This window comes from Nocardioides gilvus, from assembly GCF_003194605.1.
Lineage (GTDB): Bacteria > Actinomycetota > Actinomycetes > Propionibacteriales > Nocardioidaceae > Nocardioides > Nocardioides gilvus.
Genome location: NZ_QHKY01000001.1, coordinates 569031 through 625916, shown reverse-complemented (window position 1 = coordinate 625916; position 56886 = coordinate 569031). Strand labels below are relative to the sequence as shown.

At 69.2% G+C, this 56886-nt stretch carries 57 protein-coding genes (2 of these 57 running past the window's edge); 38 read left to right on the top strand and 19 right to left on the bottom strand.

All coding sequences use genetic code 11. From position 1 onward, the window contains the following. From DNK52_RS03055 to DNK52_RS03045, 3 genes are all read left to right on the top strand, one after another. On the top strand, window positions 1–774 hold the 3' portion of the coding sequence (locus DNK52_RS03055; RefSeq protein WP_110239383.1) for an amino acid ABC transporter ATP-binding protein. Its footprint begins 6 nt before the window's first position; only the last 774 of its 780 coding nucleotides appear in the window; its start codon lies beyond the left edge, outside the window; the stop codon is at window positions 772–774. Then, window positions 771–1610 carry a hypothetical protein gene (locus DNK52_RS03050; RefSeq protein WP_110239381.1) on the top strand — a complete coding sequence of 280 codons (840 nt, stop codon included), beginning with the start codon at window positions 771–773 and terminating at the stop codon, window positions 1608–1610. Before DNK52_RS03055 ends, DNK52_RS03050 begins: the two co-directional genes overlap by 4 nt. A 110-nt stretch (window positions 1611–1720) precedes the next feature. Further along, on the top strand, window positions 1721–2575 hold the full coding sequence (locus DNK52_RS03045; RefSeq protein ID WP_110239379.1) for an alpha/beta fold hydrolase: 855 nt from the start codon (window positions 1721–1723) through the stop codon (window positions 2573–2575). A 50-nt stretch (window positions 2576–2625) separates the two neighbouring features. On the opposite strand, the gene DNK52_RS03040 is transcribed toward DNK52_RS03045, so the two are convergent. The 4 genes from DNK52_RS03040 to DNK52_RS03025 all read right to left on the bottom strand — a co-directional run bounded on the left by DNK52_RS03040 (window position 2626) and on the right by DNK52_RS03025 (window position 7813). Continuing rightward, window positions 2626–4770, bottom strand: a complete 2145-nt coding sequence (locus tag DNK52_RS03040) for a DEAD/DEAH box helicase (protein WP_110239377.1) — start codon at window positions 4768–4770, stop codon at window positions 2626–2628. 342 nt (window positions 4771–5112) lie between these two features. Continuing rightward, window positions 5113–6042 (bottom strand): nucleotidyltransferase family protein, encoded by a 930-nt coding sequence (locus DNK52_RS03035; RefSeq protein ID WP_110239375.1) that lies wholly within the window; start codon window positions 6040–6042, stop codon window positions 5113–5115. Next, window positions 6039–6320, bottom strand: a complete 282-nt coding sequence (locus tag DNK52_RS03030) for a PqqD family protein (protein WP_110239373.1) — start codon at window positions 6318–6320, stop codon at window positions 6039–6041. Before DNK52_RS03030 ends, DNK52_RS03035 begins: the two co-directional genes overlap by 4 nt. Beyond that, the gene (locus tag DNK52_RS03025; RefSeq protein ID WP_162598574.1) at window positions 6317–7813 is read right to left on the bottom strand and encodes a tyrosine-protein kinase domain-containing protein; all 1497 of its coding nucleotides are present in this window, start codon (window positions 7811–7813) and stop codon (window positions 6317–6319) included. Before DNK52_RS03025 ends, DNK52_RS03030 begins: the two co-directional genes overlap by 4 nt. A 126-nt stretch (window positions 7814–7939) precedes the next feature. Between DNK52_RS03025 and DNK52_RS03020 the strand changes: the two genes are divergently transcribed. Both DNK52_RS03020 and DNK52_RS03015 read left to right on the top strand, forming a co-directional pair. After that, the gene (locus tag DNK52_RS03020; RefSeq protein WP_162598573.1) at window positions 7940–8743 is read left to right on the top strand and encodes a hypothetical protein; all 804 of its coding nucleotides are present in this window, start codon (window positions 7940–7942) and stop codon (window positions 8741–8743) included. Further along, the gene (locus tag DNK52_RS03015) at window positions 8740–9006 is read left to right on the top strand and encodes a PqqD family peptide modification chaperone (protein ID WP_110239367.1); all 267 of its coding nucleotides are present in this window, start codon (window positions 8740–8742) and stop codon (window positions 9004–9006) included. The genes DNK52_RS03020 and DNK52_RS03015 overlap by 4 nt, the downstream gene beginning before the upstream one ends. Here DNK52_RS03015 and DNK52_RS03010 read toward each other — a convergent pair whose 3' ends face one another. Continuing rightward, window positions 9007–10113 (bottom strand): hypothetical protein, encoded by a 1107-nt coding sequence (locus DNK52_RS03010; RefSeq protein ID WP_162598572.1) that lies wholly within the window; start codon window positions 10111–10113, stop codon window positions 9007–9009. A 46-nt stretch (window positions 10114–10159) separates the two neighbouring features. Here DNK52_RS03010 and DNK52_RS03005 point away from each other — a divergent pair, with 46 nt between their 5' ends. From DNK52_RS03005 to DNK52_RS02990, 4 genes are all read left to right on the top strand, one after another. Then, window positions 10160–10471, top strand: a complete 312-nt coding sequence (locus DNK52_RS03005; protein ID WP_110239363.1) for a hypothetical protein — start codon at window positions 10160–10162, stop codon at window positions 10469–10471. A gap of 10 nt (window positions 10472–10481) precedes the next feature. Beyond that, window positions 10482–11396 carry an N-acetyl-1-D-myo-inositol-2-amino-2-deoxy-alpha-D-glucopyranoside deacetylase gene (gene mshB, locus DNK52_RS03000; protein ID WP_110239360.1) on the top strand — a complete coding sequence of 305 codons (915 nt, stop codon included), beginning with the start codon at window positions 10482–10484 and terminating at the stop codon, window positions 11394–11396. A gap of 80 nt (window positions 11397–11476) precedes the next feature. Beyond that, a complete protein-coding gene (locus tag DNK52_RS02995) occupies window positions 11477–11851 on the top strand; it encodes a hypothetical protein (RefSeq protein ID WP_162598571.1) in 375 nt (124 codons plus the stop codon). Between the two features lie 37 nt (window positions 11852–11888). Further along, window positions 11889–13643, top strand: a complete 1755-nt coding sequence (locus DNK52_RS02990; protein WP_162598570.1) for a VanW family protein — start codon at window positions 11889–11891, stop codon at window positions 13641–13643. 30 nt (window positions 13644–13673) lie between these two features. Here the strand turns inward: DNK52_RS02990 and DNK52_RS02985 are convergent, their stop codons facing one another. Further along, entirely contained in the window at window positions 13674–14654 is a 981-nt protein-coding gene (locus tag DNK52_RS02985; RefSeq protein ID WP_110239354.1) for a GNAT family N-acetyltransferase, read from the bottom strand. Window positions 14655–14780: 126 nt separating this feature from the next. Here DNK52_RS02985 and fdxA point away from each other — a divergent pair, with 126 nt between their 5' ends. Both fdxA and dapC read left to right on the top strand, forming a co-directional pair. After that, entirely contained in the window at window positions 14781–15104 is a 324-nt protein-coding gene (gene fdxA / locus DNK52_RS02980; protein ID WP_110239352.1) for a ferredoxin, read from the top strand. Window positions 15105–15109: 5 nt separating this feature from the next. After that, the gene (gene dapC, locus DNK52_RS02975; protein WP_110239350.1) at window positions 15110–16240 is read left to right on the top strand and encodes a succinyldiaminopimelate transaminase; all 1131 of its coding nucleotides are present in this window, start codon (window positions 15110–15112) and stop codon (window positions 16238–16240) included. Window positions 16241–16269: 29 nt separating this feature from the next. On the opposite strand, the gene DNK52_RS02970 is transcribed toward dapC, so the two are convergent. Both DNK52_RS02970 and dapD read right to left on the bottom strand, forming a co-directional pair. Next, the gene (locus DNK52_RS02970) at window positions 16270–17244 is read right to left on the bottom strand and encodes a VldE C-terminal domain-containing protein (protein WP_110239348.1); all 975 of its coding nucleotides are present in this window, start codon (window positions 17242–17244) and stop codon (window positions 16270–16272) included. Between the two features lie 3 nt (window positions 17245–17247). Beyond that, complete coding sequence (dapD, locus tag DNK52_RS02965) at window positions 17248–18207, bottom strand: 2,3,4,5-tetrahydropyridine-2,6-dicarboxylate N-succinyltransferase (RefSeq protein ID WP_110239346.1); 960 nt, start codon at window positions 18205–18207, stop codon at window positions 17248–17250. A 29-nt stretch (window positions 18208–18236) separates the two neighbouring features. Between dapD and DNK52_RS02960 the strand changes: the two genes are divergently transcribed. The 13 genes from DNK52_RS02960 to DNK52_RS02900 all read left to right on the top strand — a co-directional run bounded on the left by DNK52_RS02960 (window position 18237) and on the right by DNK52_RS02900 (window position 30879). Continuing rightward, window positions 18237–18632 carry a hypothetical protein gene (locus tag DNK52_RS02960; RefSeq protein WP_162598569.1) on the top strand — a complete coding sequence of 132 codons (396 nt, stop codon included), beginning with the start codon at window positions 18237–18239 and terminating at the stop codon, window positions 18630–18632. 26 nt (window positions 18633–18658) lie between these two features. Next, on the top strand, window positions 18659–19099 hold the full coding sequence (locus DNK52_RS02955; RefSeq protein WP_239455349.1) for a hypothetical protein: 441 nt from the start codon (window positions 18659–18661) through the stop codon (window positions 19097–19099). 373 nt (window positions 19100–19472) lie between these two features. After that, on the top strand, window positions 19473–22802 hold the full coding sequence (ileS, locus tag DNK52_RS02950; protein WP_110239342.1) for an isoleucine--tRNA ligase: 3330 nt from the start codon (window positions 19473–19475) through the stop codon (window positions 22800–22802). A gap of 9 nt (window positions 22803–22811) precedes the next feature. After that, window positions 22812–24122: a hypothetical protein gene (locus DNK52_RS02945; RefSeq protein WP_110239340.1), complete on the top strand. Its 1311-nt coding sequence runs from the start codon at window positions 22812–22814 to the stop codon at window positions 24120–24122. Continuing rightward, window positions 24122–24814, top strand: a complete 693-nt coding sequence (locus DNK52_RS02940) for a hypothetical protein (RefSeq protein ID WP_110239338.1) — start codon at window positions 24122–24124, stop codon at window positions 24812–24814. Before DNK52_RS02945 ends, DNK52_RS02940 begins: the two co-directional genes overlap by 1 nt. Further along, a complete protein-coding gene (locus DNK52_RS02935; RefSeq protein WP_110239336.1) occupies window positions 24814–26016 on the top strand; it encodes a hypothetical protein in 1203 nt (400 codons plus the stop codon). Before DNK52_RS02940 ends, DNK52_RS02935 begins: the two co-directional genes overlap by 1 nt. 29 nt (window positions 26017–26045) lie before the next feature. Next, window positions 26046–27158, top strand: a complete 1113-nt coding sequence (dapE, locus tag DNK52_RS02930; protein ID WP_110239334.1) for a succinyl-diaminopimelate desuccinylase — start codon at window positions 26046–26048, stop codon at window positions 27156–27158. Next, entirely contained in the window at window positions 27155–27916 is a 762-nt protein-coding gene (locus DNK52_RS02925; RefSeq protein WP_110239332.1) for an LOG family protein, read from the top strand. The genes dapE and DNK52_RS02925 overlap by 4 nt, the downstream gene beginning before the upstream one ends. Window positions 27917–27929: 13 nt before the next feature. After that, window positions 27930–28202, top strand: a complete 273-nt coding sequence (locus DNK52_RS02920; protein WP_239455348.1) for a DivIVA domain-containing protein — start codon at window positions 27930–27932, stop codon at window positions 28200–28202. A gap of 55 nt (window positions 28203–28257) precedes the next feature. Beyond that, the gene (locus DNK52_RS02915) at window positions 28258–28680 is read left to right on the top strand and encodes a hypothetical protein (RefSeq protein WP_110239330.1); all 423 of its coding nucleotides are present in this window, start codon (window positions 28258–28260) and stop codon (window positions 28678–28680) included. 143 nt (window positions 28681–28823) lie between these two features. Next, window positions 28824–28991 carry a DUF3117 domain-containing protein gene (locus tag DNK52_RS02910; protein ID WP_110239328.1) on the top strand — a complete coding sequence of 56 codons (168 nt, stop codon included), beginning with the start codon at window positions 28824–28826 and terminating at the stop codon, window positions 28989–28991. A gap of 92 nt (window positions 28992–29083) precedes the next feature. Further along, window positions 29084–30544, top strand: coding sequence for a leucyl aminopeptidase family protein (locus DNK52_RS02905; RefSeq protein WP_239455406.1), 1461 nt, complete (start codon window positions 29084–29086; stop codon window positions 30542–30544). Beyond that, window positions 30541–30879, top strand: a complete 339-nt coding sequence (locus DNK52_RS02900) for a hypothetical protein (protein WP_110239326.1) — start codon at window positions 30541–30543, stop codon at window positions 30877–30879. Before DNK52_RS02905 ends, DNK52_RS02900 begins: the two co-directional genes overlap by 4 nt. A 31-nt stretch (window positions 30880–30910) precedes the next feature. Here the strand turns inward: DNK52_RS02900 and DNK52_RS02895 are convergent, their stop codons facing one another. Further along, a complete protein-coding gene (locus DNK52_RS02895; RefSeq protein WP_275426129.1) occupies window positions 30911–31513 on the bottom strand; it encodes an O-methyltransferase in 603 nt (200 codons plus the stop codon). A gap of 316 nt (window positions 31514–31829) precedes the next feature. On the opposite strand from DNK52_RS02895, the gene sigE reads away from it, so the two are divergent. Genes sigE through DNK52_RS02880 form a run of 3 tightly spaced genes read left to right on the top strand, consistent with a single transcriptional unit; the run spans window position 31830 to window position 34314 of the window. Next, a complete protein-coding gene (sigE, locus tag DNK52_RS02890; protein ID WP_110239322.1) occupies window positions 31830–32420 on the top strand; it encodes an RNA polymerase sigma factor SigE in 591 nt (196 codons plus the stop codon). After that, window positions 32417–32941: a hypothetical protein gene (locus DNK52_RS02885; protein ID WP_110239320.1), complete on the top strand. Its 525-nt coding sequence runs from the start codon at window positions 32417–32419 to the stop codon at window positions 32939–32941. The genes sigE and DNK52_RS02885 overlap by 4 nt, the downstream gene beginning before the upstream one ends. Beyond that, window positions 32938–34314 carry a S1C family serine protease gene (locus DNK52_RS02880; RefSeq protein ID WP_162598568.1) on the top strand — a complete coding sequence of 459 codons (1377 nt, stop codon included), beginning with the start codon at window positions 32938–32940 and terminating at the stop codon, window positions 34312–34314. Before DNK52_RS02885 ends, DNK52_RS02880 begins: the two co-directional genes overlap by 4 nt. Before the next feature lie 4 nt (window positions 34315–34318). On the opposite strand, the gene DNK52_RS02875 is transcribed toward DNK52_RS02880, so the two are convergent. Beyond that, complete coding sequence (locus tag DNK52_RS02875; RefSeq protein ID WP_110239317.1) at window positions 34319–34564, bottom strand: helix-turn-helix domain-containing protein; 246 nt, start codon at window positions 34562–34564, stop codon at window positions 34319–34321. A 99-nt stretch (window positions 34565–34663) separates the two neighbouring features. Here DNK52_RS02875 and DNK52_RS02870 point away from each other — a divergent pair, with 99 nt between their 5' ends. Next, complete coding sequence (locus DNK52_RS02870) at window positions 34664–35314, top strand: hypothetical protein (RefSeq protein ID WP_162598567.1); 651 nt, start codon at window positions 34664–34666, stop codon at window positions 35312–35314. A gap of 12 nt (window positions 35315–35326) precedes the next feature. After that, on the top strand, window positions 35327–36616 hold the full coding sequence (locus DNK52_RS02865; protein ID WP_110239313.1) for a CpaE/TadZ family protein: 1290 nt from the start codon (window positions 35327–35329) through the stop codon (window positions 36614–36616). Here the strand turns inward: DNK52_RS02865 and DNK52_RS02860 are convergent. Together DNK52_RS02860 and DNK52_RS02855 are read right to left on the bottom strand one after the other, a co-directional pair. Then, window positions 36579–37898, bottom strand: coding sequence for a hypothetical protein (locus DNK52_RS02860; RefSeq protein ID WP_110239311.1), 1320 nt, complete (start codon window positions 37896–37898; stop codon window positions 36579–36581). The genes DNK52_RS02865 and DNK52_RS02860 overlap by 38 nt on opposite strands. A 1-nt stretch (window position 37899) precedes the next feature. Continuing rightward, a complete protein-coding gene (locus DNK52_RS02855; protein WP_110239309.1) occupies window positions 37900–38289 on the bottom strand; it encodes a hypothetical protein in 390 nt (129 codons plus the stop codon). A gap of 60 nt (window positions 38290–38349) precedes the next feature. Here DNK52_RS02855 and DNK52_RS02850 point away from each other — a divergent pair, with 60 nt between their 5' ends. Both DNK52_RS02850 and DNK52_RS02845 read left to right on the top strand, forming a co-directional pair. Next, complete coding sequence (locus tag DNK52_RS02850; protein ID WP_275426128.1) at window positions 38350–39963, top strand: WS/DGAT/MGAT family O-acyltransferase; 1614 nt, start codon at window positions 38350–38352, stop codon at window positions 39961–39963. Next, entirely contained in the window at window positions 39960–40322 is a 363-nt protein-coding gene (locus DNK52_RS02845) for a DUF6912 family protein (RefSeq protein ID WP_110239305.1), read from the top strand. Before DNK52_RS02850 ends, DNK52_RS02845 begins: the two co-directional genes overlap by 4 nt. A gap of 15 nt (window positions 40323–40337) precedes the next feature. Here DNK52_RS02845 and DNK52_RS02840 read toward each other — a convergent pair whose 3' ends face one another. After that, on the bottom strand, window positions 40338–40820 hold the full coding sequence (locus DNK52_RS02840) for a DUF2505 domain-containing protein (protein ID WP_110239303.1): 483 nt from the start codon (window positions 40818–40820) through the stop codon (window positions 40338–40340). Window positions 40821–40892: 72 nt separating this feature from the next. On the opposite strand from DNK52_RS02840, the gene DNK52_RS02835 reads away from it, so the two are divergent. Beyond that, window positions 40893–45761, top strand: a complete 4869-nt coding sequence (locus DNK52_RS02835; protein WP_110239301.1) for an NAD-glutamate dehydrogenase — start codon at window positions 40893–40895, stop codon at window positions 45759–45761. 35 nt (window positions 45762–45796) lie between these two features. Here the strand turns inward: DNK52_RS02835 and ku are convergent, their stop codons facing one another. Then, the gene (gene ku / locus DNK52_RS02830; protein ID WP_110239299.1) at window positions 45797–46768 is read right to left on the bottom strand and encodes a non-homologous end joining protein Ku; all 972 of its coding nucleotides are present in this window, start codon (window positions 46766–46768) and stop codon (window positions 45797–45799) included. Between the two features lie 72 nt (window positions 46769–46840). Between ku and ligD (DNK52_RS02825) the strand changes: the two genes are divergently transcribed. Next, the gene (gene ligD / locus DNK52_RS02825; RefSeq protein ID WP_110239297.1) at window positions 46841–47800 is read left to right on the top strand and encodes a non-homologous end-joining DNA ligase; all 960 of its coding nucleotides are present in this window, start codon (window positions 46841–46843) and stop codon (window positions 47798–47800) included. Continuing rightward, on the top strand, window positions 47797–48723 hold the full coding sequence (gene ligD / locus DNK52_RS02820) for a non-homologous end-joining DNA ligase (RefSeq protein ID WP_110239296.1): 927 nt from the start codon (window positions 47797–47799) through the stop codon (window positions 48721–48723). Before ligD (DNK52_RS02825) ends, ligD (DNK52_RS02820) begins: the two co-directional genes overlap by 4 nt. Before the next feature lie 46 nt (window positions 48724–48769). On the opposite strand, the gene DNK52_RS02815 is transcribed toward ligD (DNK52_RS02820), so the two are convergent. Genes DNK52_RS02815 through DNK52_RS02805 form a run of 3 tightly spaced genes read right to left on the bottom strand, consistent with a single transcriptional unit; the run spans window position 48770 to window position 50482 of the window. Continuing rightward, complete coding sequence (locus tag DNK52_RS02815; RefSeq protein WP_110239294.1) at window positions 48770–49321, bottom strand: glycosyltransferase; 552 nt, start codon at window positions 49319–49321, stop codon at window positions 48770–48772. A 2-nt stretch (window positions 49322–49323) separates the two neighbouring features. Next, window positions 49324–49779, bottom strand: coding sequence for a glycosyltransferase family protein (locus DNK52_RS02810; RefSeq protein WP_239455346.1), 456 nt, complete (start codon window positions 49777–49779; stop codon window positions 49324–49326). Between the two features lie 25 nt (window positions 49780–49804). Then, window positions 49805–50482 (bottom strand): response regulator, encoded by a 678-nt coding sequence (locus tag DNK52_RS02805; RefSeq protein ID WP_239455345.1) that lies wholly within the window; start codon window positions 50480–50482, stop codon window positions 49805–49807. A gap of 466 nt (window positions 50483–50948) precedes the next feature. Between DNK52_RS02805 and DNK52_RS02800 the strand changes: the two genes are divergently transcribed. Further along, window positions 50949–51644 (top strand): helix-turn-helix transcriptional regulator, encoded by a 696-nt coding sequence (locus tag DNK52_RS02800; RefSeq protein WP_110239290.1) that lies wholly within the window; start codon window positions 50949–50951, stop codon window positions 51642–51644. Between the two features lie 105 nt (window positions 51645–51749). Here the strand turns inward: DNK52_RS02800 and DNK52_RS02795 are convergent, their stop codons facing one another. Further along, entirely contained in the window at window positions 51750–52346 is a 597-nt protein-coding gene (locus DNK52_RS02795; RefSeq protein WP_162598566.1) for a DUF6801 domain-containing protein, read from the bottom strand. Between the two features lie 270 nt (window positions 52347–52616). Here DNK52_RS02795 and DNK52_RS02790 point away from each other — a divergent pair, with 270 nt between their 5' ends. The 3 genes from DNK52_RS02790 (at window position 52617) to DNK52_RS02780 (ending at window position 55791) form a co-directional block, all read left to right on the top strand. Next, complete coding sequence (locus DNK52_RS02790) at window positions 52617–53318, top strand: ATPase, T2SS/T4P/T4SS family (protein ID WP_110239286.1); 702 nt, start codon at window positions 52617–52619, stop codon at window positions 53316–53318. A 228-nt stretch (window positions 53319–53546) separates the two neighbouring features. Next, the gene (locus DNK52_RS02785) at window positions 53547–54602 is read left to right on the top strand and encodes an LPO_1073/Vpar_1526 family protein (protein ID WP_110239284.1); all 1056 of its coding nucleotides are present in this window, start codon (window positions 53547–53549) and stop codon (window positions 54600–54602) included. 625 nt (window positions 54603–55227) lie between these two features. Next, window positions 55228–55791 carry a rolling circle replication-associated protein gene (locus DNK52_RS02780; protein WP_204163341.1) on the top strand — a complete coding sequence of 188 codons (564 nt, stop codon included), beginning with the start codon at window positions 55228–55230 and terminating at the stop codon, window positions 55789–55791. 175 nt (window positions 55792–55966) lie between these two features. On the opposite strand, the gene DNK52_RS02775 is transcribed toward DNK52_RS02780, so the two are convergent. After that, window positions 55967–56886, bottom strand: partial view of a recombinase family protein gene (locus DNK52_RS02775; RefSeq protein ID WP_110239280.1) — the 3' portion only. The gene runs 481 nt beyond the window's last position; only the last 920 of its 1401 coding nucleotides appear in the window; the start codon falls outside the window, past its right edge; it ends in the stop codon at window positions 55967–55969.

The window sequence follows — 56886 nt, the reverse complement described above, 5'->3', positions numbered from 1 at the left end:
ACTGACCAGACGTCCTCGTTCTCCACGGGGCACGAGGGGGAGCCGCTCGTCGAGATGCGCGGCATCGTCAAGAAGTTCGGGGACACCGTCGTGCTCGACGGCGTCGACCTCGACGTGCACCGCGGCGAGGTGGTGGTGCTGATCGGTCCGTCCGGTGCCGGGAAGAGCACCCTGCTGCGTTGCATCAACGGACTCGAGCAGATCCAGTCGGGCACGATCAGGGTCGCGGGCGAGGAGTTGGTCTACAAGGAGAAGCACCTCAACCACGTCCGCAGTCGCATCGGCATGGTCTTCCAGTCGTTCAACCTCTTCCCCCACATGAAGGTCATCGACAACCTCATGATGGCCCAGAGGGACGTGCTGGACCGACCCAAGCAGGAGGCCAGGGAGCGCGCCGAGCGGTTGCTCGAGCGTGTCGGCCTGGCGGACAAGGCTGATGCCTACCCGGAGAAGCTCTCCGGCGGGCAGCAGCAGCGGGTGGCGATCGCACGCGCCCTCGCGATGGACCCCGAGGTGATGCTCTTCGACGAGCCGACCTCGGCGCTGGACCCGGAGTTGGTGGGGGAGGTGCTGCAGGTGATGCGCACCCTGGCCGACGAGGGGATGACGATGGTCGTGGTGACCCATGAGATGCGGTTCGCCAAGCGCGCCGCCGACCGGGTCGTGCTGATGGCCGACCGGGGGATCGCCGAGGAGGGCACCCCGGAGCAGGTCCTGGAGAATCCGACCAGCGAGCGTGGCCGAGCCTTCCTCGCCGAACTCAGCGAGGAGTGAGCTCGCTGCGCGGGCTCCTGTCGTCGACACTGCTGCTCCTCGGCCTGGTCCTTGTCGCGGTCGCCGTGCCCGCGGTGTGGGCCGACCGGTACGTCCTCGAGACCGACCGCTACACCGAAGCCGTGGCTCCGCTCATCGACGAGCAGGTGGTGCAGGACCAGGTGGTTGCAGCGATCCTCGAGCCGGTGACCACACGCCTCGAGCTCCCCGCTCTCGGTGAGCGTCTGCTCGTCACTGCCACCTCCGAAGTGGTGGCGACCGATGGCTTCGCCCGGGTCTGGACCGATGCCGTACGCCTCTCCCACCTGCAGGCGGTGGAGGGGATACGCGGTGAGGGGACCGGGGTCAACCTGGTCGAGGACGGCATCGTGGTCGACCGGGCGGCGCTGGTCGACGCGCTGCGTCCGAGGTTGGCCGAGGCCGGTCTGCCCCTTGCCGCCCAGATACCCGACGGGGAGGGCACGGTGGTGCTCGCCCAGGGACCGGAGGTGACACAGGCAGTGACCGTGGCCCGAGCCGCGGACGTCTGGGCCACCCCGCTCGCAGCCCTCGCGGGGGGAGTCCTGCTCGCGGGGATCGCGATCTCGCGACACCGCCCGCGGGCCGCGGTGCTCCTCGGTCTCGGCCTGCTGGCCGTGGCCGGCGCGCTGTGGGTCGTGCTGGGTCTCGGATCGGAGACCACCGGGGTGCTGGCCGAGGTCGACGATCGACGCCAGAGCGCCGTTCTGGTCTGGGAAGCGCTCTCTGCGCCCCTGGCCCCGATGGTCGGCGGGGTGGCGGTCGCCGGTGGGGTCCTGGTGGCGCTCGGGCTGGTGAGTTGGGTCGTACGCCGTTGAGGGGAGGCCTCGCGCGACATGCGTCACGTCTGGCCCCACTGGGGACGCCCGCTCGTTAGGTTGGGGGTGTCCCGACCCCGGACCACGATGCTCGAAGAAGGATCACGGACATGGAACGCCACACGATGCTCCTGCACGGCCACGAACTCTCCTACCTGGAGGGCGGCGAGGGCCCGGTGGTCCTCTTCATCCACGGAATGCTGGGGTCGCAGCACAACTGGAAGCACCTCGTGGAGCGCATGGACGACACCCAGCGGGTGGTGGTCCCGGACCTGTTCGGGCACGGTGAGTCGGCCAAGCCGATGGGTGACTACTCGCTCAGTTCGCACGCCGCGACCCTGCGCGACCTGCTCGACCGCCTCGAGATCGACACGGTCACCGTGGTCGGCCACTCCCTCGGCGGGGGCATCGCCATGCAGTTCTTCTACCTCTTCCCCGAACGGGTGGAGCGGCTGGTCCTGGTCGCCAGTGGCGGACTGGGCCGAGAAGTCAGCCCCCTGCTGCGCTCGGCAACCCTGCCCGGTGCCGAGCAGTTCCTCACCGTCGTGGCCTCGGCCTGGATGACGACCAAGTTGCGAGGGCTCGGAGATGCTGCCGCCAGGGTGGGGTGGAAGCCCGGTGCTGACGTCGGCGCGATGTGGCGGGGCTTCTCCTCACTCGGTGATCGGGAGAGCCGCCGGGCCTTCCTCGCCACCACCCGCGCGGTGGTCGACATCGGGGGCCAGACCGTGAGTGCCCACGACAAGCTCACGGACGTGGAGCCGCCGCCGACCCTGGTGGTCTGGGGGTCGAAGGACAGGATGATCCCGGCCTGGCATGCCCTCAAGGCCAAGGAGACGGTCCCGGGGATCCGGGTGGAGCTCTTCGAGGGCGCTGGTCACTTCCCCCATCTCGACGACCCGGATCGCTTCGCTGACCTGTTGCGCGACTTCATCGCGACGGCCGAGGCGTATTCGCCCTCCTGATCCGATCCCGACGGCGCCGTGGTGCGCACCGGAGCTGAGACCGGTCCGTCTCAGAGGCCACGCTCGCGCAACGCCTGGGTGAGCAGCTCCACCATCGCCTCGATCTGGATGTCGGCCGAGGCGGTGATCTCCTCCTCGGAGCCGTCCAGGGCTCGTGCCGCGAGCCCGGCCTTGGAGTCGATGAGCTCGGCGATCCGGGTGTCGATGGTCTGGGCCGCGATGATCCGCCAGGCGGTGACGGGTTCTGCCTGACCGATCCGGTGCACCCGGTCAATGGCCTGGGTCTGCTCGGCGTCGGTCCACGACAACTCGGCGAGCACGACGTTGGAGGCGACCTGAAGGTTGAGCCCCACTCCAGCTGCGGTCAGCGAGCAGACGACGACCTGGACCTCGGGGTCCTTCACGAAGGCCTCGATGTTGCGCTCGCGCACCGCCGGGGTCTGGTTGCCGCGGATGGAGGAGTACTTGACCCCACGGGCGGTGAAGATCTCCTCGCACTTGTCCATCACGTCGATGTGCTTGGCGAAGACGACGACCTTGCCGACGCTGCGCGCCAGCTGCGTGGCGTAGTCGGCCGCCAAGGGCGCCTTCGCGGTGCCGATACGACGGATCATCGAGAAGACGTTCTCGCCGGAGTTGTCGTCGCTGGCCTCGTCGCGCTCCCACTCGGCGACCCGGCGTACGAGCTCCTCGTCGATCCCGAACGACCTGTTCTCGGTCGCGCGGGCCGACATGACGCGGTCGTAGCGCTCCACCAGACGACGGGCGAGCTCGCGCTCGGCCGCCCGGATCGAACGGCCTGCCTCGTCGTCGAGCTCGACCGGGATGTCGGCGATCCGACGCGCCGGGATGTCGGCGGCGACGTCGACCTTGCGGCGACGCACGATGCCCATGTCGACCACCGCGCGGCGGGCGGCCGGGTAGAAGGCCTTGTCCTCGGGGGTGAGGCCGGTCTCCTCGAGCCGCGCCATCAGCTCCGAGAGCGGCTTCTTGTCGTTGATCCAGCCGAGGAACTGCCAGATCGAGGTGAAGTCCTCGATGTCGTTGATCAGCGGGGTGCCGGTCAGGGCCATCATCAGGGGACGAACGGTACGGGCGCGAATGCGGTCGGCGATCTGCAGGACGTTCTGCGAACGCTGGGATTTGCGGTTCTTGATGAAGTGGGCCTCGTCGACGACCATCCCGCGGAAGCCGAGGTCGCCGAGCCAGCCGACGTGTCGGTCGAGCACCTCGTAGTTGACGATGACGATGTCGGCGAAGCCATCGATGTCGTGGCCGTCGCCGTGGATCACGGTTGACGTGCGACGGGGGACCCACCGCTGGGCCTCGCGGGCCCAGTTGGTCTTCACCACGTTGGGGACCACGACCAGGAGCGGGAAGGCATCAGCAGCCTGGGCGGCGAGCAACGCCTGCGCGGTCTTGCCGAGGCCCGGTTCGTCAGCGAGCAGGAAGGTCCGGTGCCCGGCCTGGACGGCGCTGACCACCTGTGCCTGGTGACGCATCATGTCGAGACCGTCGCGGGTCTTGAGCGTGGCAGGCTCCGGCATCGCCAGCACAGCCGGCGCACCGTTCGCGACCTCGAAGGAACGCAGCAACGGCCCGATCAGCTCCCAGTTGGCCAGGCGGTGGGTCTTCGGCTCCATCCGCTTGGCGGCCGACTCGAAGTCGGGGCGCTGGAAGGGATTGGCCAGCTGACGTTGGACCACTGAGCGCGGGACCACCCGGCGTTCCCAGGCTCCGGCGTTCTGCCCCGACTCCTCGGCGACCACCTCGTCGGGGACGAACTCGAGACCGGCTGCCTCGACCATCTTCCGCTTGAGGGCTCGGGCCGCGTCGGTCACCTCGGCGTCCTCGGCCAGCAGCATCAACAGCGAGGTGTCGCGCGCGGCGGACTTGGCCAGGATGGTGGCGACCCCGTCGAGTCGCTTGAGCTGCTCAGCCTTGACGCTCTCGGAGGCCTCGGTGTCCGTCTTGATCCGAGCGCGTTCCTCGCGCACGAGCAGGGCCACGACCTGGAACCGCGTCCTGGCCTGGGAGGAGACCTGTCCCCGCTGGACCTCGCTCTCGATCTCTCGCACGGCGCGGGCCAGCACCGGAATGATCCCCTCGTTGTCGAGGTGGCGGGTGCGACGGGCGCGACGGTTTCCACCGCGGGCGTTGCCGCCGCGTGATGCCGTCTTGGTCTGGCCGGACAAACTTTTCCTCCGGGGAAGGTCCCGCGGTCAGGGGTCGTGCGACCCTCGATGCACGGGCTTGGTGGGGCACAGTCCGGGAGGGCAGCGAACGCCTGGGCATCCGTTGGCGATCAGTACATGATCGGCCACCTCGGGCGAGGTCGACGCCTCAGGTGTGACGTGAACTGACTGACGTCCACGTGACTGGTCCTGCTGCGTAGACAGTCGCGCGGAAGTGGGCCAGATGGGCACCGTCCCTCGGCTGTGCTTCCCACATCCTAACGCGCCCGGGTGCCGCGCGCTGGCATTGACCGTCCGGATGCTGACCGGCAGGGCGCGGGCCACCCCCGTCCCGCGGCGCGATCAGCGCTGACGACGTCCGGAGAACTTCTGGCGCGTGGCGCCGGCCAGGTGCGACGAGACCCGCTTCCACCGCTCGACCCGCAGCCGCCACAACGGTGTCGAGACGGTGCGGTCGCCGTGGTAGGTGCGCAGTTCCTCGTCCTCGAGCATCAGTGCGTACCAGAGGAAAGCTGGACGACGGCGCAGAGGGAGGGCTCGGAACTCCAGCCACCACGCCATCCGGGGGTCGGCCGTGGTGGCCAGACGCCACCGCTCGTAGCCGGTCTCCTCGGCCGGGTGGACCGGTGTCGTGGGCAGACCGAGGCGTTCCAGGAAGGGAGTCAGGGGGCGTACGCAGCCGGTGTCGCGGGCGAACGCGACCAGGTCGGTCGCATTCTGCGAGCCAGGTGCGAAGAGTGGGGTGGCGAGTTCGGCCAGGGTCTCCATCGCTGCCTGCTTGTGTGCGAGACCGGGGTGGCGCAGGTAGTGCAGCGCCGCCACCACGGCGCTGCTCACCAGATCGGTCGCAGGGACCGGGTGGCCAGCCTGGTCGAACTCGACTCGGCGAGCCCAGATCCGGTCGAAGACCTCGTCGGCCGGGGCGAGGAAGCCCGGGAAGTACGAGTGGACGTCGATGCTCATCGGCCAGTGGTCGTTGGTCAGGTCGACCGAGTGGTACTCGAGCAGCTTGGGGGTCGTGGTCGTGGCGTTCGCAGTCCACCCCGCCGACTCCATGCCGGCCAGGAAACGGTCCAGGTCGTCAGGGTGGACGATGACGTCGACGTCGCCCGAGACGCGCGGGGCGCGCAGTCCGTGGTGGGCCAGGACGACCCCCTTGATCGCCAGCGCGCGGGTCTCCGTGCGCGCTGCCACCGTGGTGGTCAGGACGTAGATGAGGGGCGCGGCCTCGGTCTGGGTGAGACGCTCACCGGCATCCTGGAGGGCACTCATGCGGGACCACCGACGAGCAGGCCCTCGGCCACGAGGTCGGACAGGAAGGTCTCCACGTCGGTGCGTATGTCCTGGGCCGAGATCTCGAAGTAGCGCGCGACCTCGGCGCACACCGCCTCGGTGTCCCGAGAACCGTCAGCCGCCACCCACACCGCCGCCGCGGGCCCGGCGAGGATCCGCGGCGGGTGGGCGAGGTCATCGAGGTCGAGCAGGACCACGCGGGTCTCCGACTCGACCTCGACCAGGCTGGAGCGCCTGCTCCAGAGATGGCTCGTCACTGGCTGTTGCGGGTGAGCCGACGCTTGGGGGTGGCTTCCTTCTTGGCCTTCGGCTGCTTCTCCTGCTTCGGCTTCTTCGAGCCGTAGCCGCCGTAGCTGCCGTAGCCGCCGTACCCGCCGTAGCTCCCGTAGCCGCCGTAGCCGATGACCTTGCGCTTGTGCGGCACCTTGTTGACGATGATCCCGAGGGTCTTGGCATCCACGCGCTGGAGGTGCTCGAGGGCACTCTCGAGCTGGTGGTCACGGGTCTTGCCGGACGAGATCACGACGAGCGCGCCGTCCGTGCGAGCGGCCAGGATGGCGCCGTCGGTGACCGGCAGCAGGGGCGGTGCGTCGACGACGACGATGGCTTCCTGCGACAACTTGGTCAGCAGGTTCCGCATGGCCTGGGAGCCCAGGAGCTCGCTCGGGTTCGGAGGGATCGGGCCGGCGGCCAGCACCCGCATGTTGGGGTGGCCGGGCAGGCGCTGGAGAGCTTCCTCGACCGAGATCTTGCCCGTGAGCACGTCGGTGAGGCCGACACCTTCCACCAGGCCGAGGCAACTGGCGACCATCGGACGACGCAGGTCACCGTCGACGAGGATCACCGGCTGGCCCGAGGACTCGATGGCGGCGACCAGGTTGGCGGCGACGGTCGACTTGCCGTCACCGGGCAGGGGCGAGGAGACGACGATGATGCGCGGCGGGTTGTCCACGTCCATGTAGGTGAGGTTGGTGCGCAGCTTGCGGAACGCCTCGGACGCGGGAGCCTGACCCTTGACGCGGGCGTCGCTGTCGATCGCGATCTGCGAGCGGCCGGTGTTGTCGCGGTTGAGGAGCTGGACCTCGGGGATCTGACCGACGACGCTGACCGAGAACTTCTCCTCGATCTCGCGCTTGCTCATCAGACGACGGTCGAAGGTCCCGCGGACGACGGCGTAGCCGAAACCGAGCAGCGCGCCCAGCAGCAGTGACAGTGCCGTGTTGCGGACCGGGTCGGGTGAGACGGGTGAGGTGGGGAGAGCCGCTGCCTCGAAGGGAGTGATCCGCAGAGCGGCGGTGCCCCTGCCCTTGGGGTCCTGGAGCTCGGCCACGGCGTCGGCGAGGGAGACCACCCACGCGTCGGCGAGCTCCTGGGCCAGCTCCGGGGTCCCGGCGCGGGCAGTGATCTTGATGAGCACGGTGTTCTCGGGCTGGATGGCCTCGATGTCGGAGACCAGCTGGGCCGGTGTCCTGGTCAGTCCCAGGTCTTCGATGACCCGCTCGGCCACTGCCCGGCTGCGCGCGATCTCGAGGTAGGAGGCGGCACGGGACTTGGCGAGGCTGTCGTTGACCGATGCCATGGAGCCCGACTCGTCGGCGCTCGTGGTGGTCACGAACCCGTCGGCGTTGGCCGCGTACACCGTGGGCCGGGTTGCGGTCCAGATGAGGCCCAGCACGACACAGGTGACGACGATCAGGACGACGCCGCGCCAGTGGTTGCGCAACAGCCGTACATAGTCCTTCAGCTCCACGAAAACTCCCTGCTCGTCAAATGTCTTCGCGCAGTCTACGGGTCGTTCTGGGTCTCTGTCGTGAGTGCTCGCCCAGCATTTCTGACGCGGCTGTCCGTCACCCTCATGTGACCTACACTGCGGCCCATGGATCAGGAGATCGCCCTGGCGGCGATGGGGGTGGGTGTCGCGTTGCGGCTCCGAGGAGGACGCGCCGACGAGCTCGGCGACGAGGTGCGGGCTGCCTGGGATCGCTGCCTGTTGTCCGCCCACGAAGGTGAACCGGTCGCGACGGTCGAGGTGTGGCTCGACGACGACGCCGAGGTCGTCGCCGCGGCACGGCGAGACGGCGCGGTGGCCGGCACGTCGATCAGGCCGGTGATGGACGAGGTCAGCACCCGAGTCACGCAGGCGGGTCTCGAGGAGTTGGTGGGCAAGGCCTGGTTGCTGCACGCCTGTGCCCTGTCACACCCCGAGACGGGCGCCACCGTGGTGCTCGTCGCCCCGTCAGGGACCGGCAAGACCACGGCCGCGACCACCCTGGGTCGTCGATTCGGATACCTGACCGACGAGACCGCTGTGGTGATGCGCGACGGCAGCGTCGTGCCGTTCCCCAAACCGCTCTCCCTGCTGGTCGACGGCATGCGACCGAAGAAGCAGGTCTCGCCGACCGACCTCGGTCTCGGCGCCACCCCCAACTCCGGACGGCTCGTGGCGGTGGCGCTGCTGCAGCGCGACCCTGAGGTGGAGGCCGTACGCGTCGAGGACGTGCCGACGGTGGAGGCGCTGGCTCTGCTGGCCGAGCAGACCTCGTCGCTGCACCTCCTGGACGACCCGCTGAGCACCGTGGCCGAGATCCTGCGAGAGCGTGGAGGCGCGCGTCGCCTGGTCTACGCCGAGTGCAGTGACTTGGAGAGCGTGGTCGCGGGCTGGATGGAGGAGGCACGATGAAGGTTCGACGTCTTCCCGTCATCGACGAGTACGTCGAGGACGGCCGCAGCGCAGTGTTGGTGAAGGGTCGGGTCTTCGCCCTGTCCGAGGTCGGGACCGCGGTCCTGGCGCTGCTGGACGAGGAGTGGACCGCGGTGCCCCAGTTGGAGGCTGACCTCGAGGAGGCGATCGGCGCCCCCGAGGACGGGAGTCTCTCCGAGGCGTTGGCGCCGTTCCTCGACGAGTTGGTCTCCCACGGGCTGGTCGAGCGCGACTCCGACTGATCAGTCGAACCAGGCCCGCCGCATCGAGAAGATCCAGCGGCGGCGCGGGTGCTCCGAGACGGACCAGAGCTCGTCGGTCTCGGGCCAGTAGGTGATGTCCTCCGGGCCCATCGGCAGGGCGAAACGGTGCCGACGCAGGTCTCCGGGCTGTCCGGTGTAGACCGAGCCGGGCCACCACGGGCCCTGGGAGACGGTGATGTGGTGGCGGCCGCGGGCTCGTACGTCCCCCTGCATCCGGACCAGCTCGACGTCGTCCAGGACGGGCCGCGAGATCCCGGATCCGTCGAGCGCCGGAAGCCACCCCTGGGCGTCGAGCTCGTAGCGCGCCAGTCGAGTGCTCTGCCCGCCGCGGCCGTACTCCCCGGCGAGGAGGCCGGGTGGGTCGCCGCTCCGGTCCAGGGAGAGGAACGAGTGCCGCAGCGGCGTGTGCCCGTCGTCGGTGTGGGCACGGTGGGTGAAGCGGACCGGCAGCACGTAGTGGTGACCGAAGGAGGCCGGCCGAGGAGCATCGGGGGAGCCGAGCAGCCCGATCTCGTCGGGGAACTCGTTGTCGTCGGGGACCCTCATGATGTCGTCGACGTGGCAGGTGACGAACCCGCGCGCCGTCGCGGCGATGTGCAGCCAGGGGCCGGTCCAGACGATGCCACCGGCGTGGATGCGTACGGAGTTCATCCCCACCCGGCCCTCGTCGTCCAGGGTGGGATCGACCAGGAGGACGTGGCGGTACTCGAGCGTGTCGAGGTCGAGGAAGGTGAGCCGTGACCCGCGCTTGATCCCGTTGACCGCTTTCGCGTACCAGGTGGTGACCAGGACGCGGCGTCCCGCGATCCGGCCCTCGGCGGTCGCGTCGGCCGACGTGGTGATGCCCTGCGGCCACCAGGTGGGGTCCCGCTGGTCGTAGGAGTTCCAGGCGATCGCGCGGTGCACGGCGCGTCCTGCCAGCCGACCGATCCGGGAGTCGTGGGCCCGGTACTTCAGGTCGCCGAGCAGGTGTTCGACACCGACCCTGGGGCCGAGCGCCTCGGCGAGCGCATCGATGCGTGGAGACAGGTCCTCGGTGCGCTCGAGGTGCACGCCGACGGGGTCGGCCGGGGGAGAAGTCGCCACGGCACCCACGGTAGTCGGCGGCCCCGACGCGAGGGAGGATGGAGCGATGAGAGCGATCTTCTTCGACGAGGACCAGGCGCGCGAGGTGCTGTCCAGGTTGCTGCGTGACGGCTTCGCTGCGTCCCTGGGCCGCGAGCGTCTGGCGGGTGAGGACGACGACGAGGACCACCCGTGGGCGGTGCTCAGTGACGCGCCGGAGTTCCTCCTGGAGCTCCTCGTCGACGAGTACGACGGGTGGCTCGACACCGAGGACAGCGACGGCCCGGAGGGGGTGCTCGGGCCCCCGGCGGGGCTCCCGCCGCTGAACCTTCCCTCGCAACCCCGGCGGGTGAAACGACCCGATCTGCTGGGTGACTAGGCTCGCTGTCATGACCTCCCCGTCCGACCAGCGCCTCCTGCTCGTGCACGCCCACCCCGACGACGAGTCGATCGGCAACGGCGCGACGATGGCCCGGTACGCCGCCGAGGGGCGCGGCGTCACCCTGGTCACCTGCACGGCGGGGGAGCAGGGCGAGATCCTGGTCCCCGACCTCGAGCACCTGGCCGCCGAGCGTGACGACGCCCTCGGGCCCGTACGCCGTGAGGAGCTCGCAGCGGCGATGCGCGAGCTCGGCGTCACCGACCACCGCTTCCTGGGTGGGTTCGGTGCCTACCGCGACTCCGGGATGAAGTGGCACGCCGACGGTCACGCGGTCGCCGCCGACGTCGTCCACGAGAACGCCTTCTGGCGCGCCGACCTGACCGAGGCCGCCAACCACCTGGTCACCGTGATCCGCGAGGTGCGACCGCAGGTGCTGGTCACCTACGACGAGTTCGGTGGGTACGGACACCCCGACCACATCCAGGCCCACCGCGTCTCGATGTACGCCGCCCAGCTCGCGGCCGTCGACTCCTACCGCCGCGACCTGGGCCCGGCTCACGAGATCGCGAAGATCTACTGGACCGCGATGTCGGAGCGGAAGTTGCGCGAGGGTCTGCGGATGCTGCGCGACTCCGGCGACACGACGACCTTCGAGGGGATGGACCCGGACGGGCCGTTGCCGTTCAGCGCGAGCCCCGACGAGGACCTGTCGGCCGCGGTCGACGCGGTCGACCATCTCGACGCGAAGATGGCGGCGATGAAGGCACACGCCACCCAGATCACCACCGATGGTCCCTTCTTCGCCCTCTCGAACAACGTCGGTGCGGCGGCCTTCGGCACCGAGTACTACCGCTTGGTCAAGGGCGCCGCGGGGCCTCTCGGTCCTGAGGGCTGGGAGACCGACCTCTTCGCGGGCCTGTGAGCTCTGTGAGTGCCGGCCCAGTGAATTCCGGCCCAGTGAGTTCCGGCCCAGTGAGTTCCGGCCCAGTGAGTTCCGGCCCTGTGAGTGCCGGCCCTGTGAATTCCGGCGGCACCAATCGGGCGCTCGGAGCAGCGGCGGCCATCCTGGTGCTGGTCGTCGCGCTCCTCTCCGCAACGGCCGCGGTCCTGGTGCACGGCCATGCGTGGGGTCTGGTTCTGGGCTGGCTGGCCGGCGCTGCCGCGCTCTGGGCGTTGCCGTCGACCTGGTGGGGACGGCCGGTCTTTGCGTTCGGCTGGATTCTGGTCCTGCTCCGGGTGCTCTTTCCACGCCCTGAGGGCGACTTCCTCGTGGCAGGTGACCTCTCCGGTTACCTGCTTCTGGCCTCGGGCCTGGTCTTCACGGTCGTCGCGGCGCTCGGCGTACGCCCCGGGCGCGGCGGGCCGGCCCGGCGCTGAGCCGTCGTGGGTGGGTCGTCCCCTCTACACTCGCACCGTGTTCGATTCAAAGCGCGAGGCCAGTGAGACCGCCAGCGACCCCGAGGTTGCCTCCGAGGAGAAGGCCGGTGGCCGTGTGGTCGCCGGTGTGCTCCTCGGTCTGGTCGTGCTGGCCGGTGGTTCGTACGTCGTGGCCCACCAGGTCACCGGCGGCAAGGTCCCCCGGGGCACGTCGGTGGCCGGCGTCGCGGTCGGTGGCCATGAGGCCGACGACGCGGTCGCGCTGCTCGAGGAGGGGCTGGAGGAGCGGGTGGACGCCCCGCTGGAGCTCGTCGTCGGCGATGACGAACGCGAGGTGACTCCGGCCGAGGTCGGGCTCAGCGTCGACTACCGCGAGTCGATCGAAGCGACGGGTGGCAGCGACTCCTGGGCCCCTGAGCGGCTCTGGACCTACTTCACCGGTGGCGGCGACGTCGACGCAGTCGTCGACCTCGACGAGACCAAGTTCTCCGCGCTCGTCGCCAACCTGGACAAGGATCTCGGAAAGAAGCCGGTCAACGGGGCGATCGCCTTCGACGGTGCCGAGATCGTGACGACCGAGGCGGAGGAGGGGGAGGCGCTCGAGGAGGACGTCGCACGCAACGCCTTCCTCGCCGCCTACCTCGGGCCTTCGCAGGTGGTCGAGCTGGACATGACCACCCAGGAGCCGGAGATCGGGGCCGACGCCGTCAACGAGGCGCGCAACTCCTTCGCCAACCCGGCGGTCTCCGACCCGGTGGTGCTGGTCTTCGACCAGACCCGGGTGACCCTCGCGCCGGCGGACTACACCCGCGCCCTCAAGCTCGACGCCGAGGACGGCGCCCTCGTGCCGTCCGTGCGGCCCAAGAAGTTGGCGGCCGTCCTCGATGACGCCCTCGACGGAGCTGGTGGCCCGGTCGATGCCACCGTCGCTCTCCGCAACGGTCGCCCTGTCGTGGTGCCCGACGAACCGGGCATCAGCTATGACCAGGACGAGGTCAACAAGGTCTTTCTCGAGATCGTGGCCGCTGAGTCCGACCAGCGCAGTGCCGAGGTCGAGGCGAAGACGGCCCGCGCCGAGTTCCGCACGAAGGACGCCGAGGCGCTGGGCATCAAGGAGGTCGTCTCCGACGTCTCCACGACCTTCCCCTACGCGACCTATCGCAACATCAACATCGGTCGGGCCGCCGAAATCATCAACGGCACGGTCCTGAAGCCGGGCGAGACCTTCTCCATGAACGAGACCGTCGGCGAGCGCACCCGGGCCAACGGCTTCACCGAGGGCTTCATGATCGCCAACGGCGTCTTCAAGGAGGACCTCGGCGGCGGGGTCTCGCAGATGGCCACGACGCTCTTCAACGGCATGTTCTTCGCCGGCCTCGAGGACGTCGAGCACAAGCCGCACTCCTTCTACATCAGCCGGTACCCGGTCGGCCGTGAGGCCACCGTCGCCTGGGGTTCGGTCGACCTGAAGTTCAAGAACAACACCGATCACGGCGTGCTCATCGAGTCGACGGTCAGGCGCAGCACCCCCGGCTCCCAGGGCAGCGTGCGCGTACGCATGTGGTCGACGAAGGTCTGGGACGTCTCGAGCTCCACCGGCGAGCGGTACCGCTTCACGAAGCCTGAGACGCGCACGCTGAGCGGTCCGACCTGTGTCCCGAACTCCGGCTACGGCGGCTTCGACATCGACGTCAAGCGGGTCTTCCGCGCGGTCGGGTCGAGTGCGGTGGCTCGTACGGAGAACTTCAACACCCGCTACACCCCCTCCGACACCGTCATCTGCAAGGACTGACTCTCCGCGTCGCGCCGCCCGGCACGCGCCTCAGGGGGCGACGAGGTAGCGGTAGGCGTGGTGGGTGCTGAAGCCCGCCGTGGCGTAGAGCTGCACCGCTGCGGTGTTGGTCTCGCTCACCTGCAGGTGGGCCGTGGTGGCGCCGAGTGAGGCTGCCCAGTCGAAGGCTTCGGAAAGCACCTCGCGGGCCAGCCCCTGGCGCCGGCGCTCGGGGGCGACCCAGAGGTCGCTGACCCCGACCCAGTCGCCCTCCAGGGCGACCCTGACGCTGGCGTCCCTGACGCTGGCGTCCCGGTCGAGACGTACGGTCGCGTGTCGCACGCCAGTGGCCTCCCCGGCCGTCTCCTCGAGCACCGCGCGGTCGCGGGCCGGGCCCAGGGAGCGGAGCACGCGGGAGAGCGCGCCGACCTGGAAGAGAGAGATGCCCGAGTCGTCGCCGGTCCAGCCGAGCTCGGTCAGGGCGGCCTCGATCTCGTCGCCCACCACGACCTGGGCCAGCGCGGGCTGGTGCCGGGCGGCATAGAACTCGACCACCGCCGCCGCGGCCGCGCGCGTCGGGACTGCGGGGTCCCCGATTGCCAGAACCGAGTTGGCGCGGCGCACGAGGCGTCCTTGCTGATGCTGGCTGTCCACGACCGCACCGGCCGCTCGCAGCACCCAGTCGCCGAGGCGCTGCTGCTCGGCTTCGGGCCACAGGGCGAGGGTCCGCAAGTGGGCCTCGCGCGGCGTCGTACGCAGTCGGACCGACGGCCGCGGAGGCACCGGCTTGCCGGAGACGATGTCACCGATGTGGATCGCGACCACCGTCCCCTCGGCGGTCTCGACCTCGCAGAGGCCCCGAGCCCAGGAGCGGCAGACGCCCAGGGTGTCCGTCATGGCTGGACCGCCACTGGGGCCGACCTGGCCCGGCAGCACGCGGCGTACGACGACACGCGTGCCCACCACGTGTGGGCCCAACGTGTGCTCCCCGATGAGGTGAGTCGAGGGTTGCGCGGCCGTGGGCGTGTCCATCTGTGAGCCCTGCGTGGGACGGGTGGTGGGGATGGGAGAAACTAAGGGGGTCTCCGGGCTTGGTTCCACATTTGGATACTAGGCTGGAGCCGTCTGACCCAGAGCACTGCAACCCGAGGAGGAACGGTGACCTACGTCATCGCCCAGCCGTGTGTCGACCTCAAGGACCGCGCGTGCGTCGACGAGTGTCCTGTCGACTGCATCTACGAGGGCAAGCGGATGCTCTACATCCACCCGGACGAGTGCGTCGACTGTGGTGCCTGTGAGCCGGTGTGCCCGGTCGAGGCCATCTTCTACGAGGACGACACGCCGGAGGAGTGGAAGGACTACTACGACGCCAACGTCAACTTCTTCGACGACCTCGGCTCGCCCGGTGGCGCCGCGAAGTTCGGCGTGATCGAGCGCGACCACCCGATGATCGCTGCGCTGCCCCCTCAGAACCAGGACTGAGGCGCGTGCCGAGTCACGCACCCGGCGCCGTCTCGTCTCGACTCCCTGACTTCCCCTGGGACAAACTGACCGAGCACGCTGCTCGGGCGCGCTCGCACGCGGACGGGATCGTCGACCTGTCGATCGGTACGCCGGTGGACCCGACCCCCGCCGTGGCGCAGCAGGCGCTGTGCGACGCCGCTGACTCTCCGGGCTACCCGATCACCATCGGCCGCATGGAGACCCGTCAGGCGATCGTCGACTGGCTGGTGCGCACCGCTGGCGCCACCAACATCGGCGTCGACGGTGTGCTGCCGCTGGTGGGGTCCAAGGAGTTCATCGGCGCGCTGCCGATGCACCTGGGACTGGGGCCCGGCGACCTGATCGTGCAGCCCGCGTTGGCCTACCCGACGTACGAGGTCGGCGCTGCTCTGGTCGGGGCCGAGATCATCGCGAGTGACAGCCTCACCGGGATCGGACCGCGCAGGCCGAAGCTGTTGTGGCTCAACAGTCCGTCCAACCCCACCGGCAAGGTGCTGCCGGTCGCCCACCTGAAGAAGGTCGTCGACTGGTGCCGCGAGCGTGGGGTGCTGCTCGTCTCCGACGAGTGCTATCTCGAGTGCGCCTGGGACTCCGACAACCTGCCGGTCAGCGTCCTGCACCCGGACGTCTGCGGCGGCGACCACACCGGGATCCTGGCGGTGCACTCGCTGTCCAAGCGGTCCAACCTGGCCGGTTACCGCTGCGCCTTCGTGGCCGGTGACCCGGAGGTGGTCGCCGAGCTGCTGGCCGTACGCAAGAACCTCGGCCTGATGATGCCCGAGCCGCAGCAGCGGGTGATGGCTGCGGTGCTGGCCGATGACGACCACGTGGCCGAGCAGCACGCCCGCTATGCGGCTCGCCGCCGCGACCTCAAGGCCGCTCTGGAGGCTGCGGGGTTCACCGTCGAGCACAGCGAGGCCAGCCTCTACCTGTGGACCACCCGCGAGAGTGACGACACGGATTGTTGGGACCTGGTCTCCTGGTTCGCCGAGCGCGGCATCCTGGTGGCGCCCGGCGCCTTCTACGGCGGGGCTGGATCCCGACACGTCCGCGTCGCCTTCACCGCGACCGACGAGCGGGTCGCTGCGGCCGTCGAGCGTCTTCGCGCCGGCTGATCCGGCGCTTTCCCGGCTTCGGGGCTGTGCTACCGGTGCACGTCCACATGCACGTGGTCGCGGTGCTCCAGGATCTCCCGATTGCCCTTGGAGGTGCGGGGCACCCGGTAGTCGCGCCAGCCGTCGGAGGAGCGGCTCCCTGACTTCCAGATCTTGCCGTCGAAGATGACGGTGCTGATCGCCAGCCGGTCGGCCTGGGCCACCAGGTAGTGGGCCATCGCCCACCCTCGTCGCTTGTTCTGCGCGTTGATCGGGCGGTAGAAGATGTCGACCGCGCGGCCCTCGTAGTGGGTCGAGCCGCTCATGTGACCTGAGTCGACCCCGCGTGGCTCGAAGCCACCGAGGGCCTGGTCCCCGAAGGCGGCCAGCAGGTCACGGCGTACGCCGTCGGCGCGCTCGGTGAGGCCGTTCTCCTCGAGGTCCGGCGAGGTGGTGTCGGGGTTGCCCTCGGTGATGCAGTGAAAGGAGCCGCGCGAGTTGCCGCTCAGCGCCGACGCCAGCACCCGGGCATCTTCCTCGTGGTCGGCGTACGCCTCGGGATAGGCCGAGCGCTGCACCCTCTGCGCCGCGACGGTCACGTCGAGCTTGCGGTAGTCGGGCACCTTGACCAGGGCGTCGTAGAAGGCGTTGGTGGAGTGGAACGGGTCCAACACCTCCTCCTCGGTGCCCCAGCCCGTCGACGGCCGCTGCTGGAAGAGGCCCAGTGAATCGCGGTCGCCGTAGGTGATGTTGAGGATCTTCGACTCCTGGTACGCCGTGGCGAGAGCGATCGTCACGGCTCTGGCCGGCAGCCCTCGGGACTGGGCGATGGCGGCGATCAGTGCAGCATTCTCCGCCTGCTCGAGGCTGAGGCGCACCTCAGTGCCGTCCACCTCGGCGACGCACTCGTGGGTGGTGAGGAGGGGGCGTACGCCCCGGTCGAACAGGACCGTCACCCCGATGACGACGGCGGCGACGAGCGCCAAAGTGATCAGCGTGCCGACCACGCGCCGTCCTCGGGGCATGCGTCAGTCGTTCGCGTGGAGCGCGGCGTTCAGCTCGATGCCCTGGCTTTTCCGGGCCACCGCTTCGATGGCGCCCGAGACGGAGTTGCGGCGGAAGAGCACGTTGTCCGCGCCCGACAGCTCGGAGGCCTTCACGACGCGGGACGAGTCGCCGTCCCGACTCGGCACCACGGTGACCTTGGTGCCGGCGGTGACGTAGGTGCCGGCCTCGACGACGCAGTCGTTGCCCAGTGAGATTCCGATCCCGGCGTTCGCGCCCAACAGGCAGCGCTCGCCGACGGAGATGACCTGCTTGCCGCCACCGGAGAGGGTGCCCATGATCGAGGCGCCGCCGCCGATGTCGGAGCCGTCACCGACGACGACACCTGCGGAGACCCGACCCTCGACCATCGAGGCGCCCAGGGTGCCGGCGTTGAAGTTGACGAAGCCCTCGTGCATCACGGTCGTGCCGGCGGCGAGGTGGGCGCCCAGGCGGACCCGGTCGGCGTCGGCGATGCGTACGCCGCTGGGAAGGACGTAGTCGACCATCCGGGGGAACTTGTCGACGCCGTAGACGGCGACGCTCTGGCCGGCGGCGCGCAGCCGGCCACGCGTCAGCTCGAAGCCCTCGACCGCGCACGGCCCGGCGGAGGTCCACACGACGTTGTTCAGCAGGCCGAAGACGCCGTCCATCGACAGACCGTGCGGCTGGACCAGGCGCGAGGAGAGCAGGTGCAGACGCAGCCACACGTCCTGCGTGGTGGCCGGAGGAGTCGAGAGGTCGGCGATCTCGACGAGCTCGACGTCGGTGCGCACCCGGCGCGCGTCGTCGGTGTCGGCCAGGCTCGCCAACTCCTGGGGGGCCTCGGCGCCGTCCGGCGTGCCCAGCGCGGGGGCCGGGAACCAGGCGTCGAGGACGTTGTCGGAAGCATCACGGGTCACGAGGGCGAAGCCCCAAGCAGCAGTCTGACTCACGTGGGTCATCGTACGGGGGGCCCGTTAGCATTCCTCACGTGTATCCAGCCCTGACGTACGCGGTGGCGGCCTTGCTGGGCCTGCTCGCGATTCTTGCTCTGGTGGCCATCGCCAAGCCCTCGCTCGACCGACCGGCGCGGCTCGCGATGAAGGGTCTGCACGGCGCGACCGCCTTCGTCGTCGCCCTCGACGCGGTCATGCTGCTGCAGGGGCACGAGGTGGACAACAACGTGACCCACATCGGCTACATGGTTGCTGCCGTGGGGTTGCCGGTCATCCTGCTCAACCAGCGAGGTGAGGTCGACGAGAAGGGCAAGCCGGTCCTCGACGACGAAGGCAACCAGGTCCCGGCGCCCCCGCCGCACCTCGGCGTCGTCGCCGTCTGTGCGCTCGCGATGGCCGTGCTGGTCGTCCGTCTGCAGATGACCCTGTGAGCCGTGAACCTGTGACCCGTGACCCGGTGAGCACTGACCCCGTGCGCCCGAAGCCTCCCGCGCGCAGCCGGGCGCTCGGCCAGCTGCTGATCGCGGCCTACGCGGTCTTCGCGATCTCCGCGGGGGCGCGCTCCTTCTCCCAGATCGTCACCGATTTCGACGCTGCCCCGGTCGCCTACCTGTTGTCGTTGGTCGCGGCGCTGGTCTATCTGGTCGCCACGGTCGCGTTCCGCAAGCCGGGGCGTACGTGGTTCCGGGTCGCGCTCGCCGCCTGCCTCTTCGAGATGGTGGGTGTGCTGGGCGTGGGGTTGTGGACCTACCTCGACCCGGAGCTCTTCGCGGAGGCCACGGTGTGGTCCCACTTCGGTGCCGGTTACGGCTACGTGCCGTTGGTGCTGCCGTTCATCGGGCTGGCCTGGCTCAGGCACGTCGAGCCGGAGACCCGCCCCGCCGGGAACGGCACGTAGGTCACACGGCGCCGTGCACCGAGTTGTGTGCACGAAGTGCACCGAAACGCCGGCAACTGGACCAGTTCGCGCACACAAGCGCTCGGCGAGGACGAGATTGGCGGCTGTCGCGGACTATTGCGTACGATCGTCGCAGGCGTCTGAGCCGTCATCAGCGGCGAGCCTTCGGAAGAACGGGTCTCCCACGCCGGGGAGCGCCCCAGTAGAACCGAACGGGAGTGGCCCGTCACAGCCCACACAATGAGTGGCCCTCGTGCTTCTGCGCGGCGGGCAAACGAGGTGGTACCGCGGCTCCCGTCGTCCTCGTGTGAGTGATCCCAGCACAGCGTGATCCCAGCACCCACACGACCGACGTACTACGCAGGAGCCCCTCATGGCCTACCCCTTGGTCTCGCACACCGGCGCGCAGAGCGTCCCCTCGAGCCCGCGCTTCCCCGCGATCGAGGAGGCCGTCCTGGGGTACTGGCAGGCCGACGACACGTTCGCCGCCAGCATCGAGGCCCGCGACGGTGGCGCGCACGGCGAGGACGAGTTCGTCTTCTACGACGGCCCGCCCTTCGCCAACGGGTTGCCGCACTACGGCCACCTGCTGACCGGCTACGTCAAGGACATCGTCCCGCGCTACCAGACGATGCGCGGCAAGTTGGTGGAGCGCCGCTTCGGGTGGGACACCCACGGCCTCCCGGCCGAGCTCGAGGCGATGCGCCAGCTCGACATCAAGACCACCGACGAGATCGTCGAGATGGGCATCGACAAGTTCAACGACGCCTGCCGTTCCTCGGTCCTCCAGTACGCCGACGAGTGGAGGACGTACGTCACCCGTCAGGCCCGCTGGGTCGACTTCGACAACGACTACAAGACCATGAACCCCGAGTTCATGGAGTCGGTGATGTGGGCCTTCAAGACGCTTCACGAGAAGGGCTGGATCTACGAGGGCTTCCGGGTCCTCCCGTACTGCTGGAAGGACGAGACCCCGCTCTCCAACCACGAGCTGCGGATGGACGACGACGTCTACAAGATGCGTCAGGACCCGGCCGTCACGGTCGGCTTCACCCTCGAGGACCGCGGCGAGGACAGCCCCCTGGACGGTGCGAAGATCCTCGTCTGGACGACCACGCCCTGGACCCTGCCCTCCAACCTCGCGGTGATGGTCGGCTCCGAGATCGACTACGTCGTGGTCGAGGCCCCGGTGCCGGGTGTCGAAGGCACGAAGGCGCGGTACGTCCTCGCCGCGGCCCTGCTCCCCAAGTACGCCCGCGAGTTGGCCGACGAGCACGGCGAGTTCACCGTGCTCGCCACCTACTCCGGCGCCGACCTGGTGGGACGCACGTACACCCCGCCGTTCAGCTACTACGCGGGCCACGCAGGAGCCTTCCGCGTGGTGGCGGCCGACGACGCCGTGACGACCACCGACGGTACGGGTGTCGTGCACACCGCCGGCGCCTTCGGTGAGGTCGACAAGGAGGTCACCGACCGTGAGGGCATCGAGGCCGTGATGCCGGTCGGCAAGGACGGCCGCTTCACCCATCCGGTCGTCGAGTACGCCGACACCCTGGTCTTCGACGCCAACGCCCCGATCATCGAGCACCTCAAAGCAGCCACCCGCGGTGAGAGCGGTCAGCACGGTTCCGTCTCCGAGGGCACGGTCCTGCTACGCCGGGAGTCGTACGAGCACTCCTACCCGCACTGCTGGCGCTGCCGCGAGCCCCTGATCTACAAGGGTGTCTCGTCGTGGTTCGTCGAGGTGACGGCCTTCAAGGAGCAGATGCTCGCCAACAACGAGCAGATCAACTGGGTGCCTGACCACATCAAGCACGGCCAGTTCGGCAAGTGGCTCGAGAACGCCCGGGACTGGTCGATCACCCGCAACCGCTTCTGGGGCTCCCCGGTGCCGGTGTGGAAGTCCGACGACGAGGCCTACCCGCGCCTCGACGTGTACGGCTCGTTCGAGGCCATCGAGCGCGACTTCGGCCGCCTGCCGCTGAACGCTGACGGTGAGCCCGACCTGCACCGCCCGTGGATCGACGACCTGACCCGCCCCAACCCCGACGACCCGCGTACGCCCGAAGAGGGGCAGTCGACGATGCGGCGGGTCGCCGACGTGCTCGACGTCTGGTTCGACTCCGGCTCGATGTCCTTCGCGCAGAACCACTACCCCTTCGAGAACGGGGACTGGTTCGACGGCACCGCGGAGAAGAAGGGCCACTTCCCGGGCGACTTCATCGTCGAGTACATCGGTCAGACCCGCGGGTGGTTCTACACGTTGCACGTGCTCGCGACCGGCCTCTTCGACAAGCCTGCCTTCTCCAACTGCATCAGCCACGGCATCGTGCTCGGCTCCGACGGGCAGAAGATGTCGAAGTCACTGCGCAACTACCCCGACGTCTCCGAGGTCTTCGACCGCGACGGGGCCGACGCGATGCGCTGGTTCCTGATGTCGAGCCCGATCCTGCGCGGCGGCAACCTGGTGGTCACCGAGTCCGGCATCCGCGACTCGGTGCGCCAGGTGATGATCCCGCTCTGGAACACCTGGTACTTCTTCCAGATGTACGCCAACGCGGCCGGCTACACGGCGAAGAAGCGTGCCGCCGACGACCAGTCGACGCACCCGATGGACCGCTACCTGCTCGCCAAGACGCGCGAGTTCGTGGCGACCTCTACCCAGCTGCAGGACGACTTCGACATCGCCGGGGCCTGTGAGGCGACGCGCACCTTCCTCGACGTCCTGACCAACTGGTACGTACGCCGCTCGCGGGAGCGCTTCTGGGCAGAAGGTGTGACCGATGGGGACGTGGCTCCCGAGACGGCCGACGCCTTCGACACCCTCTACACGGTGCTGGAGACCCTGCTCCGGGTCGCGGCGCCGCTGCTGCCGCTGGTCACCGAGGAGATCTGGCGCGGACTGACCGGCGGGCGTTCGGTGCACCTGACCGACTGGCCCACCCTCGACGAACTGCCCGCCGACGACGACCTGGTTGCGACCATGGACCTCGTCCGTGACGTCTGCTCGGCCGGTTCCGCGCTGCGCAAGGCGGCCAACCTGCGCAACCGCCTGCCCCTGGCCGGGCTCACCGTCGTCGCCCCCGGCGCGTCGGTCACCGGTTTCGAGGCGCTGGTCGCCGACGAGCTCAACCTGAAGTCGGTGCGCGTGGTCGACCCCGAGGCCGAGGAGGCGAAGGCGTACGCGGTGGAGCAGAAGCTCACCGTCAACGCCCGTGCCGCCGGTCCGCGGTTGGGCAAGAACGTCCAGCTCGCGATCAAGGGGTCGAAGTCGGGTGACTGGTCCGTCGATGCCGACGGCACCGTGACCGCTGGTGGCCTGGCGCTCGTCGAGGGGGAGTACACCCTCGAGACCGTGGCCGGTGCCGGGGACGGCAGCACCGCGACCGGCATGCTGCCCGTGGGCGGCTTCGTGGTGCTCGACACCCAGGTCACTCCCGAGCTCGCCGCTGAGGGTCTGGCCCGCGATCTCGTGCGGGCCGTGCAGCAGGCGCGCAAGGACTCCGGCTTCGACGTCTCCGACCGGATCGCGCTCGTGGTGGCCGGCTCCGAGACCGTGCAGGCGGCCGCCCGGACCCACGAGGCGTTGGTGGCGGGGGAGACCCTGGCCACCTCGTACGCGGTCGAGGCGGGCGTCGAGGCGGGCGTCGAGGTCGTCGTCGGTGACGGCGAGACGGCTTTCCTCACCGTGTCGAAGTCCTGAGGCACGGCGGTGCTCGCGGCGGACGCAACCGATCTCGACGCTCTCGCGGACGCGCTGCGCGTCGACGGTGTGGTCATCGACCGGGTGATGGGCAGCGGTGAGGCGCAGGAGTCCCACGACCGGATCGCTGCGCTGATCCGCGAGGTCCCCTTCCCGGTCTACGTGGCGCTGGTCCGCACACCGGACGGCGTGACCGGAGAGGGCCACCGGAGCAGCGAGTCGATGGCGGCGCTGCTCCACCGCCGCCTCGGCGGCAAGGGCCTGTACGTCGTCGCCACGACGAGCGGCACGCCTGTCATCGTCTCCTACGGCCTCGGCGCGGACCCGGCCCTGCTCTCGTTGAGCGCCTCGTCGAACGAGGAGCTCATCGAGCAGGAGGCGGAGCGGAGAGGCGTGCGACTGTCGTTGCCGGACGTGGTGGAGGCGGAGGCCCACACGCTGGAGGCCGAGGCGCTCGTGGCGGAGGCCCAGGAGCACAACGAGGCCGGGTACTACCCCTCGACCCTGGACGAGGAGGAGGTCCGGGCACTTGCTGAACGGTCCGTGGCCGTCTTCGAGCGGGCTGAGTGGCGTCCCCGTTCTGAAAAGTTCGTCGATGTCCGCACCGCCTCGACCGGGTTCTCCGTCCTGGTCGGCGGGGTGGTGGGCCTCGTCGTGGCGTTGCTGCTCGGGCAGTCGCTGCGAGGATGGCCGCGACACGCCTCTCAGGTGGCATCGCGAGGGACCTCGAAGAGCAAGTCGCGCGGGCTCTCAGCTGCGTCCCCGAGGACGCCACCGGTGGACCCGCCCCCGGCGCCCCCGGCCCCGGGGACGCCGGTCCTGAGCACCGAACGTGCCCGCGCCACGACGTTGGTCGGCGCCCTGGCCAAGCAGCTGTCGCGGGTCGACCTGCAGCGGGCCGATGCCGACCTGGTGACCACGGCGACCACGGCACGTACGGCCGCAGAGCACCTGCTGGACTCCGAGGACGTGGCTGACCTGGTGGGTGCCCAGGTCCTCGCCCGCACCGGCAGCCGCGACCTGGAGCGTGCCCGCCGGGGCGGGAAGGAGGCGTACCGACCGTGCTTCTTCGACCCGCGGCACGGGGAGGCCAGCGGGCGGATCGGCTGGCGCCTGGGGCAGGGACAGGTCGAGGTGCCGTGCTGCCGCCGTTGCAGCGCCGACGTCACCGCCGGCCGTGAGCCCGAGGTCCTCCGGCTCAAGGGCCGCCGAGGCCCACGCCCGTACTGGGACCGTCAGGACGTGTGGGCACGCACCGGCTTCGGTGCCGTCTCCGACTCGCTGGCCGCAGAGGTGCTGCGCGAGAGGGAGTCACGTTGATGGCGCCCGGGAAGCCGCTCTGGCGTACGTACGGGTGGGTGATCGGCTGCGTGGTCGGTCTGGCGAGCGCCGTCGGCGCAGGCGTCGCGATGCAGGAGTTCCAGGAGGGCCGCGAGCAGCGCGACCTCAGCGCCCGGATCGCCGAGTTCGAACGGGGCGAGGAGTTGCCGGCCCCCGTCGACGCGGTACGTCAGCTGCTCGAGCAGCCGGGTCGCGTGGCCGTCGACCCCGAGCTCAGCGACCGGGTCGGGGAGCAGCACCTGGCGCGCGTCGAGGCGGCGTTGGCGAGGGCCGAGGCACCAGCCCGCGTCGCCTACCTGCGCGCACCCCTGCTCGACTCCGGGTACCGACCTTCGGGAGCGGCGGCGCAGTGGGCGCACGCGATCGGCGAACGAGGCTTCTACGTGGTGCTCTTCGACGACGGGCGCGCCGAGATCCAGACGATCGACCTGGAGAAGCCCTACCTCGACGCCCAGGTCAAGGGCCAGCCCGGTCCGGCCATGGTGCGCATCGCCGAGGAGATGGCCACCTGGGAGGCCGAGGAGCGCACCATGACCCCGGTGAGCGACTTCGACGAGTGGGGCGGGTTCACGGACGGCGCGGTGTTCGCCCTGTTGGCAGGCGGCTTCGTCGTCGCTCCCGCATTCTTCGCGCTCCGCGCGTTCAGCTCCCGGAAGAGGAAGGCCGACTGATGAGTGGCTCCATCGATGACACGACGCTCGCGCTGATCGAGGAGGAGATGCGCGGCGACGGGGTCTGGATCGATCCGGCCTTCGCCCGCGCCAACGACATCTCGGCCAGCGACGAGGCGTTCCTCGAGCAGACCGTGGCCGGCGCCGAGCACGCGGACATGAAAGTGGTCCTCGTCGAGATCGATCGCGACGACCCCCTCTTCCAGGGCCGCTTCTCCAACCTGTCGGCCTGGTTGCACGACAGCGTCGGCGGTGACGCCACCTACGTGGGGTTCGATGAATACACCCTTCCGCAGTTGAGCGTCGCGGCCTTCGGCGACCAGCCCGAGACCTCCCATGCCGCAGACATCGCGACCAGGGAGCACCCCGACGACCTCGTCGACGCGGTGGGGCGGCTCCAGGAGTTGCTCGACGACGGGTCGGCCCCCGACCTGTGGGAGCAGATCCCCCGCGATGAGCGCTATCCGTGGACTGCCGACGACGGTCCGTTCGAAGGCTTGGGTGACTGGGTGGAGGGCCTGTCCGGCACGGCATGGCTCGGCGTCGGCGTCGCTGTCCTGGCCGCCGTGGCGGCCGGAGTCGTGTGGGTCCGGAGCCGGCGTCCCCAGACTGCCTTCGTGCTGCCCACGGCGGTGCTCCGCTCGGTGCGCGCGGCCGAGGACCGGCAGGTCCAGCAGCAGGCCGACCGTGAGGTGCTCGCGCTGGGCGAGGCGCTCGGGGCCCAGCAACCCGCACCGGAGTCGTTGGACACCTGGCAGCAGGCGCTGGACCACTACGACGCGGCCCGCTCGGTGCTGGACCACGCCGGTTCACCGGCCGACGTGGTGGGAGCCCTGGTGCTGGCGCGTCGGGGCGACTCGGCCCGCGCGAGCGCCGTGGCCGGCGAGCCCGGGGGGCCGTGGCAGCCTCCGATGAACTGCTACTTCAACCCGCTGCACGAGGGCCGGACGGAGCGGGTCACCTGGAAGCATGAGGAGCGGTCCGTCTCGGTGCCCGCCTGCGCGGCGTGCGCCACCCAGGTGCGTGCGGGTCGAGAGCCTGACGACGTCCTGGACTTCATCCAGGGCGATTCCACCGTGCACTACTACCGACTCGACATCGGGGCCTGGAGCGGCACCGGCTACGGATCGGTGGAGCCGGACCTGATCGCAGCCCTGCGTCGCAACCGACGACGTCGCGGGCTGGCGCGCCTGCGCCCTTGATCCGCGGGCCCGGATGATTGGATGGAGGCATGACTGAGTCCCAGATCGCGAGCGTGGACCTGGCGGCGGACGTCGTCACCCTGACCGAGCAGCTGGTGAACATCTTCTCGGTGAGCCACCAGGAGCAGGAGATCACCGACGCCGTGGAGCGGGCGTTGCGGACCCTGGACCACCTCGAGGTCACCCGCCGCGGCCACACCCTCGTCGCCCGTACGCACCTGGGGCGCGACGAGCGGGTCGTCCTGGCCGGTCACCTCGACACCGTGCCGCTCAACGACAACCTCCCGGCCCGGCGTGACGGTGACCTCCTGCACGGGCTCGGCACGTGTGACATGAAGAGCGGCGACGCCGTCATCCTCAAGATCGCCGCGACCCTGACTGAGCCCAACCGCGACCTCACGTTCATCCTGTACGACGCGGAGGAGGTCGCCTCCGAGTTCAACGGCCTGCGCCTGCTCGCGGAGAGCGATCCCGACCTGCTGGCTGCCGACTTCGCCATCCTGATGGAGCCCTCCAACGCGGGCGTCGAGGCAGGCTGCCAGGGCACCCTTCGGGTCGAGGTCCGTACGTTCGGCGAACGCGCCCACTCGGCACGCAGTTGGCGCGGGGTGAACGCGATCCACGGCGCCGGGGAGATCCTCAACCGTCTCGCGGCCTACGAGGCGCGACGTCCGGTGATCGACGGACTCGAGTACCACGAAGGGCTCAACGCGGTCGGGATCAACGGCGGGGTCTCGGGCAACGTGGTGCCCGACGAATGCGTCGTGGAGGTCAACTTCCGTTTCGCCCCCGACCGCTCGGAGCAGGAAGCTGAGGCGTACGTCCGCGAGTTCTTCGCCGGCTTCGACGTCCGCGTCACCGACTCTGCCCCCGGTGCCCTGCCCGGGTTGGACCGACCGGCCGCGAAGGCGTTCGTGGAGGCGGTGGGCAGGGAGGTCCACCCGAAGTTCGGTTGGACCGACGTGGCGCGGTTCTCGGCACTCGGCATCCCCGCGGTCAACTATGGTCCCGGCGACCCGCTCTTCGCCCACAAGAAGGACGAGCACGTGCCGGTGGCCGACATCATCGCGTGCGAGGACGGACTGCGGACGTGGTTGACCGGGCCGACGCCTGCGACCCAGCAGACAGGAGAGTCGAGATGAGGGACCAGTTCCAGGGGCCGGTGCGGCTGCGCCGCGGTCAGATCAACGAGGAGACGCACGACCAGCGTCTGCTCGACTCCCGTGGCCCCTCCGACTGGGTGCACACGGACCCGTGGCGCGTGATGCGGATCCAGGCGGAGTTCATCGAGGGCTTCGGCGCACTGGCCGACCTCGGCGCGGCGATCTCGGTCTTCGGGTCTGCCCGCACGCCTGCCGATCACCCCGACTACGCAATGGGGGAGCGGGTGGCCCGCGGCCTCGTCGAGGCCGGCTTTGCCGTCATCACGGGTGGCGGCCCCGGAGCCATGGAGGCGGCCAACAAGGGAGCCAGTGAATCCGGCGGGGTGAGCGTCGGTCTGGGGATCGAGCTGCCCTTCGAAGCGGGCCTCAACTCCTGGGTCGACAAGGGTCTCAACTTCCGTTACTTCTTCGCCCGCAAGACGATGTTCGTGAAGTACTCCCAGGGCTTCGTGGTGCTGCCCGGTGGGGTGGGCACGCTCGACGAGCTCTTCGAGGCGATGACCCTCGTCCAGACCGGGACCGTGACCTCCTTCCCCATCGTGCTGCTCGGGGTCGACTACTGGTCGGGCATGGTCGACTGGCTCCGGGACACTGTGCTCTCGCGCGGCATGATCAAGCAGTCGGACCTCGACCTGCTGACCATCACCGACGACGTCGAGGAGGCCGTGGCCGTGATGGTGGCCTCCCGCGAGGACCGGATCGCCTCGCCACCACGGCGGCGCGGCCAGTGGGACTGAGGGGGAGCAGACGATGATGTGGCTCGCGGTGATCCTGGGCGTGCTGGTGCTGGGAGTGGTGGCTGCGGTCGCCGCTGGACGCTTCGGGCACCTGCCCGACGCGGAGACCCGGCTCGGTCGGACGGAATCCGGCGGGGGACCGGTCCGGGCCCAGGACCTGCGTACGGTCCGCTTCGGCCTCGCGTTCCGGGGGTACCGGATGGACGAGGTCGACGCCCTGCTCGACCGGGTGGCCGAGCAACTGGAACAGGCCGACGAAGTTCAGGGCCAACCGAGCGCAGACTGAGGCGACAGACCGAGTTCGTGGCGCTCCCGGTGGGCTCTGGTGCAGACTCAGGGCTGTGTCTCCTCAAATCATCGTCTGGGTCCTGAGCCTGCTCGGTCTGGTTGTCGTCGCGCTCACGCGCAAGCGACTGGGCGCGGAGGACTCCAGCAGCAGCAAGACCGTGAGCCGTACGATCCTCAACGTCCACACCGCGGTGGGCGCCCTGGCCGTCCTGGTGTGGGCGGTCTTCCTCGTGATGCCCAAGTCGTCCTTCCTGGGCGGTCCGGTGGTGGGAATCGTCGCCCTCCTGCTGTGGTGGGTCACTGCCTTCGCGGGCCTTGCCCTGCTCCTGCGCTGGCTCCCCTCGCACGGGCGCCACGCCGACGTCGTCGGGGAGGACGAATGGGCCGAGGGTCCGGGACTCTCCCTCTTGGCGCACATCGGACTGTTGCTCGGTGTCCTCGTCTTCACGTGGGCGTTTGCCACCGGGGTCGTCTGAGTCCTCACGGGCTCGCGTGTGTGCGCGCGAGTGCGGGTTCTGGCCCTGTGGTGCGAGTCACTCCCCGTATGGGGGATAATGGAGGCCACGGCATTTCCCTGCGACCACCCGGTCGCGCAACCACAGGAAGCAGAGGTGCGCTCATGGCGGCCATGAAGCCGAGGACTGGCGACGGACCGTTGGAGGTCACCAAGGAAGGTCGCGGCATCGTGATGCGCGTCCCTCTGGAGGGTGGAGGTCGGCTCGTGGTGGAGCTCAAGGCCGATGAAGCCGTTGCCCTGGGCGACGCCCTCAAGGACGTCGTCGGCTGATCGTGACCGCGAGCAATCCGGTGTCGATGCCCGCTCAGGTCTCACCTCCTGAATTCGCGCTGAGTTCTCTCGCGCCCCACGAGCTGGGCGGTGTGGAGTGCTTGGCCCTCCCTGTCCTCCCGGCCGAGACCGACGGGGGTTCAGTCGTGCTCGGGCCGGGTGCCGACGAGGCGTCCGAAGCGCTGGGCGTGGATCTCCTCGGTGTGCTCGAAGGCATGGCGGCCACGGGCAGGGCGGGCGAGATCACTCGCGTTCCCGTGCTGGTGGGCGAGTGGCGACTGGTGCTCCTGGTGGGCGTGGGCGACCTGTCCAGCACTTCCTTCCGACGGGCAGGAGCGGCGTTGGCCCGAGCGGTCAAGGACCGCGCCAGCGTCGCGACCTCGATCGCCTCCATCGCGCCGCCTGCTGAGTTCCGCGCCTTCGTCATCGGCACCATGCTGGGCTCCTTCGAGTTCCACTGGCGCTCCGAGGGCGCGAAGGCGCGCCCGGTTCCCCGGGTCGTGCTCGCGGGGCTCGACGAGTCACCCACTCACCGCGACGAGCTGCGTCTCGCGCTCGCGCTGGGTGGAGCCGGTTGGCGTTCGCGACTGCTCGCGACCGTGCCGTCCAACTTGAAGAACCCCGCCTGGCTCGCCGACCAGGCCGTCGAGATGGCTGCCCCGGCCGGCCTCGCGGTCCGGGTGTGGGACGAGAAGGAACTGGCCGAGCAGGGGTTCGGCGGGATCCTGGGCGTCGGTCGGGCCTCGGCCACCCCGCCCCGGCTGATCCAGGTCTCGTACGAGCCGTCGGCCGAGCACGGGTCGGACCTGCGCCACGTGGTGCTGGTGGGCAAGGGCATCACGTTCGACTCCGGAGGCCTGAGTATCAAGCCCGCGCAGGGCATGGCCACCATGAAGCGCGACATGACCGGTGGAGCGGTGGTGCTGGCCACCATGGCGGCACTCGCGGACGTCGGCTGCCGCGTACGGGTGACCGGTCTGGTCGCTGCCGCCGAGAACGCGGTCGGCGGCGACGCCCTGCGTCCGGGCGACGTGATCACCCACTTCGGTGGACGGACCTCGGAGGTCAACAACACCGACGCGGAGGGACGTCTCGTGCTGGCCGACGCGATGGCCTACGCCGTCGCCGAGCTCGAGCCGGACGTCCTGGTCGACGTCGCCACGCTCACCGGCGCGATGAAGGTCGCTCTCGGGCTCCAGACCGGTGGCCTGTTCGCCAACGACGAGGTCCTCGCCCAGCGGCTCCTCGAGTGCGGAGACGCCGCCGGCGAGCCGCTCTGGCGGATGCCCCTGGCTGCGGACTACGAGGAGAAGCTCGAGTCGAAGGTGGCCGACGCCGACAATGCTGCGGGGGGCCCCGGCGCCATCACTGCGGCGCTCTTCCTGCAGCACTTCACCGGAGGCCTGCCCTGGGCCCACCTCGACATCGCGTCGGTGGGCGACTCGACCTCCGACCGGCACGAGTGGACCGAGGGGCCGACCGGATTCGGCCCGCGACTGCTGCTGGACTGGCTCGGTCAGGCCGAGCCCTTGGCCGCGGTGGGTGCGCGATGAAGGGCCTCACCGTCCGGTGGTCCCTCACGGACGCTCCTCAGGACGCAGCCCAACTGTTGCGCGACTACGTCGCGGAGGCCTCGTTCCCGCGTTTCACCGGCATGCAGGGGCTGCGGTTCAAGACCTGGCGCATGCGCGAGGGCGAATGGTTCGAGGGCACGTACGTCTTCCTCAGTGACGAGGCGCGCAGCGAGTTCGAGTCGACCTTCCGCGCCGGAGCAGCGACCTCGCCGGTCTCCGAGATCGTGGGGTCACCGCCCGACCTCGTCGAACCGTTCGAGGTCGTCGCGATCGCCGAGGGCTGGGAAGGGTTCGAAGCGACCGCGCGCGGCTGACCGGCGTACGTCGCAGGTCAGACCTCTCCGGTCACACTTCTCCGGCCCACTCCTTCTTGGCCACCAGCAGACCGTCACCGACGGGCAGCAGGACCGGCACCAGCGAGTCGTGCTCGGAGATCAGTCGACTGAGCTCGCGGATGGCCAACGTCTCGGAGTCCCGCTGCGACGGGTCGGCGACCCGGTCGTGCCACAGGGCGTTGTCGAAGGCCACCACGCCGCCGGGGCGCAGCAGGCGCAGCGCCTCGGCCAGGTAGGCGGAGTACTCGCGCTTGTCGCCGTCGACGAAGACGAGGTCGTAGTGACCGTCGGTCAGGCGGGGGAGCACGTCCAGCGCCGAGCCGGAGATGGTGCGGGCCCGCTGCGAGGGGATGCCGGCCTCGGCGAAGGTCTCCTTGGCCAGCCGCTGGTGCTCGGCCTCGATGTCGACCGTGGTCAGGACGCCGTCGGGGCGCATGCCGCGCAGCATCCAGAGCCCGGAGACGCCGGTCCCGGTCCCGATCTCCACGACCGTACGAGCCTCCAGCACCGCAGCCAGGAAGCGCAGCGTTGCGCCGACCCCGGAGCTGATCGGGGAGACCCCGACCTCGTCGGCGCGCGCCCGGGCGGCGAGGAGCACCTCGTCCTCGGTCACGAACTGCTCGGCGTAGTTCCAGCTCGAAGGCTTGATCGGAGCGGTGATGATGACCTCCTGGGTCGGGTCGGCCCCCTCAGGGGCCGGGTGGAGCGCGTGGTCGCCGCGGGCACGGCCTGCCTGCGGAACTCTATCGTCAACGAGAGAGTCCCAGCAGCGGGAACACAGGCTCGTGGCGACTCGTTGTGACTGTGAGGCACTTCTTCATCGCCTCACAGGTTCCTCTCAGTCCGTCGTCATAGCCTCAGTGGCCCGAGCACCAGGAGTACGAGTCTTGTTCGGACTTCCGCATCGCCCGCGTCAACCGGAGGAAGCCATGGAGCCGCAGCCCCTGGACGCCGTCCCCACGTGGGACGAGGTCGTCACGCAGCACTCCGACCGGGTCTTCCGGCTCGCCTACCGACTGACCGGCAACCGGCACGATGCCGAGGACCTCACGCAGGAGGTCTTCGTCCGGGTCTTCCGCAAGCTCGACACCTACACGCCCGGCACCTTCGACGGCTGGCTGCACCGCATCACCACCAACATCTTCCTCGACCAGGCCCGTCGCAAGCAGCGGATCCGGTTCGACGCGCTCTCCGACGAGCGGGCCAGCCGGCTCAGCAGCAAGGGCCCCACGCCGGACATCGAGATCGCCGAGCAGAGCTTCGACGACGACATCGAACGAGCGCTGGCCACGCTCCCGCCCGACTTCCGCGCGGCCGTCGTGCTCTGTGACGTCGAGGGTCTCTCGTACGAGGAGATCGCCGCCATCATGGACGCCAAGCTCGGCACGGTGCGCTCGCGCATCCACCGAGGCCGAGCGATGCTGCGCACGGCGCTGGCCCACCGCGCCCCGGCCGGCGGACGGGAGCGGTATTCAGGCCCCTCCACGGAACCGATCCGGGTGCTGGGAGGTGCCTCGTGATCGGGCACCTCGGGTCCCGGGTCAGCGCACTCCTGGACGGACGCCTGCCCCAGGCCGACGAGGAGCGGGCGTGGGAGCACGTGCACCTGTGCCACCCGTGCCGTGACGCGGTCGAGCGTGAGGGATGGGTCAAGACCCGACTCGCCCAGTTGAGCCATGACCACTCGGCCTCGTCGCACTCGTTGCGCGAGAGCCTGTTGAGTCCTTCCTTCGCGGCCGGCGTGCCGATGGGTCTCCCGGTCGGTGAGACCGCGGCGTCACAGCCAGCCCTGCGGACGCGCCACCTCGTTGCCCTGAGCGGCAGTGCCCTGGGGATGGCCGTGGTGGGCGTGATCGCGCTGGGTGCTGCTCCGGCCAACGCCCCGCAGATGGACCGTCGCGGGCCGGTGACCAGCATCGTGCCCCCCTCGGCCTCGGCGGACACCCGGCCGGTCCCGGTCGCGCCCTCGGTTCCCTCGTCGACACCTTCGGCGACCACTTCCGTGCGACTGAGCGTCGTTCGGGAGAAGATTGCTCCGTGACCGACGACTCAACGCGCCCCCCGCACCCGCCGCAGGACCCCCAGCACCCCGAGTCCCCGGCTGCGCCGACTCCGACTTCGGGGGCGACACCCCCGACGTACGAGGCACCGGCGCCGATGCACGAGGCGCCGACTCCGACGTACCAGGCACCCACCCCCGCTGAAGCCATGACCCCGGGGAGCGAGGTCCCGCCGGCGCCAGCCCCGCTCGCCCCGCCAGCCCCGCTCGCCCCGCCAGCCCCGCTCGCCCCGCTCGCCCCGCCAGCCCCGCTCGCCCCGGTGGCCCGGCCCGGCCGGCGTGGGGTGCCCGGTTGGACCTGGCCGGCCCTGGCAGCGCTGGCGTTGGTGGTCGGACTCATCGGTGGCGCGCTCGGTGCCACCCTGCACGAGGAGTTCGGGGGACCGTCGTTGGGTCTGCAGAAGTCCGGGGTGCGGACCGCGCCCCCGCTCGAGGAGGGGAACACCTCCGTCTCCGCCGTGGCAGGTGAACTGCTGCCCAGCACCGTGCAGATCCTCGCCACCAGTGGCCAGGCCAACGGCACGGGCTCAGGGTTCATCCTGGACAGCGCTGGCCACGTCGTGACCAACAACCACGTGGTGACGGCTGCAGCCGCCGGCGGCGAGATCCGGGTGGTCGACTACCAGGGCCGCATCCACGCAGCCGAGATCGTCGGTCGCAGCGCCGTCTACGACCTCGCGGTGCTCCAGGTCGACGGGGTCCGGGAGCTCGCACCGGCCAGCCTCGGGGCGTCCGAGGAGCTCCTCGTCGGGGACCAGGTGATCGCGTTCGGAGCCCCACTGGGCCTGAGCCAGACCGTGACCGCGGGCATCGTGAGTGCCCTGAACCGTCCCGTCACCACGGGATCAAGTCGTGACGAGTCGTCGTTCATCAACGCCGTGCAGACGGACGCCGCGATCAACCCCGGCAACTCGGGCGGGCCGTTGGTCAACATCGCGGGGCAGGTGGTCGGGGTCAACTCCGCAATCGCCACGACGGGCGGACTGATGCAGGAAGCAGGCAACATCGGCGTCGGCTTCGCGATCCCGATCGAGCAGGTCAAGGTGACCGCTGACCAGATCCTGCGTACGGGCGAGGCTCGTTACCCGGTGATCGGTGCCCGGGTGAGCACCTCGGAGCAGAACGAACTCGCCGGTGCCGTGATCGATGACGTGACGCAGGGCTCTCCCGCCCAGGCGGCTGGGCTGCGCAACGGCGACCGGGTGATCGCCCTGGACGACAACCGGGTCACCGACGGTGTCACGCTCATCGTCCAGATCCGGACGTACCAGCCGGGTGACGTCATCGAACTCACCATCGAGCGCGACGGTGAGGAGCAGCGGCTGTCGGTGAAGTTGGGCTCCGAGGTCGGCTGACGCCTCAGGAGTCGCTCGACTTGGCCTCGGCCTCCACGAACGGATGCTCGTGGACGAACGCCTTGGTCTCGGTGTACATCTGCTCGATGAAGGTCTCGAGCTGGGCCGACTCCACACGCCACTGCCCGCGCCCGCCGATCTTGATGGCCGGCAGCTCGCCGCGACGCACCAGGGCATAGACCTGGGCGCTGGAGGTGTTCAGCACCTCCGCCACGTCGGCCAGGGTGAGGAATCGAGGTGTCCCGCTCATTTCTCCATGGTGCCACTGAATCGACGCGAGGCGTAGTGCTGGATCCAAGCCTGTGGACAACGTCGGCAGTCTCCATCGAGAGCCGCCAAGATGTCGGTCGTGAAGATGTCGCTGGGGAACACAGAGGTCCTGCCCGCCCAACGAGCCTCCAGCCCCGGCTGGCGCGACCCGCGCCTGTGGATCGGGGTGGCGCTCGTCGCGGTCTCCGTGGTGGCCGGTGCGCGAGTGGTCGGCGGCAGTGACGACAGCGTGGCGATCTGGTCGCTGCGCTCCGACATGGCTCCCGGCGACATGATCACGCCGTCCGACCTGGTGACGAGTCGTGTCCACTTCTCCAACCCCGCCGACGTCGACCGGTACTTCACGGCCGCTGACACGCTCCCGGCCTCTCGACACCTGGTGCGGGGGATCGGGGCCGGTGAGTTGCTGCCCCGCAGCGGGTTGGGTGACTTCGATCCGGAGACCGTCCAGGTCTCGGTCTCCGTGCCCAGGACCCTGCTGCCGCCCACGGTGACGACCGGCGCGACCGTCGACCTCTGGATCACCCCTGCCGGTTCCAGCAGCGGTGAGGGCGCCAAACGTGCGGTGGAGTCGGTGGTGGTCGTCGAGGCTCCGTCGGTCTCCTCCGACCTGTCGGGCTCGGCCACCGAACGCCAGGTGGTCCTGGGCATCCCCGACAACGAGGACGACCTCGCGAAGATCCTCGCGGCGAGCAGCTCCGGTCGGCTCATGCTGGTCGGGCGGGGCTGACCCGTGCGTTGCGTGCTGCTGCTGGCCTCCGGAGCGGCGTGGGAGTCGCAGGCCCTCGACCTGATCGGTGCCGCTTCGGGTCTCGTGGTGCTCAAGCGATGCGTCGACACCGACGACCTGATGGCGAGTGCGACCACCGGCCAGGCCGAGCTGGCAGTCGTGGCGGTCGATGCCCCCGGTCTGGATGCCTCGGCCGTCACCCACCTGCGACGCCACGGCGTCGCACTCGTGGCCGTCACTGCGGAGGCCACGCGCGAGGACACCGACGCCCGCCTGGCCCGGATCGGGGTGCGTGCCGTCCTCCCAGCGGATGAGTTGACCGAGCTCCCCCGGACCCTCCTCGCCCTGGCGGAGGAGGTGGAGCCGCGCGGCGTCCTGACCCCCGGAGTTCCCGATGCCCGAGAGGTCGAGGTTCCGCTCGACCCTCGCGATGACGCAGAGCCTCAACCGGGGGTCCCCGGCCGCGTGATCGTGGTCTGGGGACCCGACGGTGCCCCGGGGCGTACGACGTTGACCGCCGGCATCGGCGGCGAGTTGGCGCGGCGCGGCGTGCGTACGCTCGTGGTTGACGCAGATCCCTCCGCGGCCCTCGCCCAGCACCTCGGGGTGCTCGACCAGGTCTCAGGACTGCTCTCCGCGTCGCGCCTGCTCCTGGGTGGGAGTCTGGCTGAGCGGCTGCCGTCCCTGTGCCGCGCGGTGGAGGACGACCTGGCCGTGCTGACCGGGCTGCCCCGTCCGGACCGACGGGTCGAGATCCGTTCGGGCGCCCTGGGCGAGGTGTTGAGCACCGCGGCGTCCTTGAGCGAGGCGGTGGTGGTCGACGTGGGGTCGACCCTGGCGGACCCGAACTCCGGCCCGGACGACTTCGGTGGCGGGCCCCTGGGGCTCGAGGCGCTCGAGGTCGCCGACGAGGTGGTCGTGGTCGGGAGCGCTGACCCGGTGGGGCTGGCCCGACTGGCCCGTGGCCTCGTCGAGCTCGGAGAGGCGATCGGGGACGTACCGGTGCGGGTCGTCGTCAACCGGATGCGGAGTTCGCTGGGCTGGTCCCAGTCGGACGTGGCCCAGATGGTGGAGGGCTTCGCCCGGGTCTCCTCCCTGCACTTCCTCCCCGACGACCGGGTCGGCACCGACCGTGCGCTGGTGGCCGGCCGGAGCATCGCGGCGCAACCCGGAAGCTCGTTGTCCGGGGCCGTGCGCCAGCTGGTCGACTCCGTGCATCCCGAGAGCTACCGGGCCGACGACGGATCCGCCAAGCAGGGCTGGTTCAGCTGGCGAAGAGCAGGAACAACCCCCCGGCGGTGAAGACGACCATCGCCACCAGCAGCGACAACTGGCCACTCACGTGGTGTCGCGCTGGCAGGACGGTCAGTGCCCGGTCGTGGGAGGAGACCGCGCCGAGGACGTGTCCGGTGACCACGGCCGCGACCTTGAGCACTGCGACGAAGGTGGCCTGGTAGCCGAGCGACCAGTTGATCGCCCAGTCGCTGGTGCCGAACCAGTTATCGCCACGGCTCAACGGGTCGCTCATCTTGATCACGGTGTCCTGGGACATGAAGACGAAGTACGTGAAGTAGTGGGCGACCATGTAGCCGACCACGATGGGCATCATCGAGTGGGCGAAGAGCGGCGGCAGTGAGCTGCGACGGGTCCCCGGCCTGACCCCGGTCGCCATCGTGCCGGCCGCCAGGATCAGCCCGGCCAGCAGGCAGAAGCCGAGCAGTGCCGCGTTGGTCAACAGGGTGGGGCTCGTCGTGCTGCCCTGGACGAACTGGACGAACTGCGGCGACTCACGGAAGGAGTCGTAGGCAGTGCTGCCGAGCAGGACGGCGACCACTGCGACCAGCCCGGGGCCCGGCGTCAGAGTGGCCAGGTTGCGCAGCGGTGAGACGAGGACCAGACGCCCCCTGCTCCGGCCCCAGAGGGACAATTTCGCCAGCAGCGAGGAGTAGACCTCGAACGGGTCGGCCCGGCCGAGGAACCTGTTGCCGTAGAGGAGGGCCCCGATCACCATGACGGCGCAGTAGACGGTGATCCAGAGGCGGAACGGCCCGAGCTGGTTGGAGTTGGGCAGCACGAGCTCGAACCACACGAAGGCGTACAGACCGACCGCCGCAGGCCACGTCCCCAGCCGGGCGGGGTAGTCGTACAGGCCTCGGTCGGGGTCGATGCGCAGCAGCGTCGACAGCGCCCAGTTGATGCTGCGGAAGGGGCTGATGGCCCGCCACACCGGACCGAGGAGCAGGCTCAAGGGCACGATGCCGACCCAGACCAGGACGAAGAGCATGCCGAAGACCGGGTTGGAGTCCAGGTCCTGGCCGAAGACCAGCGGGATCAGGAGGTAGACGAAGGCCAGCAGCCCGATGACCCGGAGCGCGACCCGGGTGGCCGGAGCGTCGACGACGCGCTGCAGGGCCGGCAGCGGGTGGGTGTGCTCGTCGGACTCGAAGCGCGGGCTGCGCCAGGCCATCGCCAGCACGGTGAACGAGACCAGGAGCGCTGCGACCGCACCGAGGATGGCGAACTCCGCCGGAATGGGCAGGTCCTTGGCTCCACCCAGGCCGTGGGCGGAGAGACTTTGGTCCACCTCAGCGCACTTCGAGCTGCATCACGACGACGTCAGGATCGTGCAGCTCGACCTCGACGATGCCCGGCTGGTCGATCACCAGGTCGTGCGCGGTCACGCCGTCGATGAATTCGAGCTCCTGCTCGGGGGTGGAGTGCACGTGCAGGGAGCCCTCGCGGTCCGCGGTGATCTCGATCGGGACGCTCTGGCCGCGGGGGAAGTCGATCCGCTCACCCAGAGGCGAGATCCCGTCGTCGGTGATCGAGATCTTCACCGTCTCCCGGGGAGCGTCGGCGACCTCCTCGCCGCCCTCCTCCGGCTCCGCGGAACAACCTGCGAGGACGAAGGCCGCGGCGACGAGCGCAACCCCGCGAACGGTGGTGCGCGAACGGGAAAACAATCGGACAGACATCTGGGCCGAACTCCTCTGGCTGGGTTCTTTCTGCCAGAATCCCATGAGCAGGCAAATGCAGTGAGAGATGGGGACACATTGAATGAGCGGCTGCGGCCACGGGACCTGGCCATCCTGGCCATGGATTCTGCTTCCACCCCCATGCACAACGCGACCCTCGAGGTCTTCGACGCCGGCGACTCCGACTTCGGTCACGCCCGTGTGGTCGAGCTGATCGCCGACCGCATCTCGTACGTCCCCCGCTACCGCCAACGCCTGCAGAAGGTTCCCGGCCAGCTGGCCAACCCGGTCTGGGTCGACGACACCGAGTTCGACCTCAGCTTCCACGTGCGACGCTCCGCGCTCCCTCGACCCGGCACGATGGACCAATTGCGTGAGCTGACCGCACGGATCGTCTCGCGCCCCCTCGACCGCAGTCACCCGCTGTGGGAGGTCTACGTCATCGAAGGCCTGGAGCACGGTCGGGTCGCGATGCTCTCCAAGTCCCACCAGATCCTCGTCGACGGGGTGGAGACGGTCGACCTCGGTCAGGTCATCCTCGACCACGACCCGTCGCTGCGCGCCCTGGGCCACGACGACGAGTGGCAACCGCGCCGTACGCCGACCCCCTCGGGCCTGCTGCTCGGCGCGCTCACCGACAACCTCGAGTCGCCGCGGGTCCTGGTGCAGAGCGCCCGCAGCAACCTCGGTGCCCTGAAGCGGGCCGCCTCCTCGGTCGCCCAGGTGGCCAACGAAGCAGCGGGGGTCTTCTCCTCGGGACGGCCCGCGGTCTCCTCGCCGGTCATCGGTGAGCTCTCCCAGCAGCGCCGCGTGCTCACCGTCGAGACCGATCTGGCTGACTACCGCAGCATCCGACGCGTGCACCGGACGACCGTCAACGACGTCATCCTGGCCACGGTCACCGGTGCCCTCCGCAGTTGGTTGATGGCCCGCGACGAGGCGCTGTACGGCATCAAGAAGATGAAGGCGATCGTCCCGATGTCGGTGATCGACGACGAGCTGGAGGCGACGTCGCTCGGCACCCAGGTGATCGGTTACGAGGTCAACCTGCCGGTGGGCGAGGTCAGCCCCGTGGTCCGGCTGCTGCAGGTCAGCTACAGCTTCCAGGGGCACAAGGAGGCGGGTCGTTCGGTGAGCGCCCAAAGGCTCACCGGCATCTCCGGCTTCGCGCCGACCACCTTCCACGCGCTGGGCTCCCGGGTGGCGGCCGGCGAGCTGCGCCGAGGATTCCAGCTGTCGGTGACCAACGTGCCCGGTCCGCAGTTCCCGCTGTACGCCGCCGGCGCCCAGATGCTGGAGAGCTACCCGATCCACCCCCTGCTCCCCGGGCACGCGCTGGCCATCGGCGTGACCTCATACGACGGCAAGGTCTACTACGGCATCACGGCTGATCGTGACCTCGTCCCGGACGCCGACGTCCTCGCCCAGAGTCTGCTGGAGACGCTCGAGGAGCTGTGCGACACGGCCACGGGTGCCCGCCCGCGCGCGCCGCGTGGACGCAAGGGCGGCTCCGCGCAGCGACCCAGGAAGAAGACGGCGAGCAAGAGGTCCGCGACCAAGAAGTCCGCGACCAGCAAGTCGCCACTCAAGCGCGGGGCGAAGAAGGCTGCGGCGCAGCCGAGCGACGAGGCGGCCCCTGACCCGAAGTCCCCCTCGGGCCAGGAGAAGAAGTGACGGTGCGGTTGTACGTCCCGGCCACCGTCCGCGGCCTGCGGACGATGGTGGACGACCAACGCTTCGTCTCCGAGCCGGGAGCCGAGCCGGTGCTCGCGGAGGCCGACGACGAGGAGAGCGAGTACGCCGCCCTGATGACCGCCGCGGATCTCTCGACCGCACTGGCCGTGCAGGCCGACGTCGCCGGTCTCCGTCGCGTGGTCGTGGTGGTGGAGTCCCCGGTGTCCGCACTGTCGGAGCCCGTCCCGCTGCGTGACGTGGTGGCGGTGCACCTGGACACCGAGGACCGTGCCCGGGACGCAGATCCTGACGACGACCTCGCGTGGTTCGCGCCGACGGAGCTGGCCGAGCTGCTCTGAAGTCTCGGCGTCGGGTCAACCAGCCAGATGCGCCGTGCCGACCTCGTGTTCAGTGCGCAGCGCGGAGGTGAGAAGACCGTGGACCACACCCTCCAACTTGCCGCCGACCAGCGGGATCGAGACCTTGATGTCGAGTGAGATCGTCTCGACGCATCGCCCGCCGCGCTCGGTCAGCGTCACGGTCCCGGAGATGTGGCCCGGCTTGTCCGGGATGCCGACGCTGTAGGTGCCCTGGTGCAGGTCGCTCCACTCCTCGCGCTGGACGATGGTGATCTGGTCCCCGACGACCTTGGCGGCGAACGAGGGGATCTTCTCCACGGCCTGGAGCCGCTCGATCCTGATGTCGGCGGCGTCGCCGTCGTCGGTGATGTCGATCTGGTGACTGAGCACCCGTTGCCGCGTGCAGACCTTCTCGCGGAAGGAGGGGTCGCGCAGCATCGCCGCGACGTCGGCCAGTGGTGCGTCGTAGGTCAGTTCCTGCTCGAGTCGCTTCGTCATGACGACATCCTCCCCGATCAGGAGAGAGGGAGAAGTGTTGTCCGCGTCACGTCTGACACCTAGGGTCGGAGCGTGCCCACCACTCCGGAGGAAGAGAAGTTCGCCGTGCTCGAGCAGGCGGCCTCGCTCGTGAGCGACGACCCCGACGAGGTCGCGCACCTCGTCGGGCCCTACTTCCGGCACGTCGCGCCCGAGGACGTCGTCGCCAGAGGTGCCCGGGCGCTGGCCGAGGTGGTGGCCAGCCATCGTCGACTGGCCGTGTGCCGCCCCCAGGGCAAGGCCCTGGTGAGGGTCGTCGACGCCGAGGACCGGTCGGTGGTCGAGGTGGTCACCGACGACATGCCCTTCCTGGTCGACTCCGTGACGATGGAGCTGACCCGCCAGGGTCGTGGCATCCACCTGGTCGTCCACCCACGGTGGCTGGTGCGCCGGGACGTGACCGGACTCCTCGAGGCGGTGACGCCGCTCGACGACGCGGTGGCCGCCCCGGAGGGCGACAGCGAGACCGAGTCATGGATCCGGGTGGAGGTCGACCGGGTCGGGGACGCCGAGGAGCTGACGGCCGGCCTCGAACGAGTGTTGAGCGACGTACGGGAAGCGGTCGAGGACTGGCAGCGGATGCGCAACCGGGTGCGGGCCCTGGCGGACGGGCTGGACCAGACTCCGGCGGACGTCTCGCGCGAGGAGGTGACCGCAGCCCAGCAGCTCCTGGCGTGGCTGGCCTCCGACCACTTCACCTTCCTCGGATGCCGCGAGTACCGCCTGGAGACGCGCCCGGCACCGGCCGAGGACGATGGATCCGGGGACCCGACCGAGACCGAGGAGATGTACCTGCGGCCGGTGGCCGGCTCCGGACTGGGCATCCTGCGCGCTGACCCGGACATGAACCTCGCACCGCGCGCGCTGGGCGAGGCCGGGCGCCGAGCGGCGTTGGCGCGGACCCCCCTGATCCTGACCAAGGCCAACTCGCGCGCCACCGTGCACCGCCGTGCCTACCTCGACTACGTCGGCGTACGTCTCTACGGCGCGGACGGGGAGGTGGTGGGGGAGCAGCGGTTCCTCGGACTCCTCTCCTCGGGCGCCTACACCGAGTCGATCCTGCGGATCCCGGTGGTGCGCGAACGGGCTGCTCGGGTGTTGGAGGCCGTCGGGTTCGACGCGCGTTCGCACGCGGGCAAGGCCGTGATCGACATCCTGGAGAACTACCCGCGCGACGAGCTCTTCCACACCGGCGTCGACGACCTGGTCCCGGTGGTGCGCAGCCTGTTGTACGCCGGCCAGCGCCGTCAGCTCGCGGCGTTCGGTCGCCGCGACCCGTTCGGCCGGTTCGTCTCGGTGCTCGTCCACCTGCCGCGCGACCGCTACAACACCGGCGTCCGGGAGCGGTTCGCCGAGATCCTGCGCACCGAGCTGGCCGGCGACGAGGTCGAGTTCACCGTCCGCGTGGACGAGTCGCCCACCGCCCGGGTGCACTTCGTCGTCCACCCACCGGCCCGGCAGCACGTGGGCCAGTTCGACCGCGAGCGGATCGAGCGACACCTCGCCGCGGCGTCGCGGTCCTGGCGTGACGACTTCCTGGCGGCAGCGACCTCCGTCACCGACACCACCCGTCTCGGGACGTGGGCCGAGGCCTTCCCGGAGGGGTACAAGGCGCAGTTCCCGGCCGAGGTCGCAGCACTCGACATGCGGCGGGTCGAGGCTCTGCTCGCTGACGGGGGTGACGAGGGGTTCGACCTGGCGTTGGTCGAGGACCCAGCGGTCGAGGGTCGTGCGGAGCGGCTCGCTCGCCTCAAGGTCTACCGGGTCGGGGACAGGCTCTCCCTCTCCCGGGTGCTGCCGCTGATCGCCTCGATGGGTGTGGAGGTCGTCGACGAACGGCCCCACGAGCTCGTGGGTCTCGGCGTCGAGACCTACGTCTACGACTTCGGCCTGCGGCACCCCGGCCCGCTGCCCCACGCCGACTCCGCCCTCTTCACCGAGGGGCTCCGGGCCACCTGGGACGGCCGCAACGAGCTCGACGGACTGAACGCACTGGTGTTGCGGGCGGGACTGACCTGGCGCCAGGTCAGCTGGTTGCGCGCCTACGCGAAGTACATGCGTCAGGGCAACGCACCCTTCGGCCTCGACAGCATCGAGGAGGCGTTGAGCAGCAACGTCGACATCACGCGGGGTCTCGTGGAGCTCTTCGAAGCCAGGTTCGACCCGGCGGCGTTCGACGACGACGCGTCGCGCGCCGCAGCCGAGAGCCGGATCTCCGACCGGCTCGGCGCGGCCCTGGAGGAGGTCGCCAGCCTGGACCACGACCGGATCCTGCGCTCCTACCTGACGCACCTGGGGGCCACGCTGAGGACCAACGCCTACCGGCACGACGACGGGGAGCCGAGGTCGTACGTCGCGCTCAAGTTCGACCCCACCGGCCTCCCCGACCTCCCGGCGCCCCGGCCGGCGTTCGAGGTCTTCGTCCACTCACCTCGCGTGGAGGGGGTGCACCTGCGCTTCGGTGCGGTGGCCAGGGGTGGCCTGCGCTGGTCCGACCGTCGCGACGACTTCCGGACCGAGGTGCTGGGTCTGGTGAAGGCCCAGATGGTGAAGAACACCGTGATCGTGCCGGTCGGGGCCAAGGGCGGGTTCTACGCCAAGCAACTCCCTGACCCGAGTGACCGGGAGGCCTGGTTGGCCGAGGGCATCGCCAGCTACCGGACCTTCATCTCGGGGCTGCTCGACATCACCGACAACCTCGTCGAGGGTGCCGTCGTGCCACCCGACGACGTGGTGCGCCACGACGCCGACGACTACTACCTGGTGGTGGCGGCCGACAAGGGCACGGCCTCGTTCTCCGACATCGCCAACTCGCTGGCCCTGGAGCGCGGCTTCTGGCTGGGTGACGCATTCGCGTCGGGCGGGTCGGTCGGCTACGACCACAAGGGCATGGGCATCACCGCCCGCGGCGCCTGGGTCTCGGTGCGGCGGCACTTCCGCGAGCGCGGGATCGACTGCCAGCGCGAGGAGTTCACCTGCGTCGGGATTGGCGACATGTCGGGCGACGTCTTCGGCAACGGGTTGCTCTGCTCACCCACGACCCGGCTCCTCGCGGCCTTCGACCACCGTGACGTCTTCATCGACCCGACGCCGGACGCCGAGACCTCGTACGCCGAGCGACGCCGTCTCTTCGAGCTGCCTCGCTCGAGTTGGCAGGACTACGACCGCGACCTGATCTCGCCCGGAGGTGGGGTCTTCTCGCGTTCGGCGAAGTCGGTGCCGCTGACCGACGAGATCAGGACCGCGCTGGGGATCGAGCCGCACGTGCAACGGCTGCCACCGAACGAGTTGATCCGAGCGGTGTTGCGGGCGCCCGTCGACCTGCTCTGGAACGGCGGCGTCGGGACGTACGTCAAGAGCTCGCTCGAGAGCCACGCGGAGGTGGGCGACAAGACGAACGACGCGTTGCGCGTCGACGGCCGGGAGTTGCGCGCCAGGTGCGTGGGGGAGGGCGGCAACCTGGGCTTCACCCAGGCCGGGCGCATCGAGTACGCCCTGGAGGTAGGCGGTCAGATCAACACCGACTTCATCGACAACTCGGCAGGCGTCGACACCTCCGACCGCGAGGTCAACATCAAGATCCTGCTCGACCGGGTGGTTGCGGCCGGCCGGCTCGAGGCGGGGCAGCGCAACGACCTGCTGGCCTCCATGACCGACGAGGTCGGCTCGCTGGTGCTGCACGACAACTACGAACAGAACGTGGCCCTGGCCAACGCAGCCTGGGCGGCACCGGCACTGCTGCACGCCCACGAGGACTGGATCCGCGAGCTCACCGCGCGTGGGGTCCTCGACCGCGAGCTCGAGGGGCTGCCGTCCAAGAAGGAGGTACGACGTCGTCTCGAGTTGGGGGAGGGCCTCACCATGCCCGAGCTGGCCGTCCTGCTCTCGTGGACCAAGATCGTGCTGGCCGATGACCTGCTGGCCTCCGACATCCCGGACGACCCCTACCTGCGCGGTGACCTGATCAGCTACTTCCCCAGCCCGATGCGTCAGGACTATCGCTCCCAGATGCTCGACCATCCGTTGCGTCGGGAGATCATCACCACCGAGGTGGTCAACCAGTTGGTCAACGGGGCCGGCATCACCTACTGGATGCGGTTGGCGGCCGAGACCGGCCAGAGCCCCGCAGAGCTGACCCGGGCCAACTTCGTGGCCAGGGAGATCTTCGGGGCACCTGCCCTGCGGGTCGAGGTCGATGCGTTGGACAACCGGCTCGCGGCCTCTGCCCAGACCCGGATGCGGATCGAGATGCGTACGTTGGTCGAGCGCGCCTCGCGCTGGCTCGTCAACCAGTACCCGTCCCCCCTCGACAGCGAGGAGATCGTCGACTCGGTCAGCGTGCCGGTGCAACGCCTGATGGCAGGACTGCCCGAGATGCTGCCCGGGGTCGAGCACTCGGCCTTCATCGAGCGTCGCGACGGGCTCGTGGGCGAGGGTGTGGACGTGGAGCTGGCGACCCGGGTCGCGGTGCTGCCACCGGCGTACGCGCTGCTCGGTGTCGTGGAGACCGCGCATCGTGACGGGTTGCCGCCCGACCGGGTCGCGCGGGTGCACTTCGCGCTCGGTGAGCGGTTGGGCCTGCCTCGTCTGGTCCGGGCGGTGGTTGGCCTGCCGCGCGCAGACCGTTGGCAGGCGATGGCGCGAGCAGCCCTGCGCGACGACCTGTACGCCGTGCACGCCCGGCTCACCGCCGACGTGCTCGCCGTGGCGCGGGCCAGTGGCGACGCCACCGAGGACGGCGACATGGGTGAGGACGACGCGGTCGCGCGGTGGGAGGAGTCGCGCGGGGCGAAGGTGGCCCAGGCGGTCGACACCTTGACCGACATCCTGGATGACGAGGGGGACCTGGCCCGGATGTCGGTGGGCCTGCGGGTGGTACGGGGGTTGACTGGCCCGGCGTGAAGACCGCCCAGACCAGTGGTGTCTGACCAGAGATGTCAGCTGGCCTTCTTGGCGGGCTGCTTCCGGGCCGGGGCCTTCTTCGCTGTGCTCTTCGTGGCCGTCTTCTTGGCTGCCGTCTTCTTGGCCGGGGCCTTGTCGGCCGAGCTCTTCTTCGCGGCGGCCTTCTTGGCGGCGGTCTTCTTCGCGGGTGCCTCGGTGGTCTTCGTCTCCTGCACCTTCTCGCCGCGAGCCTCCTTGGCAGCGTTGACGGACTTCTGCAGCGCGGCCAGCAGGTCGACCACCTCGCCCGACGACTTCGTGCTGGTCGGCGTACGGGTCATCTCCCCGCCCTCGATCTTGGTGCGGACCAGTTCCTCGACCGCTTCGGCGTAGTCGTCGGCGAACTCGGCGGGATCGAAGTCACCCGAGAGGGTCTCGACGAGCATCTTCGCCATCTTCACCTCGGACTCCTTGACCTCGTCGACCTCGACCGAGAAGTCAGGCGTGCGGATCTCGTCGGGCCACATCATGGTCTGCAGCACGATCACGTCACCGGCATCGGTGGGACGCACCCGCAGCACGGCGACCGAGGTGCGTTGCCGCAGGGCCACGGTGACGACCGCCATCCGGTCGGCCTCCAGGAGCGCCTCGCGCAGCAGGGCATAGGCCTTCGCGCCACTCTGGTCGGGCTCGAGGAAGTAGCTCTTCTCGAAGAGCATGGGGTCGATCTGCTCGCTGGGGACGAACTTCTCCACCGAGATCTCACGCGAGGAGGTGACGGGAAGGTCCTTGAAGTCGTCGTCGGTGAGGACGACCATCTCACCGTCCTCGGTCTCGTACCCCTTGGCGATCTCGGAGTAGGGGACCTCTTCGCCGTCGATGGAGCAGACGCGCTGGTACTTGATCCGGCCGCCGTCACTCTCGTGCACCTGGCGGAAGGAGACGTCGTGCGACTCGGTGGCTGCGAAGAGGCGCACCGGCACGTTGACGAGGCCGAACGAGACCGATCCCTTCCAGATGGCACGCATGGTGAGGCTCCTCTTTCGTTGCCGGCGGGGTTCCAGTATCGCGCAGAACCACGGATCGGGAAGGATGGTGCCATGCGTCCGATGCTGGCCACCCGTGGCGACCGTGTCCCGAGCGGCGACGAATGGTGCCACGAGGTGAAGTGGGACGGGATGCGGGTCCTCGTCGAGGTCAACGCCGGAAGGGTGCGGTTGACCAGCCGCAACGAGAACGACGTCACCGCGACGTTTCCCGAGCTGGCCTCGATCCACGTGCCCGACGTGGTGCTCGACGGCGAGGTCGTCGCCTTCACCGATGGTCGACCTGACTTCGGTGCCCTGGCCGGCCGGCTCCAGCGTTTCGGACGCTCCGCGAAGAGCTCCTCGTCGGCGACCCCGGTGACGCTGCTCGGCTTCGACCTCCTGCGGCTCGAGGGGCGCGACCTCATGAACGAACCCTTGGCCCTGCGCCGGGAGCTGTTGGAGTCGCTCCACCTGGGGGACCACCTGGTGCAGGTGCCACCGACGTACGACGACGGCGACATGTTGCTGGCCGCCACCCGCGACCAGCAGCTGGAGGGGATCGTCAGCAAGCGGCTCTCCTCGCGCTACGAGATCGGCACCCGCAGCCGCGCGTGGCTGAAGTTTCCGCACCGGGCCCGTACGTCGTGGGTCGTCGGCGGGTGGCGCCCCGAGACCGGTTCGACGCACCGGCTGGGGGCGATCCTGGTGGGGGAGCCGACCCCGGACGGGTTCGTCTTCCGTGGCCGGGTGGGCAGCGGGATCGCCGGTCGGGCAGGGGTTGACCTCAAGGCGCTGCTCGAACCACTGGCGGTCGCCGACTCCCCGTTCAACGCACCGTTGCCGAAGGTGGACGCTGTCGGGACGCACTGGGTGCGTCCCGAGCTGGTCGTGGACGTGGAGTCGCTGGGCTTCTCGGCCCACGCACGGCTGCGTCAACCGTCGTTCCGCGGCGTACGCCCCGACCTGGCACCCGAGGACCTGGCACCCGAGGACCTGGCACCCGAGGACCTGGCACCCGAGGCGTTGGCATGAGCGAGGTGGCCGTTGACGTGGAGGGTCGGCGTCTGGTGATCAGCAACCTGGACAAGGTGCTGTATCCGCGGACCGGCACCACCAAGGGGGAGGTGCTGAACTACTACGCCCAGATCGCGCCCGTGCTGCTCCCGCACCTGGCTGAGCGGTGCGTGACCCGGATCAGGTGGCCGCACGGGGTCGCGGACAAGAGCTTCTTCGAGAAGAACGTGCCCCACCGGACGCCGTCGTGGGTGCGGACGGTCGAGGTGCCCACGACCGGCTCACGTGGCTCGGGCTCCAGTGGTGTGCTGCGCTTTCCTGTCGTCGAGGACCTCGCCACCCTGACGTGGCTGGCCAACCTCGCGGCCCTGGAGCTGCACGTGCACCAGTGGCAGGTCGGACCGGGCGACGAGATCCTCGCACCGGACCGGCTGGTCATCGACCTGGATCCCGGCGAGCCCGCTGGTCTCCACGAATGCGCGCAGGTGGCTCTGATGGTGCGTGAGGCGCTCGCCGAGCGCGGCCTGGAGGCAGTGCCGGTGACCAGTGGGAGCAAGGGGCTCCACCTGTACGCCGCACTCCCCGATGACACGCGCGTCGACTCTGCCGGTGGGGGGTCGGGGGAGGAGGAGCAGAGCACCCGGATCGCCCGCGAGGTCGCCGAACTCCTCCAGGCCGCCCATCCCCGCCTGGTCACCGCGACGATGACGAAGAGCCGACGGGGCGGCAAGGTCTTCCTGGACTGGTCACAGAACTCGACGTCGAAGACCACCGTCTCGCCCTACTCGCTGCGTGGCCGGGAGCGTCCGACGGTGGCGACGCCCCTGACCTGGGACGAGGTCACCGAGGCATCCGAGGACCCGTTGGCGCTCGACCAGTTCGGCTTCGAGGAGGTCCTGGCGCGGGTCGATCAGCACGGCGATCTCTTCGTCCTCGACTGACCGATGTTTGCCGGACGGCTGGCGGGGCCTCTTGCGGGGCGTCTGGTCAGCGTCGCAGGAGCCGACGCCGGGGCCGGGCCCGGGCCGCCTCGACGAGCTCACCGAACCGGAGGACCGTGTCGCTGCGGTGTCCGGCGTGCCCGTGCTCGGGACGCCCCTGCTCGCGGGTGAGCCGGACGGCGTCGCGCAACTCGTCCAGCGTGGAGACGAGACGGATCGTGCCCTCGTCGCGGAGACGGGCCGCGAAGTCCAGCTGGTGTGAGTCGACGTGTTCGCCCAGGTCGGGGTCGCGCGGGATGACGATCGGCACGTGGCGTGCGGCGCGGGCCTCCATGATCAGGCCCGGGCCGCCGTGCGTGATGACGACGTCGGCGACGTCCATCACCCGGGTGAGTTCATCGATGCCCAGCATCGGGGCTCCGGACAGGGAGGCCGGCGTCTCGAGCGGCCACGGGGTGAACCCGTGCTGGACGAACCACTGGCTCCCGTCCTCAGCGGCGAGCTCGGCGGCCCACCGCACGGCCCGGTCGTACGGGTGGTGGTCGGTGCCCAGGAGGACGGCGACGCTGGGCGGTGGTCCCGGTCGAGGTCCGGACACGGTCACCACACCTTGCCGACGAGCACGGCGCCGGGGTGGAACTGTTGTTGTTCGGGCCACTGGACCAGGAAGAGGTCGGTGACCGGGCCACAGAGTCGCGCCGTGAGGGTGGGGGAGTCGACGCGGTCGATGACCTCGAGGTAGACGGTGCGGCACTCGCGCGCAGTGAGGCGGCTGAGCCAGAAGAAGGGGACGGCCACGGCCGCGCCGGTGCTCACGATCACGTCGGGACGGTAGCGGCGCAGCTCCCGCCACGCCACGACGGTGTTGCGGAGCAGGTTGCGCACGTTGCGGGTCGTGGGGTGATGAGCCCAGGTCACCGACTCGCCCTCGAGCTTGCTCAGCGCGTCGGCGGTGTCGAAGGTGACCCAGTGGCGATCGTGCTCACTCCACCACGGCGACAGACAGGTCATCTGGGTGAGGTGTCCACCGGACGAGCCGACCAACAGGATCTTCACGGCGTCGAGGCGCTGCCGCTATGAGTCAGTGCTTCGGGGCGGGTGCGATCCACCCGGCGTTGTGGGCCAGACCCACGGCACCGATCTGGGAGCTCACCTCGAGCTTGGCCAGGATCGACTTCACCTGCGTACGCACGGTGGCCTCGGAGACCACGGAGGCCTCGGCGATCTGACGCACCTGCTGACCGTTCATCAACTGGCCCAGCACTTCGGACTCGCGGGCAGTGAGACGGTGCAGCCGCTCGACGAGGTCAGCAACCTGGGCCCGCTCCTCCTGCCAGTGGCGGACGAGGTCCTCGCGCTCCTCGAGCGTCATCACCGGCCGACCTTCTCCGATGAGGCGGATGGTGGAGAGGATCTCGTTGAGGGGTGCCGTCTTCTCCATGACCTTGCGGGCGCCGAGGCGCACGCAGTGTCCCCAGCGGGAACGGTCGGTGGAGCCGGTCAGCACGACGACGGCGGTGCCGGCGCGGGCGACGGGCTCGATGAGGCGACTGCCGTCGGCGTTGCCGAGGTCCAGGTCGAGGAGCAGGACGTGCGGCTGGTGCTTCATCACGGCCGGCAGCAGCGTGGTGGCGCTGTGCAGATCCGCGGGCAGGGGCACGCGACGTACTTCGTGGCCCTTGAGCTCCAGCGCGATCTGGAGTGACTCTGCGAAGAGGGTGTGGTCCTCGATCACACACACGCGTGATGCGCCCCTCATTCCCATGCCCTCCTGAGCTCGCTGCCGTCCGGAGACTCCGGGCGCCGCGACATTTGACTCCTGCGAGACATCAGCACTGCGGTCGGCGGTCCTCATCGTAGTGGCGCTCCCCCATGTTGTGTGGGGGAACATGCACTCTCGGTGAGTACTTCGGTCGCTGGCGCGTCCTTGGTGCGGTTCTCCCCCGCATGCACACTATGGGCGAACCGGGGGTCGAGTGGGCAGGTCTCAGCGTGCGGATGCCAAGTATTGGGTATGCGGCTCAGGGGACGGCTCCCGGTGGTGAGAACCGGGGTCGCGTGGGGGCTCGTCGGCGCCGTGGACGATGCGCTCATCCATATTGGGTAAATGGAGTGAGTACCAGTACTTTCTGGCGCAGATCGCGATCCCACTCACTTCGGGGCTGCCACTCTTGGAGGTGGACCGTTCGGAGTGATCGGTCGAGCAGGAAAGAGGAGCGCAGGCGATGACGTACAAGGAGCCCGCCGTTCCGGACCAGGTTCCCAGCGTGGCAGTGCTGGCCGAGGGGCAGGTGGTGGGCGAGACCATCGCCCTTGCCCTGGACTCAGCGCAGTTCGCGGTCGAGAGTTTCCACTACCCCCGCGCGCGGAGCGAGCTGCTCGAGACCCGTCGCAAGGTCACCGAGCGGCGAGCCGAGGTCGGCATCGTGGTCGCCGAGATCGACGACGTCGCCCAGTGGCGCGGCGTGGTCGGGATCATCGAGACGATCCCCGCGCGCTGGATCGTCGTGACGGGATCGTCCAACCTCACCCGGTGGGGTGGCCTGATCGCTGCCGGCTGCCACGGCGTGGTGTCCATGTCGACCGACATCGAGCGCCTGGACCAGGTCGTGCGCTCCGTCGCCGCCGGTGGTCCGGGGATGAGCCCCGACGACCGTGAGCAGGCGCTGCAGGCGTGGGAGGCGATCGGACCGGCCCGACGCGAGTTGATGAAGCGGATCGCTGCTCTGTCGCGCCGCGAGTGGGAGGTGCTGGGGATGCTGAACGACGGGCAGTCGATCACCACCATTGCCGCGGCCGGGGGAGTGAGCGAGGGCACGGTGCGCAGCCAGGTCCGTGCGATCCGGCAGAAGCTAAACGTGAAGTCGCAGTTGGCGGCGGTCGCGTCCTACCAGGAGGCGCTGGAGTTCGACCGGGTGTGAGCTCGGTCCTCGCGTAGGCCGTGGGTCACCACGTGCCAGCCAGAACGTGAAACAGGGGGTGTCCCGGCCGAAGCCGGGACACCCCCTGTTCGTGGTGCGTGTGGATCAGGCCACGGTGAAGGTGGCGATCGTGTAGTTGGTACCCGGCTGCCGGGTCAGGTTCGCGGTCTGCTCGCCGAGGCTGCCGAGGGACAGGTCAGCCACGATGTCCTCGAGGGAGATCGTGAAGGTGCCAGCGGCGTCGGCGGTGAAGCTGGTGCCGGGGCCGGTCGTGGTGATGACCATGTCGCCGGAAGCCGGAACCGTGGTGAGCGGAATGGTGACAGTGGCCGGGAGCGGGGCGGGCTGGCCCTGCACCGTGTACGGCGCGCTGGCGGTTCCGCTGACCTCGGTCACGCCGAAGAACGCGATCGTGTTGCGGGCCGAGTTCGGCACCGTGATGACGGCGGTGAGCTCGGGCGCCGGAACGACCGTGCCGACGGGCAGGTTGACCGGCACCTCTGAGGTCAGCGTGACGGTCCACACACCCAGGTCAACGACGCCGGGAATCGCGGCGGCGAAGGGCAGCGGCTCGGTCGTGATCGTGGTGAAGCTGGCACCACTGGTCGCGAAGGCCGGAGCGGCGGCAGCGACGGCCACGACGGGGGCCGACCATGCGGCGGTGCGGAGAACGGAGCGCCGGGACGGCGTGAATGAAGACATGTGCTGTTCCCTCCAAGGAATGGGTGTGGGGCTACTCAACGGAATAAACCGTTGTGTCACAAGCAGTTACCTGCTGTCGCTCACGATATGAGATGGGTCACGCCAGAGGTGAATCGGGGGACGCAAATCGGCTCGCCGTCCGCTCAAGAGTTGGGTAAATCCGGCCAGGAGCGGCTGTTTGTCCACAGATACGCCGTTCTGTCGATGCAGACCTGGCTCCGATCTCGCTAGCGTCCGCATGCCATCGCCGACCACCGGGACAGGACCTCCATGAACGCCATTGCGGCCACGCTGACGACGCCCGGGCGCGCCGTCCTGGCCGGCTCCGGCGCCTCGTCGGAGACCGTGGAAGCGCTCGACCTGCAGTTGCGTGACGCGGTGCGACGCGAGGGGGTCGACCCCCAGCGCGGCATCGACGTCGTACGCCACCTCGCCCGCACCCTGGTCCGGGAGCACGACGACCGCTCGCTCACCGGGGCGGTCCCGCCCGTGGACGATCCCGCGAGCCTGGTCGAGGAGCTGGTGGCCCGGGTCGCCGGCTTCGGGGCGCTCCAGCCGTTGCTCGACGACCCGAGCGTCGAGGAGATCTGGATCAACGACCCCTCGCGGGTCTTCGTCGCTCGCAACGGTCGCCACGAGCTCACCAACCTGGTGCTCACCTCCGCGCAGGTCGACGAGTTGGTCGAACGCATGCTCAAGTCCAGCGGCCGCCGCATCGACCTCAGCCGCCCCTTCGTCGACGCGATGCTTCCTGAGGGGCACCGCCTCCACGTGGTGCTGGAGGGGATCAGCCGGGGTTTCACGGCAGTCAACATCCGCAAGTTCCGTCTACAGGCAGCTCGTCTCACCGAGTTGGTCGAGCTGGGCAGTCTCACGGCGAGCGCCGCGGAGTTCCTCGAGGCCTCGGTGCGCGCCGGCCTCAACATCTTGATCGCCGGAGGGACGCAGGCCGGCAAGCCCACAATTCCTTAGGGCACCCTGTGTGAGGATGGCCCCCAAGACCAACAGATGGGGGAAGCAAGTGGAGTGGTTCTTCGACGGCCTCGGGACGATGCTGATCGGACTGGTTATAGGGGCAGGGGTTAGTGGTCCGGTGGGATATCGCTTGGCAGTGCGGAATGTGCGCCAAAGTCAGCGAGCGGGCGATAATGCAATTCAGACTCAAGCCGGAGGAGACCAGAAGATTCGCAAGGGCCAATCGTGAGCGGCCAAACGCAGCGCGCTGGCGACAACGCAAAACAAATCATGGTGGCTGGCGACTTCAATGAGAACATTACGTTGGACCAGGCGATGGAGGTTGCCGAACTCGTCGCCAGGAGGGTTGTCAGCGAGCATTTCGAGAAGGCTGACGCGCTGGGAGTCGTGCGCATCGAAAAACTCAACGAGCGAGTGCTGAATCGTCTAAACGCTCTAGACAAATTATCAGCCTTCGCTGACCCTGCCTTTCAAGTCCTGCTTAGAAAAGCACACATTGGGGCCGCCTCTACCGAACGCGACGGCGACTATGACATGTTGTCGGAACTGCTCACCCAAAGGGTGGAGCGAGGGGATGATCGTCCAATCCGAGCCGGAATAGATCGAGCCGTCCAAGTCGTCGACCTCCTCGATTCGCAAGCGCTCAATGGTCTGACGGTTCTGCAGGCAGCGTCTCAGTTCTCGCCGGCCTCGGGACAGGTTGAGTTTGGACTGGCGACCATGGACAGGTTGTTCGGTCAGTTCGAAATGGAGGATCTCCCCGAGGGGTTTGACTGGCTTGATCATTTGGACCTTCTCGATGCGGTTCGCGCGAGTAGGAGTGGCACTCTGAGGCGCTTCGCTGATTACTACGGCGAGAGCAAGACGCCGGGGTATCTGGCGTCTGGTATATCCTCAGAATTGGTCGATGGGGTCCTGGATAATCAGGGTGGGAATATCCTGCGGAAGGCAGTCATTGATCACGAGTTGAAGCCCGGCTTTTCGCGGGTGGGGCATCCATCGTTGGGTAGCCTTGAAAAAGCTCTCGAAGCCTTTCGTGATGAAGCAGAAGTTGCCGAGGCGATTACTTTGGCAAAAGGAACGTTCGGGCTCGGCTCCGTAGATCCCGACCTCAAAGAGCAGTTCGCGAGCGCTCTGGACGCAAAGCCGAATCTGGCAATTCTGCGTGCCTGGTGGGACGCGATCCCTGGCTCGGTCCATGTCACTCCGGTGGGGAGGGTGCTGGCGGTCGCTAATGCAAAGCGCTGTGACGAGGTGGGACTCCTCCCGCCTCTCGACTAGCAGCCTGTTGGGGACGGCGGGCGCAGCCCGCCCTTCACTTGAAATAGCAACACAACTCGTCGTCGTCGCGGCCTTGCCTGGGCGGCGGCTCTCTCGGGTCCGCAGGGGCCCCGCGCGGACGTTTTTCCCGCGTGGGGGAGCGGCGAGCCGCAGCACCGATAGGCAGGGCGGCGATGTGCGCTGTCCCCTCTTCGGCGTGTTCGGGGTGCAGGATTTGTTGAGATGATGCATCCTGTGGGTGGTTCTAAGAGTTCGGGGAAATCCCGTTCCATGACAGAGACAAAGCCAGGCCGGAAGTTAACCGGGCCGAATGACCAGCAGACGGCTGCGCGGTCGCATATTCGGTGGCGACAAATACGCAGGCAGCCGTGCGGGACCAGTCTCCTGTCGCTGCGTCCCGAAAGTCTCTGTCATGGCCGATCGCTCTCGCCATCTGCGTCCCCTGCTTGCACCACAGGCCGCGTGGAATCTCAACCTGTATCCCGGTGCGTTCGAGGCCGGGGGGTCATTCCAGCCGTCGACTCGTGCTCCCCGCACGTACGTTCCTGGAACTTCTGCCGCTGATCCTGATCGTGCACGTCAGGAAGCGGGTCGGCGCGCTCGTTCGCGTCTGCGTCGGTACTGCGTGGAGAACGGGCTCAATCGACTCGTCACCCTGACCTACGAGGGTTCGGGGTGTCACGATGAGCGGCAGATTCGTGAGGATGTCGGGGTCTTCGTCCGGAAACTCCGGCAGGGTCTGGGCGGGAAGCCGCTGCCCTATGTGTGGGTGCCGGAGTGGCACAAGACCGACCACGGTCTGCACATGCATCTGGCCCTCGGGCGATACGTGCACCGCAGCCAGTTGAAGGCCGCCTGGGACGCGCCCGGTGCCGGGTTCGTTCACATCAAGTTGCTGGGCGATCTGGCTGTCGGCTCGGGACGGGTGGGGGAGGCGCGTAAGGCAGCGGGCTACCTGGGCAAGTACGTCGGCAAGTCGTTCGAGGATCGGGAACGCACGCGTTCGCTCAAGCGGTATGAGGTCGCTGAGGGGTTCGCCCCCAGGGCTGTACGGCTGACGGGTCGCTCGGCGGATGAGGTCACGGAGATGGCCTGCGAGCGCATGCAGGCATCGCCGTCCTGGTCTTGGAACTCTCATGAGGTCGAGGACTGGAACGGCGCTCCGGCTATCTCGTTGCGGTGGTCGTGATGGGCTGGGCAGACGATGTGCGGGCGCTGGTGGAGCAGACCTGTGCGGATCAGGGGGTTCCGGTGCAGGTCACAGATCCGAGCACGGTTGAACGGGTGATGGTGCTTCTAGGTCGGGCGGAGGCCGGGGGCGGGCGCAAGCGCGGCAGCGCGAGCACGCGGCCGGGTCCACCCGGTTAGAGACGCCAAATCGGATTGACGCGCTCGATGGCGACTGCTCGGGTGCCTCGGGTGCCGGGCATGATCTCCACGTGATCGACTAGTGCTTGGACGATGTTGCGCTGTCGATCGAGGTTGAGTTCTCCCCACTGTCGGCGCAGGTCGGCTCCGTTGCCGATGTAGGCGTCAAGGTTCCTTGTCCCCGTTAGGCCGGAGAGACGGCGTCGTGCTGCGTTTCGTCGTGCCTCGATGGCATCCCGTGCGCGCATCCACTCCGGTGGCGTGATCGCCCGGTTGGTGTAGAGGTCGGTGAGTTCTTCGAGCTGTGAGGTATCGGCAGCGATCTGCTTGCCGAGTTCAGTGGCCAACCCGTCGTCGTGGATCCGTCCCGCCAGGGCGTCGTGGAGCAGGGGACTGTCGAGGCGCTGGAGGACTGCCTCGCTCACGATCTGTTCCAGGGGTGCCGCTGAGATGGCCATGCGTCCGCAGCCGCCGAAGTCGTGGCCCGAGCGACACAGGTAGCGCCGTTCCTCGTAGCGGGGGACCGAGTACATGACGCTGCCGCACAGTTGGCAACGGCACATGCCTGAGAGCAGGTAGCGGCGTGCTGTTCGGTTGGTTCGTCGCTCGGGATTGGTGAGCAGGAGTTGAAGAGCCTCGCCGCGCTCAGGAGAAATGATCGGCTCCCATACGGCAGGTCCCAAGGCTTGCCCGCGATGGACCCTGACGCCGTAGATGCGCGGGTTGAGTAGGAGTTGACGAATAACCGGGGTGCGCCACTCCTTGCCTGTCACTGTCGTGACCCCCTCCTCGGTGAGCCATCGGCCAAGACTGGTCAGGCTCTCGCCCGCCAGGGCCCTCTCCGCGAGCGTGCGGATGATCTGAGCCTCTTGGGCATCGTGGGTGATCCGGTCGGATTGAAAGCCAAACGGCCTGG

Coding starts and splice junctions, on each gene's coding strand:
- DNK52_RS03045 (WP_110239379.1), top strand. CDS start 1,721: ATGGAACGCCACACGATGCTCCTGCACGGCCACGAACTCTCCTACCTG.
- DNK52_RS03035 (WP_110239375.1), bottom strand. CDS start 6,042: ATGAGTGCCCTCCAGGATGCCGGTGAGCGTCTCACCCAGACCGAGGCC.
- DNK52_RS03020 (WP_162598573.1), top strand. CDS start 7,940: ATGGATCAGGAGATCGCCCTGGCGGCGATGGGGGTGGGTGTCGCGTTG.
- DNK52_RS03015 (WP_110239367.1), top strand. CDS start 8,740: ATGAAGGTTCGACGTCTTCCCGTCATCGACGAGTACGTCGAGGACGGC.
- DNK52_RS03005 (WP_110239363.1), top strand. CDS start 10,160: ATGAGAGCGATCTTCTTCGACGAGGACCAGGCGCGCGAGGTGCTGTCC.
- mshB (WP_110239360.1), top strand. CDS start 10,482: ATGACCTCCCCGTCCGACCAGCGCCTCCTGCTCGTGCACGCCCACCCC.
- DNK52_RS02985 (WP_110239354.1), bottom strand. CDS start 14,654: ATGGACACGCCCACGGCCGCGCAACCCTCGACTCACCTCATCGGGGAG.
- DNK52_RS02970 (WP_110239348.1), bottom strand. CDS start 17,244: ATGCCCCGAGGACGGCGCGTGGTCGGCACGCTGATCACTTTGGCGCTC.
- dapD (WP_110239346.1), bottom strand. CDS start 18,207: ATGACCCACGTGAGTCAGACTGCTGCTTGGGGCTTCGCCCTCGTGACC.
- ileS (WP_110239342.1), top strand. CDS start 19,473: ATGGCCTACCCCTTGGTCTCGCACACCGGCGCGCAGAGCGTCCCCTCG.
- DNK52_RS02940 (WP_110239338.1), top strand. CDS start 24,122: ATGGCGCCCGGGAAGCCGCTCTGGCGTACGTACGGGTGGGTGATCGGC.
- DNK52_RS02935 (WP_110239336.1), top strand. CDS start 24,814: ATGAGTGGCTCCATCGATGACACGACGCTCGCGCTGATCGAGGAGGAG.
- dapE (WP_110239334.1), top strand. CDS start 26,046: ATGACTGAGTCCCAGATCGCGAGCGTGGACCTGGCGGCGGACGTCGTC.
- DNK52_RS02925 (WP_110239332.1), top strand. CDS start 27,155: ATGAGGGACCAGTTCCAGGGGCCGGTGCGGCTGCGCCGCGGTCAGATC.
- DNK52_RS02920 (WP_239455348.1), top strand. CDS start 27,930: ATGATGTGGCTCGCGGTGATCCTGGGCGTGCTGGTGCTGGGAGTGGTG.
- DNK52_RS02910 (WP_110239328.1), top strand. CDS start 28,824: ATGGCGGCCATGAAGCCGAGGACTGGCGACGGACCGTTGGAGGTCACC.
- DNK52_RS02900 (WP_110239326.1), top strand. CDS start 30,541: ATGAAGGGCCTCACCGTCCGGTGGTCCCTCACGGACGCTCCTCAGGAC.
- sigE (WP_110239322.1), top strand. CDS start 31,830: ATGGAGCCGCAGCCCCTGGACGCCGTCCCCACGTGGGACGAGGTCGTC.
- DNK52_RS02875 (WP_110239317.1), bottom strand. CDS start 34,564: ATGAGCGGGACACCTCGATTCCTCACCCTGGCCGACGTGGCGGAGGTG.
- DNK52_RS02855 (WP_110239309.1), bottom strand. CDS start 38,289: ATGTCTGTCCGATTGTTTTCCCGTTCGCGCACCACCGTTCGCGGGGTT.
- DNK52_RS02840 (WP_110239303.1), bottom strand. CDS start 40,820: ATGACGAAGCGACTCGAGCAGGAACTGACCTACGACGCACCACTGGCC.
- ku (WP_110239299.1), bottom strand. CDS start 46,768: ATGCGTGCCATCTGGAAGGGATCGGTCTCGTTCGGCCTCGTCAACGTG.
- ligD (WP_110239297.1), top strand. CDS start 46,841: ATGCGTCCGATGCTGGCCACCCGTGGCGACCGTGTCCCGAGCGGCGAC.
- ligD (WP_110239296.1), top strand. CDS start 47,797: ATGAGCGAGGTGGCCGTTGACGTGGAGGGTCGGCGTCTGGTGATCAGC.
- DNK52_RS02805 (WP_239455345.1), bottom strand. CDS start 50,482: ATGAGGGGCGCATCACGCGTGTGTGTGATCGAGGACCACACCCTCTTC.
- DNK52_RS02800 (WP_110239290.1), top strand. CDS start 50,949: ATGACGTACAAGGAGCCCGCCGTTCCGGACCAGGTTCCCAGCGTGGCA.
- DNK52_RS02795 (WP_162598566.1), bottom strand. CDS start 52,346: ATGTCTTCATTCACGCCGTCCCGGCGCTCCGTTCTCCGCACCGCCGCA.
- DNK52_RS02790 (WP_110239286.1), top strand. CDS start 52,617: ATGAACGCCATTGCGGCCACGCTGACGACGCCCGGGCGCGCCGTCCTG.